General features: G+C 61.2%; 44 protein-coding genes and 1 pseudogene (2 of these 45 running past the window's edge). 12 read left to right on the top strand and 33 right to left on the bottom strand.

Going from position 1 to position 57,671, the window contains the following annotated elements:
- The 18 genes and pseudogenes from C4J94_RS01950 to hutC form a co-directional block, all read right to left on the bottom strand.
- On the bottom strand, positions 1-156 hold the 5' portion of the coding sequence (locus C4J94_RS01950; protein WP_124388908.1) for a transporter substrate-binding domain-containing protein. Its footprint begins 642 nt before the window's first position; only the first 156 of its 798 coding nucleotides appear in the window; its start codon is at positions 154-156; its stop codon lies off the left edge, out of view.
- 219 nt (positions 157-375) lie between these two features.
- The gene (locus C4J94_RS01945; RefSeq protein ID WP_124384742.1) at positions 376-1,176 is read right to left on the bottom strand and encodes a transporter substrate-binding domain-containing protein; all 801 of its coding nucleotides are present in this window, start codon (positions 1,174-1,176) and stop codon (positions 376-378) included.
- A gap of 183 nt (positions 1,177-1,359) precedes the next feature.
- Positions 1,360-3,932: pseudogene (gene mdoH, locus C4J94_RS01940) on the bottom strand (glucans biosynthesis glucosyltransferase MdoH); the annotation flags it as partial.
- Positions 3,925-5,676, bottom strand: a complete 1,752-nt coding sequence (locus C4J94_RS01935) for a glucan biosynthesis protein G (protein ID WP_124384740.1) — start codon at positions 5,674-5,676, stop codon at positions 3,925-3,927. The pseudogene mdoH and the gene C4J94_RS01935, both read right to left, overlap by 8 nt.
- Before the next feature lie 267 nt (positions 5,677-5,943).
- Positions 5,944-6,381 (bottom strand): D-aminoacyl-tRNA deacylase, encoded by a 438-nt coding sequence (dtd, locus tag C4J94_RS01930; protein WP_124384739.1) that lies wholly within the window; start codon positions 6,379-6,381, stop codon positions 5,944-5,946.
- Complete coding sequence (gene pip, locus C4J94_RS01925; protein ID WP_124384738.1) at positions 6,378-7,349, bottom strand: prolyl aminopeptidase; 972 nt, start codon at positions 7,347-7,349, stop codon at positions 6,378-6,380. The genes dtd and pip overlap by 4 nt, the downstream gene beginning before the upstream one ends.
- Before the next feature lie 121 nt (positions 7,350-7,470).
- The gene (gene hutG, locus C4J94_RS01920; RefSeq protein WP_124384737.1) at positions 7,471-8,271 is read right to left on the bottom strand and encodes an N-formylglutamate deformylase; all 801 of its coding nucleotides are present in this window, start codon (positions 8,269-8,271) and stop codon (positions 7,471-7,473) included.
- 11 nt (positions 8,272-8,282) lie between these two features.
- Positions 8,283-9,488, bottom strand: a complete 1,206-nt coding sequence (gene hutI, locus C4J94_RS01915) for an imidazolonepropionase (RefSeq protein ID WP_124384736.1) — start codon at positions 9,486-9,488, stop codon at positions 8,283-8,285.
- Between the two features lie 15 nt (positions 9,489-9,503).
- Positions 9,504-10,913 (bottom strand): amino acid permease, encoded by a 1,410-nt coding sequence (locus tag C4J94_RS01910; protein WP_124384735.1) that lies wholly within the window; start codon positions 10,911-10,913, stop codon positions 9,504-9,506.
- Between the two features lie 157 nt (positions 10,914-11,070).
- A complete protein-coding gene (gene hutH / locus C4J94_RS01905) occupies positions 11,071-12,603 on the bottom strand; it encodes a histidine ammonia-lyase (protein WP_124384734.1) in 1,533 nt (510 codons plus the stop codon).
- A 39-nt stretch (positions 12,604-12,642) separates the two neighbouring features.
- On the bottom strand, positions 12,643-14,151 hold the full coding sequence (gene hutH / locus C4J94_RS01900) for a histidine ammonia-lyase (protein WP_124384733.1): 1,509 nt from the start codon (positions 14,149-14,151) through the stop codon (positions 12,643-12,645).
- A 143-nt stretch (positions 14,152-14,294) separates the two neighbouring features.
- A complete protein-coding gene (locus tag C4J94_RS01895) occupies positions 14,295-15,119 on the bottom strand; it encodes a glycine betaine/L-proline ABC transporter ATP-binding protein (protein WP_124384732.1) in 825 nt (274 codons plus the stop codon).
- A complete protein-coding gene (locus C4J94_RS01890) occupies positions 15,116-15,967 on the bottom strand; it encodes a proline/glycine betaine ABC transporter permease (RefSeq protein WP_065885736.1) in 852 nt (283 codons plus the stop codon). The genes C4J94_RS01895 and C4J94_RS01890 overlap by 4 nt, the downstream gene beginning before the upstream one ends.
- 71 nt (positions 15,968-16,038) lie before the next feature.
- Complete coding sequence (locus tag C4J94_RS01885) at positions 16,039-17,004, bottom strand: ABC transporter substrate-binding protein (protein WP_124384731.1); 966 nt, start codon at positions 17,002-17,004, stop codon at positions 16,039-16,041.
- A 68-nt stretch (positions 17,005-17,072) separates the two neighbouring features.
- Positions 17,073-18,533, bottom strand: coding sequence for a cytosine permease (locus tag C4J94_RS01880; protein WP_124384730.1), 1,461 nt, complete (start codon positions 18,531-18,533; stop codon positions 17,073-17,075).
- Positions 18,534-18,673: 140 nt separating this feature from the next.
- On the bottom strand, positions 18,674-20,344 hold the full coding sequence (gene hutU, locus C4J94_RS01875) for a urocanate hydratase (RefSeq protein WP_124384729.1): 1,671 nt from the start codon (positions 20,342-20,344) through the stop codon (positions 18,674-18,676).
- Positions 20,345-20,747: 403 nt separating this feature from the next.
- Positions 20,748-21,308 carry a HutD family protein gene (locus tag C4J94_RS01870; protein ID WP_124384728.1) on the bottom strand — a complete coding sequence of 187 codons (561 nt, stop codon included), beginning with the start codon at positions 21,306-21,308 and terminating at the stop codon, positions 20,748-20,750.
- The gene (hutC, locus tag C4J94_RS01865) at positions 21,305-22,084 is read right to left on the bottom strand and encodes a histidine utilization repressor (protein ID WP_177413438.1); all 780 of its coding nucleotides are present in this window, start codon (positions 22,082-22,084) and stop codon (positions 21,305-21,307) included. The genes C4J94_RS01870 and hutC overlap by 4 nt, the downstream gene beginning before the upstream one ends.
- A gap of 78 nt (positions 22,085-22,162) precedes the next feature.
- Here hutC and C4J94_RS01860 point away from each other — a divergent pair, with 78 nt between their 5' ends.
- Entirely contained in the window at positions 22,163-23,527 is a 1,365-nt protein-coding gene (locus tag C4J94_RS01860) for a formimidoylglutamate deiminase (RefSeq protein ID WP_124384726.1), read from the top strand.
- Between the two features lie 52 nt (positions 23,528-23,579).
- Here C4J94_RS01860 and C4J94_RS01855 read toward each other — a convergent pair whose 3' ends face one another.
- The 5 genes from C4J94_RS01855 to C4J94_RS01835 form a co-directional block, all read right to left on the bottom strand.
- Positions 23,580-24,149, bottom strand: a complete 570-nt coding sequence (locus C4J94_RS01855) for a lipocalin family protein (protein WP_124360872.1) — start codon at positions 24,147-24,149, stop codon at positions 23,580-23,582.
- Between the two features lie 30 nt (positions 24,150-24,179).
- A complete protein-coding gene (locus tag C4J94_RS01850; RefSeq protein WP_033897714.1) occupies positions 24,180-24,434 on the bottom strand; it encodes a lipoprotein in 255 nt (84 codons plus the stop codon).
- A gap of 250 nt (positions 24,435-24,684) precedes the next feature.
- Positions 24,685-25,695, bottom strand: a complete 1,011-nt coding sequence (locus tag C4J94_RS01845; protein ID WP_003187818.1) for a class 1 fructose-bisphosphatase — start codon at positions 25,693-25,695, stop codon at positions 24,685-24,687.
- A gap of 96 nt (positions 25,696-25,791) precedes the next feature.
- Positions 25,792-27,144 (bottom strand): DUF3999 domain-containing protein, encoded by a 1,353-nt coding sequence (locus C4J94_RS01840; RefSeq protein WP_124388907.1) that lies wholly within the window; start codon positions 27,142-27,144, stop codon positions 25,792-25,794.
- Positions 27,144-30,650: a DUF2339 domain-containing protein gene (locus C4J94_RS01835; protein WP_124384725.1), complete on the bottom strand. Its 3,507-nt coding sequence runs from the start codon at positions 30,648-30,650 to the stop codon at positions 27,144-27,146. The genes C4J94_RS01840 and C4J94_RS01835 overlap by 1 nt, the downstream gene beginning before the upstream one ends.
- A 263-nt stretch (positions 30,651-30,913) precedes the next feature.
- Here C4J94_RS01835 and C4J94_RS01830 point away from each other — a divergent pair, with 263 nt between their 5' ends.
- Positions 30,914-35,770, top strand: coding sequence for a hypothetical protein (locus tag C4J94_RS01830; RefSeq protein WP_124384724.1), 4,857 nt, complete (start codon positions 30,914-30,916; stop codon positions 35,768-35,770).
- Between the two features lie 105 nt (positions 35,771-35,875).
- On the opposite strand, the gene C4J94_RS01825 is transcribed toward C4J94_RS01830, so the two are convergent.
- Positions 35,876-38,326: a glycogen/starch/alpha-glucan phosphorylase gene (locus tag C4J94_RS01825; protein ID WP_124384723.1), complete on the bottom strand. Its 2,451-nt coding sequence runs from the start codon at positions 38,324-38,326 to the stop codon at positions 35,876-35,878.
- A gap of 228 nt (positions 38,327-38,554) precedes the next feature.
- On the opposite strand from C4J94_RS01825, the gene C4J94_RS01820 reads away from it, so the two are divergent.
- Positions 38,555-38,989 (top strand): YkgJ family cysteine cluster protein, encoded by a 435-nt coding sequence (locus C4J94_RS01820; protein ID WP_017529542.1) that lies wholly within the window; start codon positions 38,555-38,557, stop codon positions 38,987-38,989.
- A gap of 193 nt (positions 38,990-39,182) precedes the next feature.
- On the opposite strand, the gene typA is transcribed toward C4J94_RS01820, so the two are convergent.
- Together typA and thiI are read right to left on the bottom strand one after the other, a co-directional pair.
- Positions 39,183-41,003 carry a translational GTPase TypA gene (gene typA, locus C4J94_RS01815; protein ID WP_003217997.1) on the bottom strand — a complete coding sequence of 607 codons (1,821 nt, stop codon included), beginning with the start codon at positions 41,001-41,003 and terminating at the stop codon, positions 39,183-39,185.
- Between the two features lie 139 nt (positions 41,004-41,142).
- The gene (gene thiI / locus C4J94_RS01810; protein WP_124384722.1) at positions 41,143-42,597 is read right to left on the bottom strand and encodes a tRNA uracil 4-sulfurtransferase ThiI; all 1,455 of its coding nucleotides are present in this window, start codon (positions 42,595-42,597) and stop codon (positions 41,143-41,145) included.
- A 334-nt stretch (positions 42,598-42,931) separates the two neighbouring features.
- Between thiI and glnA the strand changes: the two genes are divergently transcribed.
- From glnA to ntrC, 4 genes are all read left to right on the top strand, one after another.
- Positions 42,932-44,338 carry a glutamate--ammonia ligase gene (gene glnA / locus C4J94_RS01800; protein ID WP_024072899.1) on the top strand — a complete coding sequence of 469 codons (1,407 nt, stop codon included), beginning with the start codon at positions 42,932-42,934 and terminating at the stop codon, positions 44,336-44,338.
- Between the two features lie 156 nt (positions 44,339-44,494).
- Entirely contained in the window at positions 44,495-45,079 is a 585-nt protein-coding gene (locus C4J94_RS01795; protein ID WP_256657710.1) for a chorismate mutase, read from the top strand.
- 385 nt (positions 45,080-45,464) lie between these two features.
- The gene (gene glnL, locus C4J94_RS01790; RefSeq protein ID WP_005783937.1) at positions 45,465-46,550 is read left to right on the top strand and encodes a nitrogen regulation protein NR(II); all 1,086 of its coding nucleotides are present in this window, start codon (positions 45,465-45,467) and stop codon (positions 46,548-46,550) included.
- Positions 46,547-47,983 carry a nitrogen regulation protein NR(I) gene (gene ntrC / locus C4J94_RS01785; protein ID WP_124384720.1) on the top strand — a complete coding sequence of 479 codons (1,437 nt, stop codon included), beginning with the start codon at positions 46,547-46,549 and terminating at the stop codon, positions 47,981-47,983. Before glnL ends, ntrC begins: the two co-directional genes overlap by 4 nt.
- Before the next feature lie 369 nt (positions 47,984-48,352).
- On the opposite strand, the gene C4J94_RS01775 is transcribed toward ntrC, so the two are convergent.
- The gene (locus C4J94_RS01775; protein ID WP_124384719.1) at positions 48,353-48,790 is read right to left on the bottom strand and encodes a hypothetical protein; all 438 of its coding nucleotides are present in this window, start codon (positions 48,788-48,790) and stop codon (positions 48,353-48,355) included.
- Here C4J94_RS01775 and C4J94_RS01770 point away from each other — a divergent pair.
- Positions 48,789-49,244 (top strand): tRNA (cytidine(34)-2'-O)-methyltransferase, encoded by a 456-nt coding sequence (locus tag C4J94_RS01770; RefSeq protein WP_010563141.1) that lies wholly within the window; start codon positions 48,789-48,791, stop codon positions 49,242-49,244. The two genes, C4J94_RS01775 and C4J94_RS01770, sit on opposite strands and share 2 nt — an antisense overlap.
- 120 nt (positions 49,245-49,364) lie before the next feature.
- Here C4J94_RS01770 and secB read toward each other — a convergent pair whose 3' ends face one another.
- The 3 genes from secB to C4J94_RS01755 are packed head-to-tail and all read right to left on the bottom strand — an operon-like array spanning position 49,365 to position 50,548.
- The gene (secB, locus tag C4J94_RS01765) at positions 49,365-49,844 is read right to left on the bottom strand and encodes a protein-export chaperone SecB (protein WP_012721755.1); all 480 of its coding nucleotides are present in this window, start codon (positions 49,842-49,844) and stop codon (positions 49,365-49,367) included.
- 34 nt (positions 49,845-49,878) lie between these two features.
- A complete protein-coding gene (gene grxC / locus C4J94_RS01760) occupies positions 49,879-50,133 on the bottom strand; it encodes a glutaredoxin 3 (RefSeq protein WP_124384718.1) in 255 nt (84 codons plus the stop codon).
- A gap of 1 nt (position 50,134) precedes the next feature.
- On the bottom strand, positions 50,135-50,548 hold the full coding sequence (locus tag C4J94_RS01755; RefSeq protein ID WP_124384717.1) for a rhodanese-like domain-containing protein: 414 nt from the start codon (positions 50,546-50,548) through the stop codon (positions 50,135-50,137).
- Between the two features lie 151 nt (positions 50,549-50,699).
- On the opposite strand from C4J94_RS01755, the gene gpmI reads away from it, so the two are divergent.
- From gpmI to C4J94_RS01735, 4 genes are all read left to right on the top strand, one after another.
- Positions 50,700-52,226 carry a 2,3-bisphosphoglycerate-independent phosphoglycerate mutase gene (gene gpmI / locus C4J94_RS01750; RefSeq protein WP_124384716.1) on the top strand — a complete coding sequence of 509 codons (1,527 nt, stop codon included), beginning with the start codon at positions 50,700-50,702 and terminating at the stop codon, positions 52,224-52,226.
- Positions 52,227-52,485: 259 nt separating this feature from the next.
- A complete protein-coding gene (locus C4J94_RS01745) occupies positions 52,486-53,781 on the top strand; it encodes a murein hydrolase activator EnvC (protein WP_124384715.1) in 1,296 nt (431 codons plus the stop codon).
- A gap of 30 nt (positions 53,782-53,811) precedes the next feature.
- Complete coding sequence (locus tag C4J94_RS01740; RefSeq protein WP_124384714.1) at positions 53,812-55,128, top strand: S41 family peptidase; 1,317 nt, start codon at positions 53,812-53,814, stop codon at positions 55,126-55,128.
- Position 55,129: 1 nt separating this feature from the next.
- Positions 55,130-55,903, top strand: coding sequence for a divergent polysaccharide deacetylase family protein (locus tag C4J94_RS01735; protein WP_124384713.1), 774 nt, complete (start codon positions 55,130-55,132; stop codon positions 55,901-55,903).
- Positions 55,904-56,013: 110 nt separating this feature from the next.
- Here C4J94_RS01735 and C4J94_RS01730 read toward each other — a convergent pair whose 3' ends face one another.
- From C4J94_RS01730 to hisA, 3 genes are all read right to left on the bottom strand, one after another.
- Complete coding sequence (locus C4J94_RS01730) at positions 56,014-56,769, bottom strand: ABC transporter substrate-binding protein (RefSeq protein ID WP_124384712.1); 756 nt, start codon at positions 56,767-56,769, stop codon at positions 56,014-56,016.
- A 66-nt stretch (positions 56,770-56,835) separates the two neighbouring features.
- Positions 56,836-57,606, bottom strand: coding sequence for an imidazole glycerol phosphate synthase subunit HisF (gene hisF, locus C4J94_RS01725; RefSeq protein ID WP_003171107.1), 771 nt, complete (start codon positions 57,604-57,606; stop codon positions 56,836-56,838).
- A 9-nt stretch (positions 57,607-57,615) separates the two neighbouring features.
- Positions 57,616-57,671, bottom strand: partial view of a 1-(5-phosphoribosyl)-5-[(5-phosphoribosylamino)methylideneamino]imidazole-4-carboxamide isomerase gene (gene hisA, locus C4J94_RS01720; protein WP_029295899.1) — the 3' portion only. The gene runs 682 nt beyond the window's last position; only the last 56 of its 738 coding nucleotides appear in the window; its start codon lies beyond the right edge, outside the window — the gene reads right to left on this strand; it ends in the stop codon at positions 57,616-57,618.

The following is a 57,671-nucleotide window of genomic DNA, read 5'->3' as shown; positions in this document are numbered from 1 at the left end:
GCGCTTGTCGGTCATCTCGAACGGCATGTAGGTCGGGTCCATGCCGACTTTCAGCGTGCCGCGCTTGACCGCATCATCGATGGCGCCGGCCTGGGCCGCAGTGGCCGCCACCAGCGCGGTGACGCCGAGCATCAGCATCGACAGATACTTTTTCATCATCAAGTCCCCTGAACGGTTCTTATAAGGTTGGCGCACAAACGGGCTGCGCCATTTCGGGGTGCGATCCTAACCCACTCGATGCCCGTCACAAAGGTTTCACGGCTAAATGTTATCGGCGTATGTAAGAGAAGCCCTACGGCGCGGCGCCGGACCACAGGCCTAGACACCTCAGTGCACGGATGCGCTAATGGGTTGATGTGTAAGTAGTTATGACGATCAGTCAACCTCCGCGATCCAGGCCGTGTCCTTGAACCACTTGTCATGCAGCTGATCGTAGGTCCCGTCCTGGGCCACTTGATTAAGGAAATGATTGATCCAGTTGAGGCTGTCGTAATCGCCTTTTTTCAGGCCAAACGCCAGGGGCTCGAAGGTGAACGGTTGTTCCAATGTGAGCAATGCGCTGTTCTCGGGCCGAGCCATTGCCACCAGATTGTAGGGCGCATCATGGATGAAGGCGTCGGCCCTGCCCGCCACTACCTCGCGCACACCCTCCTCCGGCGTTGCGAAGCTCTGCAACCGGGCCGCTCCGAGAAAGCGCTGCGCCGCTGCCTCGCCGGTGGTGCCTTCAATAACGGCAATCCGATAGCCCGCCTCGTCCAGGTCTTCGATGCTGGATACCGTGCCGGCCAGGCGCGGGTGCAGCAGCACCGTCTGGCCCACCACGATGAAGGAATCACTGAAGTTGAGCTTCAGGTTGCGCTCCTGGGTAACCGTCATGCCGCTGCCAATCAGGTCGTACTTCTTGGCCATCAAGCCCGACAGCAAATCCGTGTAGGGCACCGCAACCAGTTCGAGTTCAACCCCCAGCGCACGACTCATGGCGTGGAGCAGGTCGATCTCGAAGCCGACGATGCGCCCCTGCTTGTTCGTCATTTCGAAAGGCACGTAAGTCGGCGTGGTGCCTACTTTCAACACGCCACGGCGCACAGCATCGTCAATCGCTCCGGCATTGAGCAGGCCTGCGTGAATCAATGCGGCAATACCCATCAGCAGTGCCGAACAATACCTTCTGAACATGTATGCCCCCATGGCGAGTCGAATTTGGGGGCGATGCTACCCCAGCTGCAGGCACGGCAATACGCCTCGGCACAAGGTCTTTTGTTTCGAAATAACAAGGACTTAGGAAAGAAATGAAAGGATGCGAAACGCTGTAGGACCAGCGCCTGGAACACCCCCGAGGTGAGCCCTCGGGGGCGTCTGAATCAGGCCGGTTGAGCCTGGGGCGACTGCGGTTGCAAAGGCAGCAACGGCGCGTGGGGATCGGCCTTGATCGAAGCACGCCAAGCGTCCAGCCACTCGGCGTGGCCTTCGCTCCACACTTGCTCATGCAAGCGCGCCAGGGCCACCGGGTCGCTGAGCAAGGCCAGGCGTTCGCTGTTGTTGAGGCCTGCCGGGCCGACTTTCAACGCGTGGCGAACTCGCTCCCCACGCAGGTACTCGATCGGCTCCGCCTCGCGGTGACGCGAAGTGGCCAGGGCGCAGGCCAGGGCGTTCTGCTGCGGGTCGACCACCGAACGCACGAAGCCGTCATTGAGCGCGTGCCAGCGGTTTTCGTGGGTGTACTTCTCGGTCGACAGCAACGCCTGCGGCGGATTGTATTCCTCGGGAATCAGGAACAGGCTCTCGTCACGGGACTTGAGGCCCAGCTTGACCCGGCTGGAAATGACCGACACCGGGATCGACAGCATCAGCGAACCGACGATCGGGATCAGCCACCACAGGAAGCTCGGGTTCAGCCACACCACCAGCAAGGCCCACAGGAAGCCCAGCACGGTCTGCGGGCCGTGGCGCTTGACCGCTTCGCTCCACGGGGTGGAGTCGTCGTCGCGCTGCGGCGAGTTCCAGGTCGCGGCCCAGCCGAGGAACGCGGCGAGTACGAAACGGGTGTGGAAGATCATGCGCACCGGCGCCAGCAGCATGGAGAACAGCATCTCCAGCAGCATCGACAGGGTCACCTTGAACTTGCCGCCGAACTCTTTCGCGCCCTTGGCCCAGATCAGGATGATGCTGAGCAGTTTAGGCAGGAACAGCAGCACGATAGTGGTGGAGAACAGCGCCACTGCCTTGTCCGGGTGCCATTGTGGCCACAGCGGGTACAACTGGCGCGGCGCCATGAAGTACTGCGGCTCCATCAGGGTGTTCACCGCCAGCAACGCGGTGGACAACACCAGGAAGAAGAACCACAACGGCGCCGACAGGTAGGACATCACGCCGGTCAGGAACACCGCACGGTGCACCGGGTGCATGCCCTTGACCAGGAACAGGCGGAAGTTCATCAGGTTACCGTGGCACCAGCGACGGTCACGCTTGAGCTCGTCGAGCAGGTTTGGCGGCAGTTCTTCGTAGCTGCCCGGCAGGTCGTAGGCAATCCACACGCCCCAGCCAGCACGGCGCATCAGCGCTGCTTCAACGAAGTCGTGGGAAAGGATCGCACCGGCAAACGCGCCTTTACCCGGCAGCGGCGCCAGGGCGCAGTGCTCGATAAACGGCTTCATGCGGATGATTGCGTTGTGGCCCCAATAGTGGGATTCACCCAGCTGCCAGAAGTGCAGACCGGCAGTGAACAGCGGGCCGTAGACGCGGGTGGCGAACTGCTGCATGCGCGCATACAGGGTGTCCATGCCCGACGCACGCGGCGCGGTCTGGATAATCCCGGCATCCGGCGTGGCTTCCATCAAGCGCACCAGGCTGGTCAGGCATTCGCCGCTCATCACGCTGTCAGCGTCGAGCACCACCATGTACTTGTAGTCACCCCCCCAGCGACGGCAGAAGTCGTCGAGGTTACCGCTCTTGCGTTTGACGCGACGGCGACGGCGGCGATAGAAAATCTTGCCGAAACCACCGGCTTCGCGGCATACGTCGAGCCAGGCCTGCTGTTCGGCGATGCAGATATCGGCTTCATTACTGTCGCTGAGCACGAAGAAGTCGAAGCGATCCAGGTCACCGGTGGCGGCCACCGATTCGAACGTGGCGCGCAAACCGGCAAATACCCGGGGCACGTCTTCGTTACAGATCGGCATCACCAGCGCGGTGCGTGCATCCTTCGGAATCGGCTCATTGCCGGCACTTTTGCCGGAGATACGGTATTTATCGTGGCCGGTCAGCAGTTCGAGAAAGCCCATCAGCGCGGTCCAGAAACCGGCCGACACCCAGCAGAACAGAATCCCGAACATGATCAGGATGCTGGTCTGCAGTGCGTAAGGCAGTACCTGGGTCGCCGTTTGCAGCAGGGTCTGGTTGCGGATCTCGTCGAAGTCGACCAGCGACCAGCCCTGATACGGCATGATGCCTTTCATGTACCAGCCAGCCACGATGGTCTGGCCCAGCATCAGCACCAGCAGAATATAGCGGCGGATCGAGCCCACAGTGCGCCAGCGCGCAGCCGGCAGTACCCGCTCGTCTTTTGGCGGCTTCGGCGGGTTGGTACGCCCGGTCATCCGGCGCCAGCCGCGTACCAGGATATTGGTACGCCACGGCTCGGGCACGACTTTGGTACGACGGATCGGCGGCGTGGCCTTGAGGCAAACCCGACCGCTGGCGTCGAGCGCCAGCATCTCGGCGTCCTGCAGTTCTTCGGCCGTGCTGAGCGTCAGCCTGCGGCCCACCGACGCTTGGGCAGCGTCGACAGGTGCATCGAAGGTGGCGGACGACAGGCGTTCGTGCAACTCGCTGAAGGAGCTGCAGCCCGCCAGCTCGGCGCGCTGCTCAGCCGTCATGGGGAGATGCGCCAGGTACTCGGAAAGAGTCTCTGGCTTGGCGTGTGAATTACTCATCGGCGGGCAACTGGTAGCTCCAGGTTTCGGTCAGGACTTGTTCGGTCTTGGCCGGCTCCGGCGTGGCAGGAACCGGTGCAGCTTCTGGCTGCTTGGCGTCCTTGTCCTTGGCCTCTTTGGCGTCTTTCCTGGCCTGTTTCTCGTGCTGCTTGGCCAAGACCTTGTCAGCCTTGAGCACATGGGTCGACACCTGCTCAGGCTCGGCCTGTGCAATCTCTTGCACCAGCGCGGCACGCATTTCAGTCGGCTTGCCCGCGTCCTTGATCTTCATGCGCAGGGTCAGGCGCCAGCCTTTGGTGTGCTCGTTGTAGCGCACGCTGTTCTCAACCAGCTCGGCGTTGTCGCCAACGCTCACCTGGCTGCGCACCGGGGCGTCCGGCAGCAGTTTCTTCAGGGACGGGCCCTCGAAGTCCACCAGGTAGGCCACAGTGCCGTCCGGCTGACGGATCAGGTTCGATTGCTTGACGTCACCGGTGGAACGCAGGGTCTGCTTGACCCAGGCGCTGTCCGGCGAATGAAAGGCAGCGTCGTCCAGCGTCCAGTGCAGGCGGTAGGACACGTCCAGCGGCTTGCCGACTTCCGGCAGTTCGGCCGGGCTCCAGAAAGCAACGATGTTGTCGTTGGTTTCGTCAGCGGTCGGAATCTCTACCAGGTCGACGCTGCCCTTGCCCCAGTCGCCTTCAGGTTCGATCCAGGCGCTCGGGCGCTTGTCGTAGTTGTCGTCCAGGTCTTCGTAGTGGCTGAAGTTGCGACCACGTTGCAGCAGGCCGAACCCACGCGGGTTTTCGACGCTGAAGTTGCTGACCGACAGGTGTTTAGGGTTGTTCAGCGGGCGCCAGATCCACTCGCCATTGCCGGCATGGATCGACAGGCCGCTGGAATCATGCAGCTCGCGACGGTAGTTGAGGACCTTGGACGGCTGGTTGGCGCCGAACAGGAACATCGAGGTCAACGGGGCCACGCCCAGCTTGCTGACCTTGTCGCGCAGGTACATCTGGGACTTGACGTCCACCACGGTGTCGGTGCCCGGACGCAGGATCAGGCGGTAGGCGCCCGTCGCACGCGGCGAATCCAGCAGGGCGAAGATCACCAGGTGCTTGTCGCCAGGCTTTGGACGCTCGATCCAGAACTCGGTGAAACGCGGGAATTCTTCGCCGGACGGCAACGCGGTGTCGATTGCCATGCCACGGGCGGACAGGCCATACACCTGATCCTTGCCGACGACGCGGAAATAGCTGGCGCCGAGCATGGTCATGATTTCGTCTTGCTTGTCGGCCTTGTTGATCGGGAACAACACACGAAAGCCGGCATAACCCAACTGTTCGGTGGCTTTCGGATCAAACTTCACGTCGCCGAAATCGAAACGATTGGGGTCGTACTTGATTTCCTGGACGCTGTCAGCGGTGACTTCATTGATTTTCACCGGTGTATCGAAGTGCATACCCTGGTGATAGAAGGACAGCTTGAACGGGGTGTTCTGATCGGCCCACTCGGCTTTTTCGTTGCGGAAACGAATCTTCTGGTAGTCAGCGAATTTCATTTCGCGGAATTCGTTCGGCAGATTGCTGCGCGGAGCTTCGTATTTCTGCCCAGCCAGCTCTTTTGCCTTGGCCGACACATCGTCCAGACTGAATGCCCACAGTTGACCCGCGCCGAACAGGCAAAACAGGGCAGAGCCCGTCACCAGTGCGTTTCGTAACCGTTTGGCAGACAATTTTGGTGCATTACAGGGACTAACAATCACGAGCAACCCTCGCCGAAAACAGATCAAAAAACCAACGGCCAGCTATCTATATGCCAGGTTGGCGAGCATTGTTCCGACTCCCCAGGGGCAAAATGATTCCCCACTGGTTTATCGGACAAGTCTCTACCTAAGTCAAAAATGGACCAAACAACGCTGATCCCCGTAGCGCGCGATTATCTAGTAGCCCGCGAGACAACGCATCAGGGACAACGAAGTATTTGTAGCGAAACCCTGCGTTTTTAGGCATTAAAGTCGTTTTTCATACATTCAGGTCTGTAAGAGGAACGTCACAGGGCCATCATTGACCAGATGCACCTGCATATCCGCGCCAAAACGCCCCGACGCCACCTTGCCATGCAATTGTTGCGCTTGTAACAACAAGTGATCAAATAGCGCCGCTCCCAGGGCCGGTGGGGCTGCTGTGGAGAAGCTTGGTCGCAGCCCGCTTTTGGTATCCGCCGCCAGGGTGAACTGCGACACCAGCAGCAAACCGCCGTCGATGTCTTTCAACGAGAGGTTCATCTTGCCCTCATCGTCGCTGAACACCCGATAGTTAAGCAGCTTATGCAGCAGTTTATCGGCGCTCTCGGGCGTATCTGAAGGTTCGACGGCCACCAGCACCAGCAAACCTTGTTCAATCGCCCCGACTATGTCACCGGCCACCTCGACCCGGGCGCCTCGCACCCGCTGCAACAGGCCCTTCATGCTTCTTCGGGCGGCAAATCAAGCAGGCGCCGTGCCATTTCGCCGGTTGCGCGTACCAACGCATCGGTAATACCAGGCTCGGACGCGGCATGCCCCGCTTCGCGGATCACCTGCAATTCGCTGTTCGGCCAGGCCTGATGCAGCTCCCAGGCGTTATCCAGCGTGCAAATCATATCGTAGCGGCCGTGGATGATGACGCCCGGCAGATGGGCGATCTTGTGCATGTCGCGTATCAGCTGGTTGGGCTCCAGGAACGAGTCATTGGTGAAGTAATGGCATTCGATACGGGCAATCGACAACGCCCGCTGCGGCTCGGAGAAGCGCTCGACGTGCTGGGGGTTCGGGCACAGGCCCAGCATGCGCCCTTCCCAGCCGGACCAGGCTTTGGCCGCGTGCATCTGGGCGATCTGGTCGTTGCCGGTCAGGCGCTTGTGATACGCCGCGATCATGTCGTGGCGCTCGTCTGCAGGGATTGGCGCCAAATAGTCCTGCCAATAATCCGGGAACAGGCGGCTCGCGCCCTCCTGGTAGAACCAATGAATGTCCTGCGGGCGGGCCAGGAAAATGCCACGCACAATCAACCCATGCACGCGCTCGGGGTGGGTTTGCGCGTAGGCCAGGGACAGCGTCGACCCCCAGGAGCCGCCGAATACCACCCATTTGTCGATGCCCAGATGCTCGCGGATGCGCTCAAGGTCGGCGACCAGGTCCCAGGTGGTGTTGTTTTCCAGACTGGCGCGGGGCGTGGAGCGCCCGCAACCGCGTTGGTCAAAGGTGACGATGCGGTACAGGTTCGGATCGAAGTAGCAACGGCTCTGCGCGTCGCAACCGGAGCCGGGGCCGCCATGGATGAACACCACAGGCAGCCCTTCGGGGGAGCCGCTTTCATCGACGTACAGGGTGTGAACATCATCGACTGCCAGATCGTGCCGGGCGTAGGGTTTGATCTGCGGGTACCAAGTCTGCATTGCGCGCTCCGTAGGGTGCCGGGTTCATCCCTGGGGGGACGTCTATTATTCTGCCGTCTGGCATCATAAACCCGAATTGTGCAATGAGCATGCCCTTGAGCGCGTAGACCGGGGTCAGCCTTTATCGATAATGCGTTTGCCCCCACGCCAGCAGAGCTTGCAGCAATTGTTTCAACACCCCCTGCGTCGGCTCCGCGAGGTCGGGGCGGTACCGGAACGGCTCGAACTCTTCCATATAAGCGCTCTGGCACAACTCCAACTGCACCGCATGAATATCCTGCGCCGGGTCACCGTAGTGCCGGGTGATATGGCCGCCCTTGAAGCGCCCGTTCAGCACATGGGTGTATTGCGGGTGTTGGGCGCAGATGGCTTCGAGCTGGCTGGCCAATGCTGGATCGCACGCGGCGCCGTTGAAGGTGCCGAGGTTGAAGTCCGGCAACTTGCCGTCAAACAGATGCGGGATTACCGAGCGGATCGAATGGGCGTCGAACAGCAACGCGTAGCCGAACTTGGCCTTGAGGCGGGCAAGCTCCTCCTGCAGTGTGCGGTGATACGGCCCCCAGATTTTCTGCAGATAGTTTGCGCGCTCGGCCTCGGACGGTGCCTGCCCTTCGCGGAACAACGGCACGCCGTCGAACAGTGTCTCGGGGTACAGGCCGGTGGTGGCACCCGCGTAGAGCGGTTTGTTGTCGGACGGCCGGTTCAGGTCGATGACAAACCGCGAATATTCCGCCGCCAGGGTGCTGGCACCCAGTTCTTCGGCAAAGTCGTACAGGGTGGGGATGTGCCAGTCGGTGTCCGGCAGGCTTTGCGCTTCGGGGATCAGCCCGGCCTCGACTGCGGGCGTGAGCCGCAGTCCGGCGTGGGGCATGCTGATCAGCAGCGGTGTGTTGCCTTGTTTGAATGTCAGAACCTTTTCCACAGCGCGACTCCTTATACAGTGACGTCCACGCCGTGGCGCACGACGCGTTTATCCAGCTCGCCGCCCAGCCAATAGGCCAGGTCGGCAGGGCGGTCGATCTGCCAGGCGACAAAATCCGCGACTTTGCCCACTTCCAGGGAGCCATGGGTATCGCCCATGCCCAGCGCAGTGGCCGCATGTTGCGTGGCGCCGGCCAGGGCTTCTTCCGGGGTCATGCGGAACAGGGTGCAGGCCATGTTCAGCATCAGTCGCACCGACAGTGCCGGCGAGGTGCCAGGGTTGAGGTCGCTGGCGATCGCTATCTTCACGCCGTGCTTGCGCAGGGCTTCCATCGGCGGCAGCTGGGTTTCGCGCAAAAAGTAGAAAGCGCCCGGCAGCAAGACGGCGACGGTGCCGGCAGCGGCCATGGCGATGGCGTCCTCTTCGGTCATGAATTCCAGATGGTCCGCCGACAACGCGTGGTAGCGCGCTGCCAGGCTGGAGCCATGCAGGGAAGACAATTGCTCGGCGTGCAGTTTCACCGGCAGGCCCAGTTGCTGGGCGACCTTGAACACCCGCTCCACCTGCTCGGTGGAAAACGCCAGGTATTCACAGAACGCGTCTACCGCGTCCACCAGCCCCTCTGCGGCCAGGGCCGGCAGCATTTCGTTGCAGATGTGGTCGATGTAGTCGTCGGCGCGATCCTGGTACTCCGGCGGTAACGCGTGGGCCGCCAGGCAGGTGGCGCGCACGCTCACCGGCAGCACTTGCCCAAGGCGCCGCGCCACGCGCAGCATCTTGCGTTCGTTGAACAGGTCCAGGCCGTAGCCGGACTTGATCTCCACCGTGGTCACGCCGTCGCGCAAAAGGCTGCGCAGGCGCTTTTCCGCGCTGAGGAACAATTCATCTTCGGTTGCCGCACGGGTAGCGCGCACGGTGCTGGCAATCCCGCCGCCCTTGGCCGCGATGTCCGCATAGCTGACGCCTTCCAGACGCTGCTCGAATTCGCCGCTGCGGTTACCGCCGAACACCGTGTGGGTGTGGCAGTCGATCAGCCCGGGGGTGACCCACGCGCCTTGCAGGTCATGCACATGAGCGTAGTCCGCCGTCGGCACTTGGCTGCGCGGGCCGATCCACTCGATGAGCGAACCGGCGGTGACCATGGCGGCGTCCTCGATGATCGAGTATTTGCCATGAGCCATGGTTGCGACGTGGCAGTGTTGCCAAAGGGTTTTCATCAACGCCTCCCTAAGTTATCGATGAGACAAAGCCGGTTCGTAATGGACCTTGGCCGCTTGCCCGGCAGCGGGCTTGACCCACAGCAGGTAGGCAACGATCAGCAGCACAATCCATACCGCACCGACCATCAAGGCCGCCTGGGTGTCTGGGAAGTAACCGAGTACGCCAAACACAAACAGCATGAACACGATGGCCGCAGCCGGCGCATAGGGCCAGAACGGCACCGGGAATTTCAGCTCGGCCACCTGCGCCTTGGTCATCGAGCGGCGCATGGCGACCTGGGTGAACAGGATCATCAGCCACACCCACACAGTGGCGAAGGTGGCGATCGAGGCGATCAGCAGGAACACGTTTTCCGGGATCAGGTAGTTGAGCACCACGCCGCCCAGCAACGCGGCGCCCATCACCAGCACGGTCATCCACGGCACGCCGTGCCTGGACAGCTGCGCGAAGCCCTTGGGCGCCTGCCCTTGCTGGGCCAGGCCGTACATCATGCGACCGGCGCCAAAGATGTCGCTGTTGATGGCCGAAACCGCCGCCGAGATCACCACGATATTGAGGAGGGTCGCCGCCGAGCCGATACCCAGGTTACTGAAGATCTGCACGAACGGGCTGCCCTGGCTGCCGATCTGCGGCCATGGGTAGATCGCCATCAGCACGAACAGGGTCAGCACGTAAAACAGCAGGATGCGCAGCGGCACGGCGTTGATCGCCTTGGGGATCACGCGCTGCGGGTCTTTGGCTTCGCCGGCGGTGATGCCGATGATTTCGATGCCACCGAAGGCAAACATCACCACGGCGAAGGATGCGATCAGGCCGCCGACGCCATTGGGCATGAAGCCGCCGTGCGCCCACAGATTGCTCAAGCCAGCGGCCTGGGTTTCACCGGCCGAATGAATACCGAACAGCATGATGCCGAAGCCGCCGAGGATCATCGCGACAATGGCGCCGACCTTGAGCAGCGACAGCCAGAACTCCATCTCGCCAAACACTTTGACGTTGCACAGGTTCAGGCCGCCGATCAAAAAGACAATGCCGAGCACCCAGACCCAACGTGCGACTTCGGGAAACCAGAAACCCATGTAAATGCCGAAGGCGGTGACGTCGGCGAGGCAGACGATGATCATTTCGAAGGCGTAGGTCCAGCCGAGGATAAACCCGGCCATGGGCCCCAGGTAGGTGCCGGCGTACTGGCCGAAAGAGCCGGACACGGGATTGTGCACGGCCATTTCACCGAGGGCGCGCATCACCATGAATACTGCGGCGCCGCCGATCAGGTAGGCCAGCAGCACGGCGGGGCCGGCCATCTGGATGGCTGAGGCAGAACCGTAGAACAGCCCGGTACCGATCGCGGAACCGAGGGCCATGAAGCGAATATGTCGGGCGTTGAGCCCGCGTTTCAAACCTGTTTCTTGCTGGTGCATTTCTCGTCCCTATTATTTTTATCCTGAGAAAAATTCAAAGCAGCGAACCACGGGCTCTGTGGCGAGCGAGCTTGCTCGCGCTGGGCTGCGCAGCGGCCCCGAGAAACTACGAGCGGGAGCAAGCTCCCTCGCCACAGGAATCCGTCCTTCGAATGAGTTACAGACTCGGCAACAGCTTGGCCGGCACCAGCTCATTCAGGCAGCGGCTGGCGAGCAGTTCGCTGGCGGCGTTGATGTCCGGGGCGAAGAAGCGGTCTTTCTCGTAGAACGCTACCTTGTCGCGCAGCAGGGCACGGGCTTTTTCCAGGGTTGGCGAGGTTTTCAGGCCGTCGCGCAGGTCCAGGCCCTGGCAGGCGGCGAGCCACTCCACCGCGAGTACACCCCGGGTATTCTCGGCCATTTCCCACAGGCGCTTGCCCGCAGCCGGGGCCATGGATACATGGTCTTCCTGGTTGGCCGACGTCGGCAGGCTGTCGACGCTATGGGGGTGGGCCAGCGCCTTGTTCTCGCTGGCGAGCGCCGCCGCCGTCACCTGCGCGATCATGAAACCGGAGTTGACCCCGCCATTGCCCACCAGGAACGGCGGCAATTGCGACATGTGCTTGTCCATCATCAACGAGATACGGCGCTCACTGAGCGAGCCGATTTCGGCGATGGCCAGGGCCATGTTGTCTGCAGCCATGGCCACAGGCTCAGCGTGAAAGTTACCGCCGGAAATCACATCGCCTTCAGCGGCAAACACCAGCGGGTTATCCGACACGGCGTTGGCTTCTACCACCAGCACTTCGGCAGCCTGGCGGAACTGGGTCAGGCAGGCGCCCATCACTTGTGGCTGACAGCGCAGGGAGTACGGGTCTTGCACCTTGTCGCAGTTCTGGTGCGACTGCGATACCTGGCTGCTTTCACCGAGCAGGTCACGATAGGCCGCCGCGGCATCGATCTGCCCACGCTGGCCGCGTGCGGCATGAATCCGCGCGTCGAACGGCGAGCGCGAGCCGAGCACCGCTTCCACGGTCAGGGCACCGCAGGCGAGGGCGCCGGCGAACAGGTCTTCGCCTTCGAACAGGCCGCGCAAGGCGTAGGCGGTGGACACCTGGGTGCCGTTGAGCAAGGCCAGGCCTTCCTTCGCGGCGAGGGTCAGCGGCGTGAGGCCGGCGACCTTCAGCGCTTCGGTTGCCGAAAGCCATTCGCCGTTGTGACGCGCCTTGCCTTCGCCCAGCAGCACCAGGGACATATGGGCCAGCGGCGCCAAGTCACCGGAGGCACCGACCGAGCCCTTGAGTGGAATATGCGGATACACCTCGGCGTTGATCAGGGCGATCAGCGCGTCGATCACTTGCCGACGGATCCCGGAGAACCCACGGCTCAGGCTGTTGACCTTGAGCACCATGACCAGCCGCACCAGCGCATCGCTGATCGGCTCACCTACACCGGCAGCGTGGGACAGCACCAGGGAACGCTGGAGGTTTTCCAGGTCAACGCTTGCGATGCGGGTCGAGGCCAGCAGGCCGAAACCGGTGTTGATGCCATACGCGGTGCGGTTCTCGGCGAGAATCTGCTCCACACAGGCCACACTGGCGTCGATCTGCGCCGTGGCGCTGTCATCCAGACTGAGGGTTACCGGCTGCTGGTAGATGGCCCGCAGTTGGGCGAGGCTCAGTTGGCCTGGAATCAGGTTTAGCGCAGTCACATTCGTTCTCCTTGTGAATTGTTCTTTTTGAATAAGTATTCAGTGCACGTTCGGTGTTGCGGTGTCCTTGAGTAACTGGGCGGCCGCCGCAATGTCCGGCGCCAGCCAGCGGTCCTGTTCATAGGCCGGTACTTTCTCGCGCAGCAAGCGCCAGGCGCGGTCGGTGCCGGCGCCGAAGCGCTGGTCCTTGAGGAACTCGAACGCCTGGGCTGCCAGCAAGTATTCGATGGCCAGGATCTGGGTAACGTTGGCCAATACCTGATGCAGCTTGAGCGCGGCGTTGGTGCCCATGCTCAAGTGGTCTTCCTGCAGGCCCGAGGTGACGAAATTGTCGAGCACCGCCGGTTGCGCCAACTGGCGGTTCTGCCCGCACAACGAAGCGGCGACGTACTGCACGATCATCATCCCGGAGTTGACCCCGGGGTTGCTCACCAGGAACGCCGGCAGGCCACTGACGTGCGGGTTGATCAGGCGGTCCAGGCGGCGTTCGGCCACCGAGCCGATTTCGGCCATGGCGATGGCGAGCAGGTCGGCGGCCAGCGCCACCGACTGCCCGTGGGGGTTGGCCTGGGACACCACGCGGTAATGCTCCGGCGTGCCGAGCACCAGCGGGTTGTCTGTGACGCTATTGAGTTCGGTCTCGATCTGACGGGTAGCGTGCTCCAGCTGGTCACGCGCCGCGCCGTGGATCTGCGGGATCGAGCGCAGGCTCAGGGCGTCCTGGGTGCGAATGCCGTGGCTGCTGGCGATCACTTCACTGCCGTCGAGCAAGGCGCGCAGATGCCGACCGACGTGCTGCATGCCGGCGTGCGGCTTGAGGGCGATGATTTCTTCGTCGAACGCATCGATCTGGCCGCGCTGGGCTTCGAAGCTCATGGCACCGATCACATCGGCCCATTCCAGCAAGTGATGCGCTTCGGCCAGGGCCAGGCAGCTCAGGCCGGTCATGCACGGCGTACCGTTGACCAGGCACAGGCCATCCTTGGCGCCGAGCACTACTGGCTGCAAACCTTCGGCGGCCAGCGCCGCTTGGGCCGGCACCACCTGGCCGCGATAGCTGACGTTGCCCACGCCAAGCAGCGCCACGCCGACATGGGCCATGTGGGTCAGGTAACCGACCGAACCCTGGGATGGTATTTGTGGCGTGATGCCGTGGTTGAGCAGCGCCAGCAGCGCCTGTACCACCTGCGGATGCAGGCCGGATTTGCCGTGGCTGTAGTTGACGATGGCGGCGCAGATGATCGCGCGGGTCTGCTCGTCGCTCAGCACCGGGCCGACACCACAGGCGTGGCTCAGCAAGGTGTTGCGCGACAACTGGCTCAGTTGTTCGCCCTGAAGCGAGACATTGCACAGCGCGCCCAGGCCGGTGTTCACGCCATAGGCGCGCTCGCCGCTGGCGACGATGCACTGCACGATGGCCTGGGCATTGTCGATGCGCGCCCAGGCGTGGCCCGAGAGTTCGAGCACTGCGCCGTGGCGAGCGACGGCGACCACGTCCTGCCAGCGCAGTGGCGTATCGGCGAGGGTGATTTTTGTTGCCTGGGACATGTTCATACCTTCTTCAATGCTTATGCAGCTTTGCCGGCCTCATCGGGGGCAAGCCCCCTCCCACATTTTGAACTGTGAACACCTTCAAAGGTGGGAGGGGGCTTGCCCCCGATAGGGCCAGCAGCCTCACCACAAAACCTGGATCAGACCACCGCCGCCCGCCGCTGAACGAACCGGTCCACGTACTCATCCGCCGGCGAATGCAGAATTTCGCGCGGCGTACCGACCTGAATCAGCCTGCCGTCCTTGAGGATCGCAATGCGGTTACCAATGCGCACCGCCTCGTCGAGGTCATGGGTAATGAACACGATGGTCTTGTGCAGGGTCTTTTGCAGCTCGAGCAACTGGTCCTGCATCTCGGCGCGAATCAGCGGGTCGAGGGCGCTGAACGCTTCGTCCATCAGGATGATGTCGGTGTCCGCCGCCAATGCACGGGCCAGGCCGACGCGTTGACGCATGCCGCCGGAGAGCTGGTGCGGGTATTTGTTTTCATAGCCCTTCAGGCCCACGGTTTCGATCCAATGCAGGGCACGCTCGGCGCAAACCTGCTTGGTTTCCCCGCGCACCTTCAGACCGTAGGCGACGTTGTCGAGCACGCTCTTGTGGGGCAGCAGGCCGAAGCTCTGGAACACCATGCTGATCTTGTGGCGACGGAATTGGCGCAGGGCTTCCATGTCCAGTTGCAGGATGTCTTCACCGTCAACCAGGATCGCCCCGCTGGTGGGGTCGATCAGGCGGTTGAAGTGACGCACCAAAGTGGATTTGCCGGAGCCCGACAGGCCCATGATTACGAAAATCTCACCGGTGCCGATGCTCAGCGACAAGTCGTTCACGCCCACCACACAACCGGTCTCGGCCAGCACCTGGTCCTTGGTCTTGCCCTGGCCAATCAGTGCCAGTGCTTCCTTCGAACGGTTGCCGAAGATCTTGAACACGTTTTTGACTTCGATTTTGCTGACGCTAGTCATTTGCTCGCCTCATGCCGTGGACGACCATAGGCCTGGGTAATGCGGTCGATGACCACAGCGAGAATCACGATCGCCAGCCCGGCTTCAAGGCCACGGCCGACGTTGAGGGTCTGAATGCCGACGAGCACGTCTTCACCCAAGCCACGGGCGCCGATCATCGAGGCGATCACCACCATCGACAACGCCATCATGGTGGTCTGGTTGATACCCGCCATGATGCTCGGCAGCGCCAACGGCAGTTGCACGCCGAACAGTTGCTGCCAGCGGTTGGCACCGAAGGCGTTGATGGCCTCCATGACTTCGCCGTCGACCTGGCGGATGCCCAGATCAGTCAGGCGAATCAGCGGCGGCGCGGCGTAAATCACCGTGGCGAAAATCGCCGGCACCTTGCCCAGGCCAAACAGCATCAGCACCGGGATCAGGTACACGAAGCTGGGCATGGTTTGCATGATGTCGAGCAACGGCATCAGTACCGAACGCAAGCGATTGCTGCGCGCGGAAAGGATGCCCAGCGGGATGCCGATCAGCACCGAAATCACCGTGGCGACCATCATCAGCGCCAGGGTCTGCATCAGTTTGTCCCACAGGCCAACCGCGCCGACGAGAAACAGCAAGCCGACGATCACTGCCGTGGTCACCACTTTGCGGGTGGCGTGCCAGGCAATGACGCCAACGATGGCCAGCATCAGCCACCAGGGAGCGGCGCGCAGCAGGCCTTCCAGGTTGACGATGGCCCATAGCAGGGTGTCGGAAATGTGCCGGAACACGTCGCCGTAGTTGGTGACCAGCGAGTCCACCCAACCGTTGACCCAGTCGGCGATGGAAAACGTAAAACTCTCAGGAAACATAGCGTGCTCTCGATCCAGTGGGTTGAGGCCAGGTGTCCGGCTGCCCCTCAGGGTAGCCGGACACGCTTGACCTACAAGGCCGCGTCGATTTTCTTGGCGGCGTCGTCGCTCACCCAGGCGTGCCAGACTTCAGGATGTTCCTTGAGGAAAATTTTCGCCAGTTTCGGCGACTCGATTCGCTCTTTGGCCATGCGGCCGAGGTTCTGATTCAGCAGGTCGATGGGCAGGTTGACCTTTTCCAGCACAGCCACCAGTTCCGGCGCTTGCTCGTGGAAGGCCTTGGACAGGCCGACCTTGATGCTCACGCTTTTATCCACGCCCGGCTTTTCTTCCAGCTTGACCAGGTCGACCTGGCCCATCAGCGGCGTCGGCGACCAGTAGTAGAACAGGATCGGCTCGCCGCGCTTGTAGCTCGACAGAACCGCCGCATCCAGCGCCGGGCCGGTGCCGGGGCGGAAGTTGGTGTAGGTGCTTTCCAGGCCGTAGCTTTTCAGCATTTCACTGTTGTCCAGCTCACAGGTCCAGCCGGCCGGGCAGTTGTAGAAGCGGCCCTTGGACGGTTCTTCCTGGTCCTTGAACACCGAGGCGTACTTGGCCAGGTCAGCGATATTCTTCAAATCCGCAGCCTTGGCTTCCAGCTTGCGCTTGGCATCGCCTTCAATCACATAGCGCGGCACGTACCAGCCTTCCACAGCGCCTACGACAGGGGCGCCGACGCCGACGACCTTGCCGGCCTTCTCGGCCTTGTTCCAGACTTCACTGCGGCCAACCCACTCTTCGGCAAACACCTGGATGTCGTTACTGCTCAGGGCGTTTTCCATGGTGATGGAGTTGCCCGGCAGGCTGTCGGTTTTGCAGTCGTAGCCTTTTTCCAGCACGGTTTGCAGGATGTCGGTGAGCAACATGCCGCTTTCCCAGTTCAGCCCGGCAAACTTCACCGGCTTACCCGATTCGCACCAGCCGGCCGCCTGGGCGCCGGCGCTTGCGAGCAAACCTGCGCAAAGTAATGGGGTCAGCAGGGTCTTATGCATTTTCATTGTGTGACGCTCCCAATCATGAAATGGATTACGGCAGTCAAAAGGCATCCTGCCTTGTCCACGTCCCGTCAGGCCTGCGCCGCAGCGCGACCGGTCCCGCTTGTTTGCACGGGTATAACGCTGTCCGGCTCGACCGGCAGGATCAGTTGATCAGGCATCGTGCCATGCCATTTTTTCGCGCACAGGTAGTACAGGCCGGCTGGCAGCACCAGGCCGATGATCCAGGAGATGTCCACGCCACCCAGGGTTTCCACCAGCGGGCCGGTATAGAACTTGGTGGAGATGAACGGCAGTTGCACCAGCACGCCGAATACATAGACGCTGATGCCCAGCGGGTTCCAGCGGCCATAGCGACCTTTGGGATCGGCCAGCGCCGGCACGTCATAGCGCTCGCGGGTAATGCAGTAGTAATCCACCAGGTTGATCGCGCTCCAAGGCGTGAAGAACGCCAGCAGGAACAGGATGAACGACTTGAACGCGCCCAGGAACGAGTGCTGACCGAGCAGTGCGATCAGGGTGGCCGTGCCGACAATCGCCAGTACGAACAGCAGACGCTGCAGGCGCGATATCCGCAGATGGCCCCGGAAGCCGCTGATGATGGTGGCAATGCACATGAAGCTGCCGTAGGAGTTCAGCGTAGAAATCGTCACCTTGCCGAACGCGATGCTGAAGTACAGCAACGCGGCCGCGGCACCGCTGCCACTCAGGCCCACGATATAGGCCACTTCGTGCCCGGCGAATTGCCCGTTGGCCATGGCGGCGGCAAACACGCCGAGAATCATCGCCACCTGCGCGCCGATCACCGAACCTGCGCCAGCCGCCAGAAAGGTTTTCACCGAGGAGGTGCTGCTCGGCAGGTAACGTGAGTAGTCCGCCACATAGGGGCCGAACGCGATCTGCCAGGAAGCCGCCAACGAGACCGCGAGCAAGAAACTGCTCCAACTGAAATGGCGGATCTGCAGCAGTGCGCCAATGTCAGCCTGGCCCATCAAGCGGCTGAACAGGTAGACGAAAGCGATCACGCCAATGACGCTGGCGACGCGACCGATGAAGTGGATCACCCGATAACCGAGCACCGTGACCAGCACGATGACACTGGCGAAAATCAGGATGCCGACGCTGTCGCTGACCCCAAACAACTGGCCCAGCGCCTGCCCGGACAATACCGTGCCGGTTGCGGTGAAACCCAGGTACATCAGGCACACCAGCACGATCGGGATGGCCGCGCCATACACGCCGAACTGCACCCGGCTGGAAATCATCTGCGGCAGGCCAAGCTTGGGGCCCTGCGCCGCGTGCAGCGCCATCACCCCGCCGCCTAGCAGTTGACCGATCAACAGACCGATCAACGACCAGAACACATCGCCGCCCAGCACCACGGCCAGGGCCCCGGTGACGATGGCAGTGATCTGCAGGTTGGCACCCAGCCACAGGGTGAACTGGCTCAATAGACGACCGTGTCTTTCCGCTTCCGGGATGTAGTCGATCGAACGCCTTTCGATCAACGGGGTGGTGTCGTTTGCAGCCATGTGTGTTCAACCTCTGATGGATTGTCTTGGGTTCGCCGCCGCTCCAATGTGGGAGGGGGCTTGCCCCCGATAGCGGCGGATCAGTCACTGATTTTTTGGCTGATACACCGCCATCGGGAGCAAGCCCCCTCCCACACTTATTACTTGATCATTGGCAGGTTGAGGCCCTGCTCCTTGGCGCAATCGATAGCGATCTGGTAACCGGCATCCGCATGGCGCATCACCCCGGTCGCCGGGTCGTTGTGCAGCACCCGCGCAATGCGCTCGGCTGCTTCGTCGGTGCCGTCACACACGATCACCATGCCCGAGTGCTGGGAGAAGCCCATGCCCACGCCGCCGCCGTGGTGCAGCGAGACCCAGGTCGCGCCGCTCGCGGTGTTGAGCAAGGCGTTGAGCAGCGGCCAGTCGGACACGGCGTCGGAGCCGTCCTGCATGGCTTCGGTTTCACGGTTCGGGCTGGCTACCGAGCCGGAATCGAGGTGATCGCGGCCAATAACCACCGGGGCGGACAGCTCGCCACTGCGCACCATTTCGTTGAACGCCAGGCCGAGCTTGGCGCGCTGGCCCAGGCCCACCCAGCAGATACGTGCCGGCAAGCCCTGGAAACTGATGCGCTCGCGCGCCATGTCCAGCCAGTTGTGCAGGTGGGCGTCGTCGGGGATCAGCTCTTTGACTTTGGCGTCGGTCTTGTAGATGTCTTGCGGGTCGCCCGACAGCGCAGCCCAGCGGAACGGGCCGATGCCACGGCAGAACAGCGGGCGGATGTAGGCCGGTACGAAGCCAGGGAAATCGAACGCGTTTTCCACGCCTTCTTCCTGGGCCATCTGGCGGATGTTGTTACCGTAGTCGAAGGTCGGGATGCCTTGCTTCTGGAATTCCAGCATGGCTTTGACGTGCACGGCCATCGACTGCTTGGCGGCCTTGATCACGGCGGCAGGTTCGGTCTTGGCGCGGGCGCGGTATTCGTCCCAGGTCCAGCCGGCCGGCAGGTAACCGTTGAGCGGGTCGTGGGCGCTGGTCTGGTCGGTGACCATGTCCGGGCGCACGCCACGCTTGATCAGCTCCGGCAGGATTTCGGCCGCGTTACCCAGCAGCGCGATGGAGATCGCCTTGCCTTCCTTGGTGTACTTGGCGATACGCGCCAGGGCGTCATCGAGGTCGGTGGCCTGTTCGTCGACATAGCGGCTGTTCAGGCGGAAGTCGATGCTGACCTGCTGGCATTCGATGTTCAGCGAGCAAGCACCCGCCAGGGTTGCGGCCAGCGGCTGCGCGCCACCCATGCCGCCCAGGCCTGCGGTGAGCACCCAGCGGCCAGTGAGGTCGCTGTTGTAATGCTGACGACCAGCTTCGACGAAGGTTTCGTAAGTACCCTGGACGATGCCTTGGCTGCCGATGTAGATCCAGCTCCCGGCGGTCATCTGGCCGTACATGGCCAGGCCCTTGGCATCCAGCTCGTTGAAGTGTTCCCAACTGGCCCAGTGCGGCACCAGGTTGGAGTTGGCGATCAGCACGCGCGGCGCGTTGCTGTGAGTCTTGAACACGCCCACCGGCTTGCCGGATTGCACCAGCAGGGTTTCATCGTCGTTCAGATGGGTGAGGCTCTCGACGATCTGGTCGTAGCACTCCCAGTTGCGCGCGGCACGGCCGATACCGCCGTACACCACCAGCTCTTTCGGGTTCTCGGCCACTTGCGGGTCGAGGTTGTTCATCAACATGCGCAGCGGTGCTTCAGTCAGCCAGCTTTTGGCGGTGAGCTTGTTACCGCGGGCGGCGCGGATTTCGACGTCACGGTATTTTGTAGGCTTGGTCACAGCTAGGACTCCTCGGCGATCGATGCGCGGACACTGATGGTGCAAAAAAAGGTCTTACGCACACATCTTTACTTGTATGTACAAGCATATGCAATCAAGCGGCCAACTTGCTAAGCGCGTGTTCGAATTTTTTTGGAAAGCACATACGAGCCTTGAAAATTAAGGCTTCGAAGGAGGATGAAATTTCTTACGGAGGAGTTTTACAGCGGGGGAGGTTTATCAAGACAACGTGGCTTTGCGCCGCACTGGGGCATTCGGTAACAATTTGGTGCGCGGGTTGGAAACAGTTTTTATGAGCAGCACATAACAAATGTGGGAGGGGGCTTGCCCCCGATTGCAGTGTGTCAGTCAATGGAATAATGACTGATCCACCGCTATCGGGAGCAAGCCCCCTCCCACATGTTTACCCGCGCTGGGTCAGTTCGATGACGCAGCAGCGGCCATTGACCGAGATGTCCAGCAAGCCGGTGTTACCGTCCACTTGCAGGCAGTCGTGATGGCCGAGTTTCTGGTCCAGCACCTTGACCTCATCGGCAACGCTGAACACCAACACCGTCTGCGCCGTGCTGAAAAACTGCTGCACGCCATCCACCCACTGCAGCCGCGCGTGATAACGCTGGGGCGAGTAGATCAGGTTGAAATCGCGGATCGGCCCGGTGATCAGGCGGCACGACACCTGGCTGTCACCCTTGAATGCGAAGGGTTGCAGCGGTAACAAACCCCGCTGTTCCTCACCATCCACGGTCAACACCATGCCCGCGCCCTTGATCACGGTGATCACGCGCTGGTAACCGGCGAAGGTGGAAAAACCACCTGACTCGGCGATATCGGCAATCGACAGACGCCAGCCGAAACCGTCCAAGCCGGTGCCCGCGTCACGGGTGATTTCTTCGGTACTGCCGCCGCCGTTCTTCCACGGCATGCGCACGTAGTCGGCGGCGCGCCAGACGTTGACTGAACTCATTTGCTGAAACGTCCTTCAAGGCTGTGCCGGGAACCGGGGTGAATCAGGCGCGCGGCTGTCACCGGCTGGCGACCAGACCAGGTGCGTCGGCGGATCAACAGGCAAGGCTCGCTCGGCTCGATCTGCAGCAGCTTGCACTCGCTGGCATCGGCGAGGATCGCTTCGACCACATGCTCGCCTTCAGTCAGCGGTGCGACCTGGTTGAGGTAGGCGTAGGGCGTTTGCTGGGTGAAGTCCTGCTGCAGGTATTGCGGCGCAACCAGGGCGTTGACGAAACGGTCTTCGATCTGCACCGGAATGTCGTTTTCGAAATGCACGATCAGCGAGTGAAACACCCGCCCGCCTTCGCGCATTTCCAGCGCGACGGCCCGTTCCGAGCCGGCCGCCTCTTCGCCCAGGGTAATGACCTGGCAGGTATGCCGATGGCCCCGGGAGGCGATCTCATCGGCAATGTTATGCACTTCAAACAGCGCCGACTGGCTCTTGGGCTCGGCGACGAACGTACCGACGCCTTGCATGCGCACCAGCAAGCCTTCGGCCGTGAGCTCGCGCAGTGCGCGGTTGATGGTCATGCGGCTGAAGCCCAGCTGGCTGACCAGTTCGCTCTCCGACGGCACACGATAGTGAGGCGGCCAGTTGCCGTTGAGGATCTGCTGGCTGATCATCTGTTTGACGCGGGCATACAAGGGCGCCGGACTTTCGTCCATGTGGGCAGCCAGCGGAGACTTGGCAGGCGGAGTCGGCACAGGGAATCCTTGCAGGGGGAAAAGATGCATAGATTGCCGGAGTTTACCGAGCAGGCAAACGTCTGTATATGTATATACAAATAAACACACGACCGAGGTGCCTTGATCATGTCCGCTTTCTTTGCCGAACGCGCACTGCTGCCTAATGGATGGGCCAATGATGTACGTCTTGAAGTCAGCGCCGATGGGGTGCTGACACAGGTTGAGGCCAATGCCAGCGCGGAGGGCGCCGAACGGCTGAGAGGTCCGGTACTGGCCGGCATGCCGAACCTGCATTCCCACGCATTTCAGCGCGCCATGGCGGGATTGGCGGAAGTGGCGGGTAATCCGAACGACAGCTTCTGGACCTGGCGTGACCTGATGTACCGCATGGTCGGCAAGATCAACCCCGAGCAGTTGCAGGTCATCGCCCGTCAGTTGTACATCGAGATGCTCAAGGCCGGCTACACCTCGGTGGCCGAGTTTCATTATGTGCACCACGACGTCAGCGGCCAGCCCTACGCCGACCGCACGGAGCTGTCGCAGCAGATCAGCCAGGCCGCCGCCAGTAGCGGGATCGGCCTGACACTGCTGCCGGTGCTTTATACGCATTCGGGGTTCGGTGGCCAGGCGCCCAACGACGGGCAGCGCCGGTTTATCAACAGCACCGAAAACTATCTGGACTTGCAGGCGCGCTTGCAGCCGATGCTCGCCGCGCAACCTGCGCAGCAACTGGGCCTGTGTTTCCACTCCCTGCGCGCGGTCACACCCGAGCAGATCAAGCACGTGCTGGCCGCCAGCGATAAGGCGTGTCCGGTGCACATCCACATCGCCGAACAGCAAAAAGAAGTCGACGACTGCCTGGCCTGGAGCGGCAAACGCCCGTTGCAGTGGCTGTATGACAACGTTGACGTCGATGAACGCTGGTGCCTGGTGCATGCCACCCATGCCGACTCCGCCGAGGTCACGCGCATGGCCAAAAGCCGCGCGATTGCCGGCTTGTGCCTGACCACCGAGGCCAACCTGGGTGACGGGATTTTTCCGGCGGTGGATTTTCTTGCCCAGGGTGGACGCATGGGCATCGGGTCCGACAGCCATGTGTCACTGAGCGTGGTGGAAGAATTGCGTTGGCTGGAATACGGGCAGCGTCTGCGGGACCAGCGGCGTAATCGCTTGTATCGCAGCGATCAGCCGATGGTCGGACGTACGCTGTTCGATGCCGCATTGGACGGCGGCGCCCAGGCATTGGGCCAGCCGATTGGCCGATTGGAAGTAGGCAAGCGTGCGGATTGGATCGTGCTGGACGGTAGCGATCCCTACCTGGCGACGGCCAGCGAGGACGGGATTCTCAACCGCTGGTTGTTTGCCGGCGGTGATCGACAGGTGCGGGATGTGCTGGTCAACGGCCAGTGGGTGGTGCGCGATGGACATCATGCTGGCGAGGAAGAAAGCGGCCGGGCATTCACTCAAGTCTTGAGAAGCTTACTCGGGTAAAAAATGTGGGAGGGGGCTTGCCCCTCCCACATTTGGATTTAGGGTGATCCCGTTACTGCGAAGTCTTCGCCATCTGCTTGTCCGACGTACGCCAGATCAGGCGAGTGGTGTCATAGCCCTGCTGTCGCGCCCGGCTCAACAGGTCTTCACGCGTATCGGCGCTTACCGTCGGCGTGCGCGACAGGATCCACATATAACGCCGGCTCGGGCTGCCCACGATGGCCGTCTTGTAGTCATCGCTGACATACAGCACCCAGTAATCGCCTTTGGCGACGCCCGGCAGTAACGACGTAAACCAGTTATCGAATTCGACCCAGAGCTTGTCGGTCTTGCCCGGCACTTGCGGCGTGGCCGTGCCTTTGGCTTCCTGCCATTTCCACTCAGGCGTCAGGCAGCGGTTGAACACCGACATGTCGCCATCGGGCAGCAGGGTGTAGCGCGCTTCGGATTGCGCACAATTGCGCTGGAAATACATCGGCAAGCGAGCCAACTCATACCAGGTGCCCTGGTAACGCTTGAGGTTGACGTTGCTCGCAGTCTTGGGTTGCAGATCATCGCCAGAATGGCTGGCGCAGCCCGCCAAAAACAGGCTGGCGCAAAGGAACACAACAAAACGCATCATTCTTCTTCTCCCGCAGGCTCGCGCCCCGGTTTACTTCAGGCCTTGCCCGGAAAACATCAGAACTTTGTCACCGGCGTACTGCACGCTGATAAAGCTGTTTTTATCGCCCCAGGTGCAGCTGGACATGCCCAGTGCGCCGGAACAATCGGTCGGCTTGCCCAGCAACGACTCTACCTCGGCCTTGGCCATGCCGGCCGACAGTTTCTGGTAGTTTTCTTGGTTGACCTTGCTGCAAGCGGCTAACAGCACGCAAAAAGCCAGCAGGGCGAGACGGCGTAAAGACATGGAATAGCTCCTGGAGAGACAAAGCAGCTGGGGTATCTGCCAGAAGCTTAGAAGGAAAAAGAGGTGTCTGGTTCCCGACGAGCGAAAACAAAAAAGCCCCGAAAACGCTGAAACGTTTCGGGGCTTCTTATCGCTCAAAACCAACTGCTTTGAACGTGGCGAGGGAGCTTGCTCCCGCTGGGCTGCGAAGCAGCCCTGAAAACCTTGCGGGCGCTACGCACCCGAGCGGGAGCAAGCTCCCTCGTCACAGTTACTTCTTGTGATACGCGGTCACACGCTCAACTTCTTCCTTCGAACCCAGGAACACCGCCACACGCTGGTGCAGGCCTTCGGGCTGAATATCGAGGATGCGCTGGTGGCCGTCAGTGGACGCACCGCCTGCCTGCTCGACCAGGAACGACATCGGGTTGGCTTCGTACATCAGGCGCAGCTTGCCCGGCTTTGAAGGCTCGCGGCTGTCACGTGGGTACATGAACAGGCCACCACGGGTCAGGATGCGGTGCACGTCGGCAACCATGGCAGCGACCCAGCGCATGTTGAAGTTTTTCTTCAATGGGCCTTCTTCGCCTTCCATCAATTCGTTGACGTAGCGCTTCACCGGTTCTTCCCAGTGACGCTGGTTGGACATGTTGATCGCGAATTCCTGAGTGGAGGCAGGAATGGAGATGTCTTCGTGGGTGAGTACGAAGCTGCCCATTTCGCGGTCCAGGGTGAAGCCTTTGACGCCATCGCCCAGGGTCAGCACCAGCATGGTCTGCGGGCCGTAGATGGCGTAACCGGCGGCGACCTGCTCGGTGCCAGGCTGCAGGAAGGCCTTTTCGTTCAGGGCTTCGTTCTGGCTCAGGTATTCGTTCGGGCAGCGCAGTACCGAGAAGATGGTGCCGACCGGCGCGTTGATGTCGATGTTGGACGAGCCGTCCAGTGGGTCGAATACCAGCAGGTACGCGCCTTTAGGGTATTTGCCCGGGATCTGGTAGGCATTGTCCATTTCTTCGGAAGCCATGCCGGCCAGGTGACCGCCCCATTCGTTGGCTTCGAGCAGGATTTCGTTGGACAGCACGTCCAGTTTCTTCTGCACTTCGCCCTGCACGTTTTCAGTGCCCATGCTGCCCAGGACACCGCCCAGTGCGCCTTTGGACACGGCGTGGCTGATCTCCTTGCAAGCACGCGCCACCACTTCGATAAGGAAGCGCAGATCGGCAGGCGTGTTGTTGCTGCGGGTCTGCTCGATCAAATAGCGACTCAAGGTAACGCGGGACATGGACGGCTCCGGAGAATGGGGGGCTTAAAAACCCGCGCAGTTTAGCGCGAGTCGGGGCTGATTTCCTCTAATCAGAGGATTTAACGCCAATAGAGTTCACGGCTGGCCCTGCGGTTTGCGCAACAGACTGTAGGCCATCGCCCCAAGCGCAGCCACGCCGAGCAGTAACACGGCCCATAGACCGAGCTTTTTCCAGTCGGCGCCCACCGGCGGCGATGCGGCAACGGCAGATGGCTTGAGCACCACCTCCCCCGCCAGCGTGGCCTGGCCGAGCGCGTTGAGACGCTCAGTGCTGTAATCGGGAATCAGGGTGGACAATGGCAGATTCGCCGCCTTGACCGAGCCATTCCCGAGCGCCAGCGTGAACGGTGGCTCGCCCCGCGCCAGGAACACAAGCTGCGTGGAGCGCACCGCGAAGCGCAACGCCGGGGCTTCGCTGCCCAAGCCACCGCCGCGCTCATCCACTTGCAGTTTCAGCTCAGCGACCGTCTGGCCCGGCAACTGCAATTGGTCCTGCATCACGTCCTTGCCGTTCTGGGTCAGGCGGTACAACAAGCCCTTGCTCAACGGCTGCCACGTTTGCCTGGCATCACTTCGCCCCAGCAGCGTCACAGGCGCCAAGGTGTTGGGCTGCTTGAGCTCGATGCGCAGGCGCTCGACATTCAGCCCCGTGGGCAACTGCCAGCTGTATTCACCCGCCGTGAGCCGTACGCCCGCCAATGGTTGCGACCACACCAGCGGCAACGGCAGGCTGCTGCGCGTCGCGCTCGCCAGCGTGGCAGACGTCAGCAGTGGCGCCGCCTGCCCCTGCCACACCAGGCGCAGGTAACGCGCTGATTGGCCCGGCAAGCTGACGTCATGCTGTTCGACCCGCTCATCGGCAAACGACAGGCGCGCCACTTGCCCGTCACCCCAGGCTTGCCAGTGCTGCAAGTCGTTGCTGGCTTCGATGCTGAAACGCTGGAAACCGTCCTGTTCACGGCTCCAGTCGAGGCTCAGTTGCTGCAACGGGGCCTTGATCGCGCTGGCATCGAGCACCCAGCCGCGCAATACCTGCTTGCCGGGTTTCGCAGCGCTGGCCGGTTTGATTTCAACCAGCGTGCCTTCGGCCGTGGTTTTCATCACCACACCGGGCAGGTTTTCCTGGGTGTCGGCGGCGTACAGTGGGAACCACTTCACCGGCGTCACATCGCGGCTTTCAGTGTGCGAGGGCGATTGACGCGACAGTGCATAAGCCTGCGCATCGCCTGCGGCGTTAAACACCCGCACATCGCTGAGGTCGGCCTGGCGCGCGCTCAGTTGCACGGCCAAGGGCAATTCGAGGCGATACCAAGGGCCTTCGCCGCTGACACTCAGCGCCACCTGAGTACTGAAGTCGGCGGGCGTTTCCCGCGCCCAGGCGGACAACGTCGCACACAGGCCCACTGCGACTACGCTCAACTTACCTATCAAGAGGCTGCTCCTTCAGTTTCCAGTACAGGCTCGGCGCGCTTGGGCGGCAGCGGCGCGAAGTAGCCCACCACCAGCAACAACGCGCCCACGCCGATGAACGACACGATCCGCGCCAGGCCGCCACGGTTGCTCAGTTCGACAAAAAACAGCTTGGCCACCACCACGGCAATCAATACCGCGCCGATCAGCCACACCTCGCGACGATGACGCAGGTGGCCGCCGATCATCAGGCCCAGCGCGATCAGGGTCCAGACAATCGACAGGCCGGCTTGCACCAGCATTGACTCGAGCAACGCATCCAGATGGAACGGCACGCCGCCCCAATGGTGAGCGGTGCGCATCACCAATGCGGTGAAGAACGCAAACAGTGAAAGCCCCGCGATGCCTTGGGCGAGCCGCTCGGCCTGCGGCCCGCGTTGCGGCGCCACGCTTCGCGACCACACATACACCCCCAGCAATGCGAACAGCAGGCCCAGGTCCAGCGGGTTCAGCAAGGGCACATAGGGCAGCGGGTTGGCCGTACCGTCGCTGAAGCTATTCGCCAGCCAGAACCAGCCGAGCATCAGCACAGCCAGGGGCAGTGCCGCGAATACGCGGTATTCCCTGGCATACGCCGACACCGGCCACGCAAACGTGCGCGGCGCGGCGGCCAGCACCAGGTAGAGGCTTGGCAGGATCGCCCAGCCCAGCCAGCGCCAGGCGTTGTATTCGGCCGTGAAGCGCAGCAACCCGTAGCGCAGCTCCAGCGCCAGCAGGCCAAGCAACATCCAGCAGCCCAACACATGGGCGATACCCAGCGCTCTGCGCGGAGCCACCGCCGCCAAGCGTCGCAGCGAAAGGAAATGCACCGCGAACAGCGCCGGCCAAGCCAGCCAGCCGTAATGCGCCGCCGGGTGATAATAGGTATGGGCGCTCAGCAGCAAAACCACACTCGCCGTCGGCATCAGCAAGGTGCACAACAGGCCCAATGACGACCACTTCAGCCGCCAGGCCAGCAGCGTCCAGATCGCCACGCTGATCGCCGCGCTGCCCAGCAGGAAAGCGCCGCGCAGCTCGACGGGAACAAACCTCAACACTTCGCCCGCCACCGCCAGCGTCCACCAGGCCGCGCCCCACACCAATAACAGGTCGGACAGGCGTTGCAGTTTCAGCCTCGAAAACAGCGGCGCATGGGGTTCACGCTGCAAACGCCACGCGCCCACCAAGGCCGCCAGACCCAGCACCATCGGCGTCCAGAAACCGCTGTGCGCCAAGGGGCTCAAACCCTCGCCAGTCAACGGCCCGACCCACTGCGGCACGGCGAGCAGGAACGACCCGCCGCCAACCAGTTGCAGCAGCAGACCAAACACAAAACTGACGCGCTGTTGCAGGTACAGGCTCAGCCAGATGATCAACAAACCACTGGCTGCCCATACGCCGCTGGCGCTTTCCCACGGCAGTACGAACAGCACCGCCAGGTTAATCAATACCAGTCCGGCCAGCATCACCACCGACAACCCGCGCAGCAGCCGCCCATCACTGCGCACCATGTCGTCACGCGCCGCCAGCAGCATGCCTGCGATCAAGGCCAAGCCGATCAACGAGGCGGTGATCAAACCGCCCCAGCCAGCACTGAACACCGCCGCGCCATCACCGCCCTGCAAGCGCAGCAGGAACAACGCACCGCCCAGCAACTGCACGGCGAAGGCCACGAAGAGGAAAGTGCGCGAGCCGATGCGCAGGCCGACGAACAACGTCACCAGGCCAGCGATTGCCCAACTGATGGCCGTGCCTTGGGTCAGTAACAGCAGCGGCGCCAGCAGGTATAGAAAGCCCAGGCCCAGGCTCGCCAATACCGGCAAACCGTTGCGCTCCCGCTCCCTCGCCTGTTCGGTCGGCGCCTTGCGCAAATGATGGAAGCTCAATAGCAGCGCGGCGCCGAGCAGCAGCGCGCCCAACGGAGCGCCGTCGAGCAACGTCAGCTCGCCGGGGTGCAGTTCGCTGAGAAACGCCAGCGCCGAACCCAACTGCAGCAGCAAGCCGAACACCCGCGCCAACGGCCGCTGTTGACGCAAGCCCAGCCAGAAGATCCCCGCCCCTTCCACCGCCCAGGCCGCAGCGGTCCAGCGCGCATCCAGCCCCAGGGGAATGGCCAGGCTGGCAAAGATCACGCCCAGCGCCAGGCAGGTTTGCGCCAGCAGCAAGGCGCGCCCGCCGCTCAATAACCGCGCCAGCCCCATATAGATAATGCCCAGGCCCAACGCACTGAAGGCGGCGGCAAATTCCAGGTGCTGGACCAGCGCGAACTGCAAGCCGAACCCCACCAGCGGCGGGCCGAACAGCAGGCTACCGTCGACATAATCGCCCTTGGCCGCCGACCAGCGTAGCAAGCCATCACGGTCCTCGGGCGCATTCCCCGCCTCCAGCAACTTGCGCCGGGCAAACAGCAGGCCGATCGCCAGGTACATCAGGAAAAACACAATCAGGAACGGCTCGGTGCTCCACAGCAGTTCCGGCGTGTAGGAGCGCATACCCCAGGCAAAGCCGATGCCGAAGGTGCCGACAAAACCGATCAGGTTGAGCAGACGCCAGGCCTTGAACCAGGCGATGGCGAGGATGCCGGCATTGAGCAAGGCGAAATAACTGAACAACGCGACATGGTTGCCGGCGCCCGTGGAGGTGAGGATCGGTGCCGCAAAGCCACCGAGCGCCGCAGCACAGGCCAGCCCCAACGCATCCTGAGTAATCGCCAGGATCGCCGAGAACACCGTGACCGCCACCAGCAGGCCCAGCGCCGCGCCCGGGTCGATCAGCGGGTGCAGGCGCATCGCCGCAAACACCGTCAGGTACAACACCGCGATGCCGGTGCCTTGCAGCATCAGCCCGTACTGGCGGTTGCGCAGCCGCAGCCACCAGCCCAGGCCCAGCAGGCCAACGGCAGCGGCGGCAACCCCGGCGTAGCGCAGCTCGACCGGCACCACCATGCCTTCGGTGGCGTAGCGCAGCAGGAACGCCAGGCCGAGAAACAACAGCACCACGCCGACGCGCAGCACAGTGTTGCCGCCAAACAACCAATTGCGCGCAGCGCTGATGCCGCGTTCGATCAGGTTGGGCCCACGGGGAATGGCAGGCGCTTGAAGGCGCTGCGCAGAAACCCAGACGTCGTCCGGCAGCGGCTGGCTCGGCTCGGCAACCACGGCGACGGGCGTCAATTCAGCCGGCAGCTCCCAGACAAGCTCGGGGGCCTTGGCGACAGGAGTAGGCTCAGGCGTAGGCGTTTCAACCACGGAGTGATAGGTCGGCTCCGGCACTTCCACTCGCCGCAATCGCTCACCCAGCGCTATCAGCGCCTTCTGCGTGGCTTCCAGCTGTTGCGCCTGCTGGTCCGCCTGGGTCGCCAGTTTCGACAGGCGAATCGCCTGGCCGATGCCCAGCCCCAATAACGCACCGATGCCCGCATCGCTGAACGACTCATCGAGCGTCCAGCCAAGCACCAGGCCAATCAGCATGAAAATCCATTGCATGGTCGATATCCCTAAGCAAGCCGAGGCCCAGTATATCGATGCAAGACCACTCTGTACGGGCTTCGACAAATAACCTCAAGGCCGGCGGCCCTCCCGGCTATCGCCCACAAAAAAGTCACAAGGACACGCGCCATGTATTGGTTATCTATTCCTGCCTCGCTCTTGAAGATCGTTAATTTAGGCCGGGTCGCTCGAACCGCGTGTACAGCCCCAGCCTCTCGCCCAAGCCTGCACGGAGCCTCCCGAAATCGATAGGAACCCCAATGACGTCTTCCCCTCCCACCACCGAAGAACAGCTACGCCAGTTGTCAGCTTGCGCCACCAGCAGTGAGCATCTGCTCGATGCCCAGCCGCGCCTTGCCACACTGATGGCAAGCCACTTGCGCCATGCGTTGGCAACTCTCATGCCCACCAGCCCGCCCAATCCCAATGAAGTGTTTCTCAACGAGTACGTTTACGACACACCATCGACGGATACACCGGGCACAAGAGTGCCAGTGCCCCGGGTAACCCGTTCTAACAGCCTGACACAGGTGCTCCACGAGGCTATCGCCACCCAAAGAGTGCCCACCCAACTCGCCAAAGAGCAGCAGGGCTGCACCGTCAGCCAGGCGGTGGGCTTCTACAGACATTTCAATGGCGCTGGTCGTGACGGCGAAATAACCTCTCTTGAGGTCGCCGCCTTCAATAAGCTGATCAGCGATATGCAACAGGACAGCCTGGGCTTGTATTTAAGCGAGCTTGAGGCGTTCTGGACCTCACCCCATGTCGGCACCTGCGCCCTCAGCGTCCACGATGCGATCAGTCAAAAACAACGCCAAATGTTTGTCATTGAGGCAGATCTGAAACTGCATGATGCCCGGCAACAGCGCACACCGGCACGGCTGAAGATCGTGACCGAGGGCAGACAGTTGATCGAAAACCTGATAACCCACGAGAACTCGGGCAACGCTACGCCAGCACAAAAGCACGATATTAGCCTTTACTCAACGCAACAACCTGAGTGGTGCACAGCCCTTAACGGCTGTTTCGTACTCACCGAGCGAATACACGCAGCCCTGCCAACGGTCCTGTATACGCCCCAGTTTGGAGTTGAGATCTTCGAGCAGTTCTCCGTCATGGAAAACGCCCTGCGCCAACGCCTCCTGAATGGTACCGAAAAAACCCAACTGCTCGCCAACGTTGCGGCCAGCGAAAGAACACGTGCCAACGAGGTACTAACCCGTGAGCGGAACTTACGTTATGCACCCATCACCGGGCAGGTATTCAGCCAGTGCCTGCAAGCCCACCGTAACCAGCAAGCGGCCGACATAAATCACCTATTCAGCACCTCCCACACCACGTTTGAAGCATTGGCGACAAAGCTGCTCACCCCGCTGGCGCTGCCGCTCAAGGGTAATCCAGCCCTGCTGGCCCGCATGCCTGAAGCGACACCGGTGGCCCCCCTCAGCGCCCATACCCCGCCGGATATCGAACAGCAAACCAGCCTGATACGGCTCTGGAATTCGCTCAATGAGCAGATCGGCGATGTACTGGACAAGCACAAACATCCCTCGCTCGAAAGCGCTCTGAAGTCTTTGCTCAAGGAAACCTTCGCGCAATTAGCCCCTGAAACCAAGCCGAGCAGCTTGTATGTCAACCGCTACCGTATCGACAGCCTCGGCCAGCGTCACTTTGAAGCCTCTCAAACATTGTCGCAGAGGCTGTGTGCCTTGCTTCGCTGGGAAAACATTGCATTGAATACCGAGGAGCCAGAAGATCAGGCGGCGCAACAAGCCCAGGACGTAACCGACGGCACCGTCACTGAAGGCGTCTTCAGCACGGCTACCGCCTTCAGTGCAACCGACCAGATTGCGCAGAACGGCACCCTGCTGGAACTGGCCGAAACGATGCAGGCTCGACTGGCCGAGCAGGTCAGCACCTATTGGCGTACGCCCATAGCGCCTGAACTGGCCTGCCCCCAGGCCAGGCTAATAGACGTTTACCGCCAAGTCCTCGATGTCCAGGCGCGGTTGGGCAAGGTCGACAATACCCTGAGCCCACGGGGTAAACAGCTGATTGACCAAGTGCTGCTCTATCCGACCCAGGCTCGGCGTGAAGCCGCCTTTACCCATGGCTGCCGCCCCGGGGTCTATCAATTGACAGTCAGCACCGGTACCGCAGACGGCGCACGCCTGGCGGGCAGTTTCGTGCTGGCCTCCACTGACGGGGCCAGCCCGGTGCAACCCCACTGGCCATTCGGGCACAAATGGCTCAGCACCCAAGGAGTTGGCGGGACCGTTCCTTCGGGGGTGGTGCTGCTCTACACCCCAGACCAGGGTTTTGAAGAGTTTGCGACACTTCAAAGCCTGCATGACACGCTTAAAACCCGCATCGATGTTGGTGAGGACGCCGGCAAGGCGTTGGCCAGCGGCCTGCCACTGTCGGTGCAACAGACAAAAGCCGGGCTATGGGGAGGCGACCTGCGCAACATCTTTGCGCCGATTGAGTCCGACTTTGTAGCCGACACCATACAAACGTTGCTGGACAAACAGCAGGCCGATATCCAGGCCCTGCTGGGCTTGGCCGAGGGCGAGACGGATCTCGAATACAATGGCCGCGCGCAGATGATCGACTCGTTGGATATGGCCGCGCCGTTTCTTGCACGCGACCAACGATTCCTGGAGCACTGGCAACCTGATTGGGAAAAGCGCCTGAGCCCGACGGAGCGGCAGACACTGCAAGACCTGGCCACGACGGCACAAGCGAAGCAGGACGAGCTGAGCGAGCAGTGGCAAGCCCTTATTCCGACATTGGCTGAATATGCCAAGGAACAGGTACTGCTCAAGATACGCGCGTTCCTGGCAGAAAAGGGCCCGAGCGGCCACGTCAGGGCAGGCTATCCCGCAGAGGGCATCGACCCGGACAAAATCATCGTCATTCGTACCACGAAGACCCGCATCAAGGCCGAGGGTGGTTTTGGGACTTTAAATGAAAGCGTAACCTCCCAGCAAATAAGCCTGACCAACCTGCTGTTAAAAAACAACAAGCCGTGGGAAAGGAGCCTCCACTGGACTGAGGACGACCTGTTGGAAGCCACACTCGTGAACGCCCAGGGTCGAACGATGAGGGATGCCCAAGGCCGCTCCATCACCCTGGGCAAGGAACGCCTTGAGCAATGGGTCACGGAGTTGAATATCAGCCATGAGTACATCGAAAACGTGCTCAAGAAACACCTCGCCCCGGATACCACAAACGCGGCTGGCCAAGCCCTGCAAAAAGCCTGGATAGAGAGCCAGGCGTCCGCCCTGAATTACGCGGCCCTGGTGGCACGGTTGAGCCCGGATGCCTACAGCACGACATTGGTCAGCAATAACCTAGAGAAGAAAGGCGCCGCCTGGGTAGCCGCGGTACTGACCGATCCAGACCCCAAGACCCGCCAAAAGGTAGACGGACAGGCGGTGGTCGCCAATGCGCTGATGTTTAATCCGATTATGGATAGCCGCGAAGCCCGCGGCGGGCAGACGGTGAACGGGGTTCTGATTCTTTCCACCGACACCGACACGATGACAGTGCTGTTTACCCCAAATGCCCCAGACCTTCTGGAGCTCCGGGAAATAGCCAGTGAAACCGACCTGGTCAGGCTGATGCGCAGTCCGGCATGGCAGGATTATCTTAAGGCACGACTGCCGGACAACACGCGTTTGCGGACTTATCGCCTGGCGGCACACGCGGGCGATTTACTGCCCGGGCTGTACCGACAGAACTACCTGCACCTGCTGGACAAAACAGACACCGAAAGCGTGACTAACGAGGAGCTGAACGACCAGTCCGTCGCCAACAAGGTCTTATTCGGCGTTGAGGTCGTCACGACCGCACTGAGTGGGTTTCCGTGGGCGGGAAGGCTGACCTCTTCGGCCTTTCAGTGGTTGGGCAGAATAGGCCGCACCACGGTCCAGACCTTGCGCAACCTGGGGCACAGCGCTGCGGGGTTGATTATGCGTCGCAGGATCGCCGGGCGGGTGCTGTTCGAGGTCGCAAGCGCAACCACGATGGTCACCGGTGTTGCACGGTCCTCGGGGCTCGGCGTCAAACCGTTACAAATGCTACTCAAACCTGCGAAGCGAACACCCTTGTCGGGCCTGACGGCACACCAGCGTGCGTTCCAGCAGGAAAGCGCCAACCTGGCGGTCCCGGGCGGAATACCTGCTGATACATCCTTGGCCGAAGGTACGGGCATCTATCGAACTGCCGGGTCGCCCACCACGTTGCTGGTACGCAGCACCAGTGAAACGGGCAGACAGCAGGTGTTTCGCATTCAGAACTCGTTCAACCTCCACGATCCAAATGGGCTGGTCGCACCGCTGCTCAAGCCATCGGGAGGCTGGACCCCGTTCAGATTGCGGCGCTTGCCCAACAAGAACTGGGTACTCGACACCTTTGAACGTGCGCCCGGCGGGACCCCGCCAGCCCATTCCAACACGACGGAGGCGCTCAGGGAATGGCAGGCACAAGTCAACGCCCACGCCCAGTCAACTGCCCCGCAAGCAGCTCTGGACCCCGCCGCTTTTTTTCGGAGCCGCGGTATCCCGGTCGGCACGTGGAACAAATTTGTCAGGCAAAGCGGCAGTATCAATGCGAGAGGGCTCCACAGGATCAACCCTAACCAGGGGCATGCTCCCCTCACCGATGAACTATTCATGAAATGGGTGGAGCTCGGTCAAGAAACCCGCGAAGCAGCCACTCATTTTGTCCTCGCTCACAACATTCATCCCGCCGTGTGGGCACAGTACGTTACGAAGTGGGGGTCATTGACCTCAAGCGGCGCGATCCGAACATTACGACTAAGTAGGCTCGCACCAGGAATACGAAGCACTATTACCGACCAACACCTTCTGGACTGGGACAAGTTGTACCTTCGACCACCGGTCCCAAGAACGACGCCCATCACAAGAAATGACGTCGTGGCCTATGCCATTGAGAAAAACATCCGCATTGATACCTGGATGCGTTACGTATCGTCGATCAACGGCGAATTTCGGTTGAGTGTTCCCAAACTACCCGCACGCCTGCAACGACTGGGAATAACAAGTACGCCACCACCAGCAGCGCCTCCGCCAGGTACGACCTCACCGACGTGAACACACGCAGAAGCTCCTAAAGGACCACCCGGCTCGCGACTGCATCAGTTGCATAATCGTGAGCCGGGCCGCAAGACGCCCTCAGCGGCGTTAGACCTACAGTGCTTAATCCAACGCTTTCCAGATCTCGGTGGCGTACTCGCGGATCGTCCTGTCCGAGGAGAACCAGCCCATCCGCGCCGTATTCAACACCGCCGAACGCCACCACGCCTTGGAATCATGCCATTGCGCCTCGACCCGCGCCTGGGCGTCCCAGTAAGAGTCAAAGTCGGCACAGACCAGGAAGCGGTCGTAGTCGATCAGCCCGTCGATCAAGCCCACATAACGGCCCGGATCATCCGGCGAGAACACCCCGCCACGGATCGCCTGCAACACATCGTTCAAGCGATGAGACGCGGCAATGTCCGGCCCGGCATTGAACTCGCCGGCATGCTTGCGGGCTTCTACCTGCTGGGCACTGAGGCCGAAGATGAACATGTGCTCGGCGCCTACGCGCTCGTGCATCTCCACGTTGGCGCCGTCCATGGTACCGATGGTCAGCGCGCCGTTGAGGCCGAACTTCATGTTACTGGTGCCCGACGCCTCGAACCCGGCGGTAGAGATCTGCTCCGACAAGTCCGCCGCCGGAATGATGCTTTCCGCCAGGCTGACGTTGTAGTTGGGCAGGAACACCACCTTGAGCAAGCCGCGCACGGTCGGGTCGTTGTTGACGGTGCGGGCGATGTCGTTGGTCAGCTTGATGATCAGCTTGGCCTGGTGATAACTCGCCGCTGCCTTGCCGGCGAAAATCTTCACCCGCGGCACCCAATCGACCTCCGGCTCGGCCCGGATCGCCTGATACAGCGCCACGGTGTGCAGCAGGTTGAGCAACTGGCGCTTGTACTCGTGGATACGCTTGACCTGCACGTCGAACATCGCCGCCGGGTTCACCGAAATGCCCAGGCGCTCATGGATGATCTCGGCCAGCGCACGCTTGCTGTGCAGGCGTTGGTCGGCGAAGGCTTTGCGGAAGGTCTGTTTCTCGGCGAAGGTTTCCAGCTCGCCCAGGCGGGTTTCCATGGTGTCGAGAATGTCCGGCCCCAGCGCTTGCACCAGCATATCGGTGAGCTTGGGGTTGGCCTGGTACAGCCAGCGGCGGAAGGTGATGCCGTTGGTTTTGTTGTTGATGCGCTCCGGGTAGAGCTTGTGCAGCTCGGAAAACACCGTGCTGCGCATCAGCTGCGTGTGCAGGCCGGACACGCCGTTGACGCTGTGGGAGCCGAGGAACGCCAGGTTGCCCATGCGTACACGCCGGCCGTTGTCTTCTTCGATCAATGACACGGCGCGCAGCACGTCGAAGTCATGGATGCCTTTGGCGCGCAGCGAGTCGATGTGCTGGGCGTTGATCAGGTAGATGATCTGCATGTGCCGCGGCAGCATGCGTTCCATCAGGCCCACAGGCCAGGTTTCCAACGCCTCGGGCAGCAGGGTGTGGTTGGTGTAGGAAAGGGTTTCGACGGTGACGTCCCACGCGGCTTCCCACGGGATATCGTGCAGGTCGACCAACTGGCGCATCAACTCGGCCACGGCGATGGACGGGTGGGTATCGTTGAGCTGGATGGCGGCGTGTTCGCCCAGGCTCAGCACCGAGCCGTGCATGTTCTTGTGGCGGCGCAGCAAGTCTTGCAACGAGGCCGAAACGAAGAAGTATTCCTGGCGCAGGCGCAGTTCCTGCCCGGCTTCGGTGCTGTCGGCCGGGTAAAGCACGCGGGAAATGCTTTCGGCGCGCGCCACCTCGGCTACCGCGCCCAGGTGGTCACCAGCGTTGAAGCGCTCCAGGTGCAGGTCTTCCACCGCACGAGCACGCCACAGGCGCAGGGTGTTGACGCTGGCACCACGCCAGCCAACCACCGGAGTGTCGTAGGCCACCGCACGTACGGTTTCGCTGGGCGACCACACTTGAATCATCTTGCCGGACGCGTCCGCCAGGGTTTCCACGCTGCCGCCAAAGCCGATCGGGTAGATCACCTCGGCGCGCTCGAACTCCCACGGGTTGCCGAAATCCAGCCAGCGTTCGGTTTGCTCCTGCTGCCAGCCGTCGACAATTGCCTGGCGGAACAAGCCGTGCTCGTAACGAATGCCATAACCGTGACCGGCAATGCCCAGGGTCGACATGCTTTCCATGAAGCACGCCGCCAGGCGGCCCAGGCCACCGTTGCCGAGCGCCGCGTCGGGCTCGAGCAGGCGGATGCGCTCAAGGTCGACACCCAGCTCAGACAAGGCATCGCGAGCGATCTCCAGCACGCCGAGGTTACTCAGGCTGTCGTAGAGCAGGCGGCCGATAAGAAATTCCAGCGAGAGGTAATAGACCCGTTTCTGGCCTTTGCGGTAGATGCGCCGCGTATGGTCCATCCAGTGGTCGACCATCTGGTCGCGGGCGGCCAGGGCAATGGCTTCGAACCAGTCATGGTCGAAGGCGTGATCCGGGTCCTTGCCCACCGCGTAGGTGAGTTTGGTCAAGACGGCATCGCGAAATGCGGCTACCTCTGCTTCTCGTGCAAGTGGTTCCTGAGACATCAAATGCGACCTCGGGCGAGATAGAAGGAGTTGCTAGAGCCTAGACGGTCTGACAGACGGTAGACGCTCTGGTTCGTCAGTTTTTTAACTCATTGATCATTGCGTGAATTTAATGCAGAGGTCGTGCCTGATTGCCGTTCGCGCAGAAACCCTGAAAATATTGTTCAAAAAACCACCAATCCCGGTATGATCGCGCGCCCGGATACAGCCCCACCTTTTGGAACCCCGATGAAGCCTCAACTGATCGCCGCCGCGGAACTCGACCGTCTCGAGACCTGGCAGAAATACTCTGCCCATATGTGTGGTGGCTGCGTGTCCAGCTGCTGCACGCTGCCGGTCGAAGTGAAGATCAAGGACCTGATCCGCATCGGCATCGTCGATGAGTTCGAGCGCGGCGACCCGCCGAAGAACATCGCCAAGCGGTTGCAGAAGGAAGGCATCGTCGAGCGCTTCAATTCCAAATCCGAGATTTTTACCCTGCAGCGCATGAGCAACAACGACTGCCTGTACCTGGATCGTAAGACGCGCTTCTGCACTATTTATGACAAGCGTCCGGATACCTGCCGCAACCACCCGAAAATCGGGCCGCGGCCGGGGTATTGTGCGTACAAGCCCAAGGAAGTGGTGCGCGAGACCAAGTTCAAGACCCTCGACAAGTTCTGATCCGGATTTTGTGGGGCTCTCTCGGGCCTCATCGGGGGCAAGCCCCCTCCCACATTTTGATCTGTGAACACATTCAAGTGTGGGAGGGGGCTTGCCCCCGATAGGGCCAGTACAGACACCGCACAAACAGCAGGCATAAAAAAACGCCCCCGGCCTTTCGACCGGGGGCGTTTTTCATTCAGCCTGAGTTAACTCAGTTCTTGGCTTTCTTGGCAGCGCGGGTACGCTCGCCTTCGTCAAGAATCTTTTTACGCAGGCGGATCGACTTAGGCGTCACTTCGCACAATTCATCGTCCTGGATGAATTCCAGGGCCTGTTCCAGGGTGAAGCGAACAGGTGGGACCAGAGCGATGGTTTCGTCTTTGCCCGAAGCACGCATGTTGTCGAGCTTCTTGCCTTTGGTTGGGTTGACGCCCATGTCGTTGTCACGGCTGTTCAGGCCAACGATCTGACCGTTGTAGATCTCTTGACCGTGTTCAACGAACAGCTTGCCACGCGCCTGGAGGGTTTCCAGGGAGTAGGTCAGCGCCTTGCCGGTTTCTACCGATACCAGAACACCGTTCTGACGGCCGGACATGTCGCCGGACTTCATGGTGTCGTAGCGATCGAAGATCGAGGTCAGGATGCCAGCACCGTTGGTCAGGGTCAGGAACTGGTTACGGAAACCGATCAAACCACGAGCAGGGATGTTGTATTCCAGACGTACACGGCCTTTGCCATCCGGCACCATGTTGGTCAGGTCGCCCTTACGCAGGCCCATCTCTTCCATGACCTTGCCCTGGGATTCTTCAGGGGTGTCGATGGTGACGTTTTCGAACGGTTCCTGCTTCACGCCGTCAACCTGACGGATGATCACTTCCGGACGACCAACACCCATTTCGAAGCCTTCGCGACGCATGGTTTCGATCAGTACCGAGAGGTGCAGCTCACCACGGCCGGAAACCTTGAACTTGTCAGCCGAGTCGCCTTCTTCAACGCGCAGAGCAACGTTGTACAGCAGCTCTTTGTCCAGACGTTCCTTGATGTTACGGGAAGTCACGAACTTGCCTTCTTTACCGCAGAAAGGCGAGTCGTTTACCTGGAAGGTCATGGAAACGGTTGGCTCGTCAACGGTCAGAGGCTTCATCGCCTCGACGTTGTCCGGCTGGCACAGGGTGTCGGAGATGAACAGCGAGTCCATGCCGCTGACGCACACGATGTCGCCGGCGAAAGCTTCTTCGACGTCGATACGGTGCAGGCCGTGGTGGCCCATCAGCTTCAGGATACGACCGTTACGCTTCTTGCCGTCGGCGCCGATAGCGACAACCGGGGTGTTCGGCTTGACGCTACCACGAGCGATACGGCCAACACCGATAACACCCAGGAAGCTGTTGTAGTCCAGTGCCGAGATTTGCATCTGGAACGGGCCTTCACGGTCAACTTTTGGCGCCGGTACGTTGTCGACGATCGACTGGTACAGCGGGGTCATGTCTTCAGCCATGTCGGTGTGTTCCAGACCGGCAATGCCGTTCAGGGCCGAGGCGTAGACGACTTTGAAGTCCAGCTGTTCTTCGGTGGCACCCAGGTTGTCGAACAGGTCGAAGATCTGGTCCAGAACCCAGTCCGGACGCGCGCCTGGACGGTCAACCTTGTTGATGCACACGATCGGACGCAGGCCGGCTTCGAAAGCCTTCTTGGTCACGAAACGGGTTTGCGGCATAGGGCCGTCTTGAGCGTCAACCAGCAGCAGAACGGAGTCAACCATCGACATTACGCGTTCTACTTCGCCGCCGAAGTCGGCGTGGCCCGGGGTGTCCACGATGTTGATGTGGTAGCCGTTCCAGTTGATAGCGGTGTTTTTTGCCAGGATGGTAATACCGCGCTCTTTTTCCTGGTCGTTGGAGTCCATCACGCGCTCGTCGTTGAGCTCGTTGCGCTCCAGGGTGCCGGATTGACGCAGGAGTTTGTCTACCAGGGTGGTTTTACCATGGTCAACGTGAGCAATGATGGCGATGTTACGTAGATTTTCGATCACTTGTGTATCTCGATCAGAGGATTCGGTGTGCTGACAGGTCGTGGCAGCGATTTACAGTAGAGTCAGGCCTTGCCGTTACAGCTTGACGGCAGAGTCGGGGGGCCGGTGACGCAGGCCACAGGCAAACAGCCCCGGGCTCTTAGCTCGGTCGATAAACGCGCACATTGGCATGCCCCTCACTGAGCAAATGGTGGGCATGCAGGCGACTCATCACGCCTTTGTCGCAATACAGCAGGTACTGACGGCTGTCATCCAGTTCCTTGAAACGCGCGTTCAATGCGTAGAACGGCAGCGTTTGTACGTCGATGCCAGGAATTTCCAGCGGCTCATCCTCGGCGGCATCCGGGTGACGGATGTCGACGATGATCTGGCCGGCGAGGGCTTCGCTGACTTCTTCGATTTGCACATCCTGGCCCAATTCGTCGATTACTCGATCAATTGGCACCAGTTTGGCGTTCTCGAGCGCTCGCTCCAGAATCGCCATGTCGAACTGTTGTTCTTCATACTCCACGCGGTTGCGCTTGGCGTGGGTCTTGGGGTTCACCGAGATGACCCCGCAATACTCAGGCATGTGCTTGGCGAAATCCGCCGTGCCGATTTCTTCGGCCAAGTCGATGATGTCCTGCTTGTGACTGGCGATCAGCGGGCGCAACACCAGCTTTTCGGTCACGCAATCGATCAGCGACAGGTTCGGCAGCGTCTGGCTGGATACCTGGGAGATCGCTTCACCGGTCACCAGCGCGTCGATCTGCAACTGATCGGCGATACGGGACGCAGCGCGCAACATCATACGCTTCAAAACCACGCCCATATGACTGTTATCGACTTTGCCGAGAATTTCGCCCAGCACTTCTTCGAACGGTACGCTCACAAATAGCACGCGTTGGGAGCTGCCGTACTTCTTCCAGATAAAGTGCGCGACTTCCATCACGCCCAATTCGTGTGCACGCCCACCCAGATTAAAGAAGCAGAAGTGGCTCATCAGGCCGCGGCGCATGATCTGGTAGGCCGCCACGGTCGAATCGAAACCGCCGGACATCAACACCAGGGTCTGTTCCAGGGCGCCCAACGGGTAGCCGCCGATGCTGTTGTGCTGGCTGTGGATCACGAACAACCGTTGGTCGCGAATTTCCATGCGCACTTCAATTTCGGGTGCTTTCAGGGAAATTCCGGCGGCGCCGCACTCGCGACGCAGCTTGCTGCCGACGTATTTTTCCACATCCATGGAGCTGAACGGGTGCTTGCCGGCACGCTTGCAGCGCACCGAAAAAATCTTGCCGGCCAACGCGTCACCGAAGTGCTGCTTGCACTTGTCGGTGATGTCGTCGAAGTCGCCCAGCGGGTACTCATCCACCTGCAGGAAATGCGCGATGCCCGGCATGCAACTCAGGCGCTCGGTCATGTCCTTCAAGGCTTTGGCGTCGGTCAGGCGGGTTTCCAGCTCGAGGTTGTCCCACACGCCATTCACCACCACGGCCGGGTCCAGGTCACGGAGCACGGCACGGATGTTCTTGGCCAACTGACGGATGAAACGCGTCCGTACCGGTCGGCTTTTGATGGTGATCTCGGGGAAGACTTTAACGATTAATTTCATGGAAACAGCGCGCGCCGGGCCTGCTGAAAAAGGGGGGCGCGGATTATAGCGGAAATCGCTCAAGGTTTAACCAGTTAATATGCACCACATGTTAAGCGCACCAAAACGGGTCATTTTCACCGAATGACGCTACATTGCAGTGCGCTATTTATCGCGCTTTGGCCGCTTGCACCGTTATAGGGGCCATTTTGAGGCAAAAAGGCCATGTTGGCGCACTGGCATGCAATTTGCTCTCTTGTGAGGCAGGTTGCCTTGGCGGAGTATCCGCGCCGGCATCACCCAAATTCTAAGGGCTAACTCCACTACCCAAGCCCGAAGCCACCCGGAGGACACCATGTCGAAGTCGGTTCAACTCATCAAAGATCATGACGTTAAATGGATTGATCTGCGCTTCACGGACACCAAAGGTACTCAGCACCACGTGACCATGCCGGCTCGCGACGCGCTGGATGATGCTTTCTTCGAAGAAGGCAAGATGTTCGACGGTTCCTCCATCGCTGGCTGGAAAGGCATCGAAGCCTCCGACATGATCCTGATGCCGGACGACAGCACTGCCGTCCTCGACCCGTTCACCGAAGACCCAACCCTGATCATCGTCTGCGACGTGATCGAGCCTTCGACCATGCAAGGCTACGACCGCGACCCACGTGCGATCGCCAAGCGTGCCGAGGAATACCTGAAGTCGACCGGTATCGGCGACACCGTATTCGTGGGCCCAGAGCCAGAATTCTTCATCTTTGATTCGGTCAAGTTCAAGTCCGACATCTCCGGCTCCATGTTCAAGATCTTCTCCGAACAGGGTTCGTGGATGTCCGACCAGGACGTGGAAGGCGGCAACAAGGGCCACCGTCCAGGTATCAAAGGTGGCTACTTCCCAGTTCCGCCGTTCGACCACGACCACGAAATCCGTACCTCCATGTGCAACGCCATGGAAGAAATGGGCCTGGTCATCGAAGTTCACCACCACGAAGTGGCCACTGCCGGCCAGAACGAAATCGGTGTGAAGTTCAACACCCTGGTGGCCAAGGCTGACGAAGTCCAGACCCTGAAGTACTGCGTACACAACGTGGCTGATGCCTACGGCCGTACCGCGACCTTCATGCCTAAGCCACTGTACGGCGATAACGGTTCGGGTATGCACGTTCACCTGTCCATCGCCAAAGAAGGCAAGAACACCTTCGCTGGCGAAGGTTATGCCGGCCTGTCCGACACCGCCCTGTACTTCATCGGCGGTATCATCAAGCACGGTAAGGCCCTGAACGGCTTCACCAACCCGTCGACCAACTCCTACAAGCGTCTGGTCCCAGGTTTCGAAGCGCCGGTGATGCTGGCCTACTCGGCCCGTAACCGTTCCGCATCGATCCGTATTCCATACGTGTCCAGCCCACGCGCCCGTCGTATCGAAGCGCGCTTCCCGGACCCGGCAGCCAACCCATACCTGGCTTTCGCAGCCCTGGTCATGGCTGGCCTGGACGGCATCCAGAACAAGATCCACCCTGGCGACGCCGCCGACAAAAACTTGTACGACCTGCCGCCTGAAGAGGCCAAGGAGATCCCACAAGTGTGCGGCAGCCTGAAAGAAGCCCTGGAAGAGCTGGACAAGGGCCGTGCGTTCCTGACCAAAGGCGGCGTATTCAGCGACGACTTCATCGATGCCTACATCGAGCTCAAAAGCGAAGAAGAAATCAAGGTCCGCACTTTCGTACACCCACTGGAATACGAGCTGTACTACAGCTGCTGATCCGGTAGCGCTGCTTGACGTAGCGTGACGAAAAAGGCCTCCTTCGGGAGGCCTTTTTTTTTGTAGGATTACTCCGCTTTAGCGCCTGCAAACCCGATAAAAAATGTGGGAGGGGGCTTGCTCCCGATGGCAGAGTGTCAGGCAGTATAGGTATGACTGACTCACCGCCATCGGGAGCAAGCCCCCTCCCACAGGAGATCTGCGTTGAAACATAGACTCGTGTTCGCTCTGCTGTTTGTCAGTGCCAGCGTATCCGCCGCACCACCCACCCTCGAGCCGCTGCTCCACAGCATCGCCGAACGCCTGGAGATCGCCGACCAGGTGGCCTTGAGCAAATGGGACAGCCACAAGCCCGTGGAAGACAAGAAGCGCGAGCAAGAGGTGATCGCCAGTGTCGTCGCCCAGGCGCCGGGCTATAAGCTAGACCCCGCCGCCGCCGAGCAGTTTTTCTCGGCGCAGATCGAAGCCAACAAACTGGTGCAGTACACCCATCTGTCCGACTGGCAATTCCAGGGCAAGGCGCCCGACGAGCCGCGCCCGGACCTGATCAAGCAGATCCGCCCGCAGCTGGACGAGTTGCAAAAACGCCTGCTGCAGCAGTTGGCCGACTTCACCCCGCAGCGCACCGACCCCAAGTGTCCCCAATGGCTCGCCGAAGCCGTGCATGAGCCATTGAATGATCCGCTGCGCCAACTGGCGATGATCCGCGCTACGGCCGAGCTGTGCGTCTACAAAGGCTAACGCCTGCAAACCCAATCAAAACTGTGGGAGGGGGCTTACCCCCGATAGCGGTGGATCAGGCATGTAAATGCCGGCTGACACTCCGTCATCGGGGGCAAGCCCCCTCCCACATTTGATTGCATGTATTCAGGACTGTCTCTGGCAGCTTCCTGAACAACCTTTACAAAACCGCACTATGTTGGTGCGATAGGTTGCACCCGCCCCAGCGATCCAGCCCATTTTGGTTCGATTCTTCCCGAGCGGGCTGGCAGAACGCCACAGTTTCGCGCCTAAACCGCCTATTTCAGGGCTTTAACGCTTCTTTTCGGAGCCTTGGTTTGTTTTTTGCATTTTCCTTGTATCAGCGCGTGCCTCAAGCCTGCGCCTTGCTTCAAAAGAGGTCCTGATGACCATCAGTGATGCACTGCACCGTTTGTTACTCGACAACCTGACCACCGCGACCATCCTGCTCAATGCCGACCTGCGCCTTGAGTACATGAACCCGGCGGCGGAGATGCTCCTGGCCATCAGCGGCCAGCGCAGCCATGGGCAGTTCATCAGCGAATTGTTCACCGAGTCGGCCGAAGCCTTGAGTTCGTTGCGCCAGGCCGTGGAGCAGGCACACCCGTTCACCAAGCGCGAGGCGATGCTCACCGCCCTGACCGGCCAGACCTTGACCGTCGACTACGCGGTGACGCCGATCCTGAGCAATGGCGCGACCCTGCTGCTGCTCGAAGTGCACCCCCGCGACCGCCTGCTGCGCATCACCAAGGAAGAGGCGCAGCTGTCCAAGCAGGAAACCAGCAAGATGCTGGTGCGCGGCCTGGCCCACGAGATCAAGAACCCGCTGGGCGGTATTCGCGGCGCGGCACAGTTGCTGGCCCGCGAGCTGCCGGAGGAGCATCTGAAGGACTACACCAACGTCATCATCGAAGAAGCCGACCGCCTGCGTAACCTGGTGGACCGCATGCTCGGCTCCAACAAGCTGCCGTCCCTGGCCATGACCAATGTGCACGAAGTGCTGGAGCGCGTCTGCCAGTTGGTCGAAGCCGAAAGCCAGGGTTGCATCACCCTGGTGCGCGACTACGACCCGAGCATTCCCGACGTATTGATCGACCGCGAGCAGATGATCCAGGCGGTGCTCAATATCGTGCGCAACGCCATGCAGGCCATCAGCAGCCAGAACGAGCTGCGCCTGGGCCGCATCAGCCTGCGCACCCGCGCCCTGCGCCAGTTCACCATCGGCCATGTGCGCCATCGCCTGGTGACCAAGGTCGAAATCATCGACAACGGCCCGGGCATTCCTGCGGAGCTGCAGGAAACCATCTTCTTCCCCATGGTCAGCGGCCGCCCGGACGGTACCGGGCTGGGCCTGGCCATTACCCAGAACATCATCAGCCAGCATCAGGGCCTGATCGAATGTGAGAGCCACCCCGGCCACACCACGTTCTCGATCTTCCTGCCATTGGAACAAGGAGCCCCCACGACATGAGCCGTAGTGAAACTGTCTGGATCGTCGACGACGACCGTTCTATCCGCTGGGTCCTGGAGAAAGCCTTGCAACAGGAAGGCATGACCACCCAGAGCTTCGACAGCGCCGACGGCGTTATGAGCCGCCTGGCTCGCCAGCAGCCGGATGTGATCATCTCCGATATCCGTATGCCCGGCGCCAGCGGCCTGGACTTGCTGGCGCGCATTCGCGAACAGCACCCGCGCCTGCCGGTGATTATCATGACGGCGCACTCGGACCTGGACAGCGCTGTCGCGTCGTACCAAGGCGGCGCCTTTGAGTACCTGCCCAAGCCGTTCGATGTGGATGAGGCGGTGGCGCTGGTCAAGCGCGCCAACCAGCACGCCCAGGAACAGCAGAACCAGGAAGCCCCGCCGACCCTGACTCGCACCCCGGAAATCATCGGTGAAGCGCCGGCGATGCAGGAAGTGTTTCGCGCCATCGGGCGCTTGAGCCACTCCAACATCACCGTGCTGATCAACGGCGAGTCGGGCACCGGTAAAGAGCTTGTGGCTCATGCCCTGCACCGTCACAGCCCTCGTGCGGCCTCGCCGTTTATCGCGCTGAACATGGCGGCCATTCCCAAGGATTTGATGGAGTCCGAGCTGTTCGGCCATGAAAAAGGCGCCTTCACCGGCGCGGCCAACCTGCGTCGCGGGCGCTTTGAGCAGGCCGACGGCGGCACCTTGTTCCTGGATGAAATCGGCGACATGCCGGCCGACACCCAGACCCGCCTGCTGCGGGTGCTGGCCGATGGCGAGTTCTATCGCGTCGGCGGGCATACGCCGGTCAAGGTCGATGTGCGCATCATTGCCGCGACCCACCAGAACCTGGAAACCCTGGTGCACGCCGGCAAGTTCCGTGAAGACTTGTTCCACCGCCTCAACGTGATCCGCATCCACATCCCACGTATGTCGGATCGCCGGGAAGATATTCCCACCCTCGCCCGCCACTTCCTCAGCCGCGCCGCCCTGGAGCTGGCTGTGGAGCCGAAGCTGCTGAAAAGCGAGACCGAGGAATACCTGAAGAACCTGCCATGGCCCGGCAACGTACGCCAGCTGGAGAACACCTGCCGCTGGATCACCGTGATGGCGTCCGGGCGCGAAGTGCACATCAGCGATCTGCCGCCGGAGCTGCTGAGCCTGCCTCAGGATTCGGCCCCGGTCACCAACTGGGAACAGGCACTGCGCCAATGGGCCGACCAGGCCCTGGCACGCGGCCAGTCGAACCTGCTGGACAGCGCCGTGCCGGCGTTCGAGCGGATCATGATCGAGACCGCGCTCAAGCACACCGCTGGGCGCCGTCGCGATGCCGCCGTGCTGCTGGGTTGGGGACGCAATACCCTGACGCGCAAGATCAAGGAGCTGGGGATGAAGGTCGACGGCGGGGATGACGACGACGGCGACGAGGGCTGATCTAATTCAATGTGGGAGGGGGCTTGCCCCCCACATTTGGATCTTCACCAGGTTCACAGTTATGCACCGATTCAATGCAGCATGAACCGGCATTGGGCATTGAACCGGCCCGCAAAAAATCGCCAGGGTTAAAGAATGCTTCAACGCTGAAACCAGAAAAGCCCCGTATTCCGGGGCTTTTCGCTTTCTTGCAGTTTTTTATAGAGCAGATTGCAAACTCTGGCACGCCCCCTGCAATAACCCCAGTACTACCCAGTTTCGGGGACCTTGGTACAGGCAGGCCGAGAATCCCCTCTTTAACACCGAAGCCTTTGGCTTCACCCCGTTTTGGGAGCCCTGGTACAGGCAGGCCGGGAACTCCCTCTTTTATTACTCGTGGAGATGGATCTCCAGCCGCCAGCGGTCATCGACCTCTTCGCCCTTCCACTCCCCACGCAATGGCCGAGCCGCCACCAGGTTCAGCAGCAAGCCGCCGTCGGTTTTGCGGATGCGCCAGTTCACGTCCTTGTCGTTGACCTTGAGTTGCCCACCGGCGGCCTTGCCCTGTGCGTCGAACAGCAGCGCCACGGTGCCGTCGATATGCTCGCCGTGCAGCTTGGGCTCGCTGTTGAACCACACCACCAAACCGTCCACAGCAGGTTCCACCTGTTGCAGCTCGACCGGGTCCGGGGTGGTCAAGCGACCGATCATCAAGCCCACCATCAGCCCGACAATCGCCAATGAGCCGAGCACCCGCGGCAATAGCTTCGGCCTTGGGTCGTCTTCAGGGGTAGAATGCAGCGCATCTTTACCTTCGGAGCCGTGCATGTTTCACGTCATCCTTTTTCAACCAGAAATCCCGCCGAATACCGGCAACGTTATCAGGCTGTGCGCCAACAGTGGCTGCCACCTGCATTTGATCGAGCCGCTGGGCTTCGACATGGACGACAAACGCCTGCGCCGTGCAGGGCTGGACTATCACGAGTACGCCACCCTGCAGCGCCATGCCGACCTGGCCAGCTGCCTGGAAAGCCTGGGCCACCCACGCTTGTTCGCGTTCACCACCAAGGGCTCGCGGCCGTTTCATGATGCCAGCTTTGCCGAGGGCGACGCGTTTCTGTTCGGCCCGGAGAGCCGGGGCCTGCCGGCCGAAGTGCTCGACGCCCTGCCCGACGGCCACCGCCTGCGCTTGCCGATGCGCGAAGGCTGCCGCAGCCTGAACCTGTCGAACACCGTCGCCGTGGCGGTCTATGAAGGCTGGCGCCAACTCGGTTTCAAGTAATACACAGAACAAATGTGGGAGGGGGCTTGCCCCCGATAGCGGTGTATCAGCCAGCATATCTGTAGCTGACCCACCGCTATCGGGGGGCAAGCCCCCTCCCACATTTTTTACCGCATCGACTTATTGAACCGTCGACGAACCTTCCTGTTGCATGCGCTGCAGCTCTTGCGCGTACAGGGCATCGAAGTTCACCGGTGCCAGCATCAGCGCCGGGAACGAGCCACGGGTGACCAGGCTGTCCAGGGTCTCACGCGCATACGGGAACAGGATGTTCGGGCAGAACGCGCCCAGGGTGTGGCTCATGGACGCTTCGTCCAGGCCCTGGATCAGGAAAATGCCGGCCTGTTGCACTTCAGCGATGAAGGCCACTTCTTCGCCGTTCTTGACGGTCACCGACAGGGTCAGCACAACTTCGTGGAAGTCACCTTCCAGGGCTTTCTGACGGGTGTTCAAGTCCAGCGCGACGCTTGGGGTCCACTCCTGACGGAAGATGGCCGGGCTTTTCGGCGCTTCGAACGACAGGTCACGCACGTAGATGCGCTGCAGCGAAAACTGTGGGCCTTGAGCTTCTGCTGCTTCGGTGTTCTGTTGATCAGTCATCGCAGATCCTTCTCTATCTTGGGGCTTTTAGGGGTTAGGCGGACAGCAGCGCATCAAGTTTACCGGCGCGCTCAAGGGCAAACAGGTCATCGCAACCACCGATGTGCCGGGCGCCGATCCAGATCTGCGGGACCGACGTGCGCCCTGCCTTCTGGGCCATTTCGGCACGCACCTGGGGTTTGCCATCGACCTTGATCTCTTCGTAGGCAACCCCCTTCTTATCCAGCAAAGCCTTGGCTCGCATGCAATAAGGGCAGTAATCGCTGGAATACACGACAACCTGGCTCATATCACTTCACCAGCGGCAGGTTATCGGCCTTCCAGCTGCCGATACCGCCGGACAGTTTGGCGGCGGTGAAGCCGGACTTGAGCATTTCGCGAGCGTGCGTACCGGAATGCTGGCCTTGGGCGTCGACCAGGATGATGGTCTTGGCCTTGTGTTTTTCCAATTCGCCCAGGCGCGCCATCAGCTTGTCCTGGGGAATGTTCAGGGCGCCGACGATGTGGCCTGCGGCGAAATCCTTGGCCGGGCGGATATCCACGACAACAGCCTCGTCCTTGTTGACCAGCGCGGTCAGCTCCGCGGTGCTCAGGCTGCGGCCACCACGGCTCAATTCGTGAGCGATCAGCAGCGCCAGCAGGATGACGAAGGCACCCACGAGCAGATAGTGGGCAGTGGCAAATGCAATCAGGTGATCAACCATCAAGGAGGTTCCAGGGCGTTAAAATGGCGGTAAGTATACACAGCCGCCGGGGGCGGCCAACCCCCGTAAAGCGGTGACGCGGTTGGAACTTCGCTTTAAACTGCCACTCCCTTTTCCATTGTCTTCCTTTATTACCGCCGCGAGAGGATCTATGACTACCACGCCTAAACCTTTGGTCCTGATAATTCTCGATGGCTTCGGACACAGTGAAAGCCACCACGACAACGCCGTGTACGCAGCGAACAAGCCCGTGCTGGACCGCCTCACCGCCACCGTGCCCAACGGCCTGATCTCCGGTTCCGGCATGGACGTGGGCCTGCCGGACGGCCAGATGGGCAACTCCGAGGTCGGCCACATGAACCTCGGCGCCGGACGAGTGGTATATCAAGACTTCACCCGCGTGACCAAAGCGATCCGCGATGGCGAGTTCTTCGAGAACCCGACCATTTGCGCGGCGGTGGATAAAGCAGTCGCCGCCGGCAAGGCCGTGCACTTCATGGGCCTGCTGTCGGACGGTGGCGTGCACAGCCACCAGGACCATCTGATCGCCATGGCCGAACTGGCCTTCAAGCGCGGCGCCGACAAGATCTACCTGCACGCCTTCCTCGATGGCCGCGATACCCCGCCCAAAAGCGCGCAGTCGTCCATCGAACTGCTCGACGCCACCTTCGCCGCCCTGGGTAAGGGCCGTATCGCCAGCATCGTCGGCCGCTACTTCGCCATGGACCGCGACAACCGCTGGGACCGCGTGGCCCAAGCCTACAACCTGATCGTCGACGGCCAGGCCGAATTCAACGCCGCCACCGCCCAGCAAGGCCTGGAAGCCGCCTATGCCCGTGGCGAGAGCGATGAGTTCGTCAAGGCCACCACCATCGGCGAGCCGGTGAGGGTCGAAGACGGCGACGCCGTGGTGTTCATGAACTTCCGCGCCGACCGCGCTCGCGAGCTGAGCCATGTGTTTGTCGACGACGGCTTCAAGGACTTCGAACGCGCGCGCCAGCCGAAAGTCGAGTTCGTCATGCTGACCCAATACGCCGCCAATATCCCGGCCCCGTCGGCTTTCGCCCCGGGCAGCCTGGAAAACGTACTGGGCGATTACCTGGCAAAAAACGGCAAGACTCAACTGCGCATTGCCGAAACTGAAAAATATGCCCACGTGACCTTCTTCTTCTCCGGCGGGCGTGAAGAACCGTTCCCCGGCGAAGAGCGCATCCTGATCCCATCGCCCAAGGTCGCTACCTATGACCTGCAGCCGGAAATGAGCGCTCCGCAAGTCACCGACAAGATCGTCGATGCCATCGAGCACCAGCGCTATGACGTGATCGTGGTCAACTACGCCAACGGCGACATGGTCGGTCACAGCGGTAACCTGGAAGCGGCGGTCAAGGCCGTTGAATGCCTGGACCTGTGCGTCGGCCGTATCGTCGATGCGCTGGACAAAGTCGGTGGCGAAGCGCTGATCACGGCCGACCATGGCAACTGCGAGCAGATGTCCGATGAATCCACCGGCCAGGCGCATACCGCCCACACCACCGAGCCGGTGCCGTTCATTTACGTCGGCAAGCGTGATTTCAAGGTGCGCAACGGTGGTGTACTGGCAGATGTGGCGCCGACCATGCTGATGTTGATGGGGCTGGAAAAGCCGAAGGAAATGACTGGCACTTCAATCCTGGTCTGATCTAAACAACACTGTAGATCCAATGTGGGAGGGGGCTTGCCCCCGATGACGGAGTGTCAGTCAACACTTATGTGACTGGTCCACCGCTATCGGGGGCAAGCCCCCTCCCACATTAGCCTTGCGCTGTTTGGTAGATGTCTTTTTGCCATACCACCGCCACTCGGCACCTATCTTGCCCGCCAGCCCCAATTGGGCGTTTTTTTTGCAGCGCTTGGCGGGCATACTAGGCCGTCCCTTTCCCCTGGTGTCGCCCGCCTCTATGCTTCGCGCCTTGATTACCCTCGCTCTTGTCTGCCTGCTCCAACCGGCGTTTGCCGATGAGCGCGCACAAACCCAACAGCAGCTGGACGCTACGCGTCAGGACATTACCGAGCTGAAGAAACTGCTCGGCAAGCTCCAGGAAGAAAAATCCGGCGTGCAGAAAGACCTGCGCGGCACGGAAACCGAAATGGGCAAGCTGGAGAAGCAGGTCCAGGAGCTGCAAAAAGAACTAAAGAAGAGCGAGTCGGAACTGGAGCGACTCGACGCTGAGAAAAAAAAACTCCAGAGCGCACGCGTTGAACAGCAACGCCTGATCGCGATCCAGGCCCGCGCCGCCTACCAGAGCGGCCGCCAGGAATACCTCAAGCTGCTGCTCAACCAGCAGAACCCGGAAAAATTTGCCCGCACCCTCACCTATTACGATTACCTGAGCCAGGCGCGCCTGGCGCAATTGAAGGGTTTCAACGAAACCCTGCGCCAGTTGGCCAATGTCGAGCAGGAGATCAATGATCAGCAGGCACAGCTGCTCGACCAGAAAACCGCACTCGACACCCAGCGCAACGAACTCGATAAAGTCCGCAAGGAGCGCCAGCAGGCCCTGGCCAAGCTCAACGACGACGTGAAAGCCCGCGACGCCAAGCTGCAAGCCCGCGAGCAGGACCAGGCCGACCTGGCCAAAGTGCTCAAGACGATCGAAGAAACCCTGGCGCGCCAGGCACGCGAGGCCGAAGAAGCGCGGCAAAAAGCGCTGATCGCCCAGCAGGAAGCGGAAAAAAAGCGCCAGCGTGACGCCGAACTGGCTGCCACCAGCGATGCGCCTGCGCCCCGCAAACCGGCGCATGCAGCGCCAGGCCCGCTGGTTTCCAGCAGCGGCGAGTCGTTCGGCGGGCCTTTTGCTTCGGCCCGGGGAAAACTTCCATGGCCGGTTGATGGTCGACTGCTGGCACGCTTTGGGGAAACCCGTGGCGATGACACCCGCGCCAAGTGGGACGGAGTGATGATCAGCGCCTCTGCCGGCAGCCAGGTCCACGCCGTCCATGGCGGGCGCGTGGTGTTTGCCGATTGGCTGCGCGGCGCCGGTTTGCTGGTAATTCTTGACCACGGTAATGGCTATTTGAGCCTTTATGGCCACAATCAAACGTTACTCAAGTCGGCAGGTGATGTGGTAAAAGCCGGTGAATCCATTTCCACTGTCGGTAACAGTGGTGGCCAGGACACGCCGGCGCTGTACTTCGCTATTCGTCAGCAGGGTCGCCCGAGCGATCCCGCACAATGGTGCCGATCCCAAGGATAGGGTCGCATCTACATTAGGAGTTCGTTCGACATGCTGCATTTGTCCCGCCTCACTTCGCTGGCCCTGACGATCGCCCTGGTGATCGGCGCGCCTCTGGCTTTTGCCGACCAGGCCGCTGCGGCTGCACCCGCCGCCTCTGCCGCGACCACCAAGGCACCGTTGCCGCTGGACGAGCTGCGCACCTTTGCCGAGGTCATGGACCGGATCAAGGCAGCCTATGTCGAACCCGTGGACGACAAGACCCTGCTGGAAAATGCCATCAAGGGCATGCTCAGCAACCTCGACCCGCATTCGGCGTACCTGGGCCCGGAAGACTTTGCCGAACTGCAGGAAAGCACCAGCGGTGAGTTCGGTGGCCTGGGCATCGAAGTGGGCTCCGAAGACGGCCAGATCAAAGTGGTCTCGCCTATCGACGACACCCCCGCATCCAAGGCCGGCATCCAGGCCGGAGACCTGATCGTCAAGATCAATGGCCAGCCGACCCGCGGCCAGTCCATGACCGAAGCCGTCGACAAGATGCGCGGCAAGCTCGGCCAGAAAATCACCCTGACCCTTGTACGCGACGGCGGCAACCCGTTCGACGTGACCCTGGCCCGCGCGACTATCACGGTCAAGAGCGTGAAGAGCCAGTTGCTGGAGTCGGGCTACGGCTACATCCGCATCACCCAGTTCCAGGTCAAGACCGGCGACGAAGTGGCCAAGGCCCTGGCCAAGCTGCGCAAAGACAACGGCAAGAAGCTCAACGGCATCGTGCTCGACCTGCGTAACAACCCAGGCGGCGTGTTGCAGTCGGCGGTGGAAGTGGTCGACCACTTCATCACCAAGGGCCTGATCGTTTACACCAAGGGCCGTATTGCCAATTCCGAGCTGCGCTTCTCGGCCACCGGCAACGACCTCAGCGAAAACGTACCGCTGGCCGTGCTGATCAACGGCGGCAGCGCCTCGGCGTCGGAGATCGTCGCTGGCGCCCTGCAGGATCAGAAACGCGGCGTGCTGATGGGCACCACCAGCTTCGGCAAGGGTTCGGTGCAAACCGTGCTACCGCTCAATAACGAGCGCGCGCTGAAGATCACCACCGCGCTGTATTACACGCCCAATGGTCGCTCGATCCAGGCCCAGGGCATCGTGCCGGACATCGAAGTGCGCAAGGCCAAGATCACCAACGAGATCGACAGCGAGTACTACAAGGAAGCCGATCTGCAAGGCCACCTGGGCAATGGTAACGGCGGTGCCGACCAGCCGACCGGCAGCGGCGCCAAAGCCAAACCGATGCCGCAGGACGACGACTATCAGCTGGCCCAGGCACTCAGCCTGCTCAAGGGCCTGAGCATCACGCGCAGCCGTTGATATGCGTGTTGCACTGATTATCGCGGTGCTGTGCAGCCTGGCCGGATTCGCGCAAGCGACCCCGGCCGGCGCGCCGCACAAAGCCTACCTGACGCTGATCATCGACGACCTGGGGCAAAACCTGCCCCGGGACCGTCGCGTACTGGCCCTGCCCGGGCCGGTCACCACCGCGATCATGCCCGACACCCCCCACGCCGCCGAATTTGCCCGTGAAGCCCACAAGGCCGGCAAGATCGTCATCCTGCACATGCCTATGGACCCGGCCACCGGTCCGTTTGCCTGGCACCCCGAGCTTTCCATCGAAGAGCTGGGCAAGCGCCTGGATGCTGCGTTCGAGGCCGTGCCCTACACGGCTGGCATCAACAACCACATGGGCAGCCGCATGACTGCACAGCCGGCAGCGATGGCGTGGTTGATGGGCGAACTGCAGCGGCGCCACAAGTTCTTTGTGGACAGCCGTACCAGCGCGCAAACGGTCGCTGCAGCCGAGGCGCAGAAAATTGGCCTGGCCCATGTCTCGCGAGATGTATTCCTCGATGACGAACGCACCGAGGCGGCGATTACTACCCAACTGCAAACCGCGATCAAGCTGGCGCACACGCAGGGGTCAGCGGTGATGATCGGGCATCCTTATCCACAGACCCTGGCAGTGCTCGAGCGCGAGCTGCCCAAGCTAAAGGCGCAGGGCGTCGACTGGATTGATATCAAATTAATGATCAGTGTGCGCAGCAACCGGGCCATGAGTGCCCACGGCAAAAACGGCATCTATCGCTGACGGCCCCTCCTACCCTGTAGGAGCGAGCTTGCTCGCGAAAAACCCGAGACCGCCGCGTACACCCAGGAGGCTCGCGTCATCGGTGACGTCTTTCGCGAGCAAGCTCGCTCCTACAGGTATTGCGCCATGATCTCGTCTACGCGGCCGTCCCTGCGCAACTCATCCAGCGCCGCCTGAAGCCTGGCGACCACTTCATCCGGCACATCCTTGTTCAACGCCAGGTAAAGCTGCGCACTGTTGAAGCGCAGTACGGTCTTGAGCCCGTTCACCCCCACCTGCCGCGCCAGGTATCGCCCAGCGGGGTCACCGGTGGCCCACAGGTCGATCTGGCCGTCCATGAGCTTGCTCGCGTTGTCCTGGTCGCGCAGGGCAACCACCGGGTTGAGCCCCTGCTTCTCCAGCGTCTGGGCAATCGCATCGCCCTTGTAGGCGCCGATCTTGTAGCGCCGGGCGCGTTCAAGGCTGTCGAGCTGGATCTTGCTGTCGGCCTTGGCCAGCAGCACCCAGTCGTCCGGGCCGATCGGGCCTACCCATTTGAACAGCGCTTCACGGTCCGGCAAGCGCGCCATGACGAATACGCCATAGCCCGGCTTTTCCAGGGCGAGTTTGTAGATTCGCTCCCAGGGAAAACGCAACGTGAGGTTGTAGGAAATGCCGGCGCGCTTGAAGGTTTCACGCACGATGTCCACGGCGATGCCTTCGATGTTCTCGTCCTTGGCGAAGTTCTTGCCGTTTTTCGCCATGTTGTAGGGCGGGAAGTTTTCCGTCAGCAACACCAGGGCGGTGTCAGACGGTTCTTCAGCGTGTGCCGTAGCCACCATGAGCATGGAGGAACTGGCGAGGGCGAGCAGCAGGTGTTTGAACATGAAGGCTACCGGAATCCATGGCAAGCGCAGAGAGTGCCGCGAGCCTGCCATGGTGTCCAGCAACGTTTAGCGAACGACGATACCGCGCGCGGCCATGTAGGCTTTGGCCTCGGGGACGGTGTATTCGCCGAAGTGGAAAATACTCGCCGCCAGCACAGCGCTGGCATGGCCTTCGATGACGCCATCGGCCAAGTGCTGCAGGTTGCCGACACCGCCGGAGGCGATCACCGGGATGCCCAGCGCGTCGCTGATGGCCCGCGTCACGCCCAGGTCGAAACCATTTTTCATGCCGTCCTGGTCCATGCTGGTCAGCAGGATTTCACCGGCGCCCAGGCCTTCCATCTTCATCGCCCACTCCACCGCATCCAGGCCGGTGGGCTTGCGCCCGCCGTGGGTGAAGATCTCCCAGCGCGGAGTCTCGCCAGGGCCGGAGACTTTCTTGGCGTCGATGGCGACGACGATGCATTGCGAGCCGAAGTGCTGCGCGGCCTCGCCGACGAATTCCGGGTTGAACACCGCGGCGGTGTTGATCGAGACCTTGTCCGCGCCAGCATTGAGCAGATTGCGGATGTCTTGCACGGTGCGCACGCCGCCGCCCACGGTCAGCGGAATGAATACCTGGCTGGCCATGCGCTCCACGGTGTGCAGTGTGGTGTCGCGACCGTCGACGCTGGCGGTGATGTCGAGAAAGGTAATCTCATCGGCACCCTGCTCATCGTAGCGACGGGCGATTTCCACCGGGTCGCCGGCGTCACGGATGTTCTCGAACTTGACGCCCTTGACCACTCGACCGTTGTCGACGTCCAGGCAAGGGATGATGCGTTTGGCCAGCGCCATGGTCAGTCCTCAGCCGTTGTAGGCATCGCAGTAAGCCTGGGCTTCGGCGACGTCCAGGGTACCTT

This window comes from Pseudomonas sp. R5-89-07 (assembly GCF_003851685.1).
GTDB lineage: Bacteria > Pseudomonadota > Gammaproteobacteria > Pseudomonadales > Pseudomonadaceae > Aquipseudomonas.
Note: the sequence above shows the minus strand (reverse complement) of the source record. Positions and strands in the feature narration are given on the sequence as shown.

Bases quoted from the DNA above. Each gene is read 5' to 3' on its own strand.
- C4J94_RS01945 (WP_124384742.1), bottom strand. From the start codon at position 1,176: ATGTTCAGAAGGTATTGTTCGGCACTGCTGATGGGTATTGCCGCATTG.
- dtd (WP_124384739.1), bottom strand. From the start codon at position 6,381: ATGAAGGGCCTGTTGCAGCGGGTGCGAGGCGCCCGGGTCGAGGTGGCC.
- pip (WP_124384738.1), bottom strand. From the start codon at position 7,349: ATGCAGACTTGGTACCCGCAGATCAAACCCTACGCCCGGCACGATCTG.
- hutI (WP_124384736.1), bottom strand. From the start codon at position 9,488: ATGAAAACCCTTTGGCAACACTGCCACGTCGCAACCATGGCTCATGGC.
- C4J94_RS01910 (WP_124384735.1), bottom strand. From the start codon at position 10,913: ATGCACCAGCAAGAAACAGGTTTGAAACGCGGGCTCAACGCCCGACAT.
- hutH (WP_124384733.1), bottom strand. From the start codon at position 14,151: ATGTCCCAGGCAACAAAAATCACCCTCGCCGATACGCCACTGCGCTGG.
- C4J94_RS01895 (WP_124384732.1), bottom strand. From the start codon at position 15,119: ATGACTAGCGTCAGCAAAATCGAAGTCAAAAACGTGTTCAAGATCTTC.
- C4J94_RS01890 (WP_065885736.1), bottom strand. From the start codon at position 15,967: ATGTTTCCTGAGAGTTTTACGTTTTCCATCGCCGACTGGGTCAACGGT.
- C4J94_RS01885 (WP_124384731.1), bottom strand. From the start codon at position 17,004: ATGAAAATGCATAAGACCCTGCTGACCCCATTACTTTGCGCAGGTTTG.
- C4J94_RS01880 (WP_124384730.1), bottom strand. From the start codon at position 18,533: ATGGCTGCAAACGACACCACCCCGTTGATCGAAAGGCGTTCGATCGAC.
- C4J94_RS01870 (WP_124384728.1), bottom strand. From the start codon at position 21,308: ATGAGTTCAGTCAACGTCTGGCGCGCCGCCGACTACGTGCGCATGCCG.
- hutC (WP_177413438.1), bottom strand. From the start codon at position 22,084: ATGCATCTTTTCCCCCTGCAAGGATTCCCTGTGCCGACTCCGCCTGCC.
- C4J94_RS01860 (WP_124384726.1), top strand. From the start codon at position 22,163: ATGTCCGCTTTCTTTGCCGAACGCGCACTGCTGCCTAATGGATGGGCC.
- C4J94_RS01855 (WP_124360872.1), bottom strand. From the start codon at position 24,149: ATGATGCGTTTTGTTGTGTTCCTTTGCGCCAGCCTGTTTTTGGCGGGC.
- C4J94_RS01850 (WP_033897714.1), bottom strand. From the start codon at position 24,434: ATGTCTTTACGCCGTCTCGCCCTGCTGGCTTTTTGCGTGCTGTTAGCC.
- C4J94_RS01845 (WP_003187818.1), bottom strand. From the start codon at position 25,695: ATGTCCCGCGTTACCTTGAGTCGCTATTTGATCGAGCAGACCCGCAGC.
- C4J94_RS01835 (WP_124384725.1), bottom strand. From the start codon at position 30,650: ATGCAATGGATTTTCATGCTGATTGGCCTGGTGCTTGGCTGGACGCTC.
- C4J94_RS01830 (WP_124384724.1), top strand. From the start codon at position 30,914: ATGACGTCTTCCCCTCCCACCACCGAAGAACAGCTACGCCAGTTGTCA.
- C4J94_RS01825 (WP_124384723.1), bottom strand. From the start codon at position 38,326: ATGTCTCAGGAACCACTTGCACGAGAAGCAGAGGTAGCCGCATTTCGC.
- C4J94_RS01820 (WP_017529542.1), top strand. From the start codon at position 38,555: ATGAAGCCTCAACTGATCGCCGCCGCGGAACTCGACCGTCTCGAGACC.
- thiI (WP_124384722.1), bottom strand. From the start codon at position 42,597: ATGAAATTAATCGTTAAAGTCTTCCCCGAGATCACCATCAAAAGCCGA.
- glnA (WP_024072899.1), top strand. From the start codon at position 42,932: ATGTCGAAGTCGGTTCAACTCATCAAAGATCATGACGTTAAATGGATT.
- glnL (WP_005783937.1), top strand. From the start codon at position 45,465: ATGACCATCAGTGATGCACTGCACCGTTTGTTACTCGACAACCTGACC.
- ntrC (WP_124384720.1), top strand. From the start codon at position 46,547: ATGAGCCGTAGTGAAACTGTCTGGATCGTCGACGACGACCGTTCTATC.
- C4J94_RS01770 (WP_010563141.1), top strand. From the start codon at position 48,789: ATGTTTCACGTCATCCTTTTTCAACCAGAAATCCCGCCGAATACCGGC.
- C4J94_RS01775 (WP_124384719.1), bottom strand. From the start codon at position 48,790: ATGCACGGCTCCGAAGGTAAAGATGCGCTGCATTCTACCCCTGAAGAC.
- secB (WP_012721755.1), bottom strand. From the start codon at position 49,844: ATGACTGATCAACAGAACACCGAAGCAGCAGAAGCTCAAGGCCCACAG.
- grxC (WP_124384718.1), bottom strand. From the start codon at position 50,133: ATGAGCCAGGTTGTCGTGTATTCCAGCGATTACTGCCCTTATTGCATG.
- C4J94_RS01755 (WP_124384717.1), bottom strand. From the start codon at position 50,548: ATGGTTGATCACCTGATTGCATTTGCCACTGCCCACTATCTGCTCGTG.
- gpmI (WP_124384716.1), top strand. From the start codon at position 50,700: ATGACTACCACGCCTAAACCTTTGGTCCTGATAATTCTCGATGGCTTC.
- C4J94_RS01745 (WP_124384715.1), top strand. From the start codon at position 52,486: ATGCTTCGCGCCTTGATTACCCTCGCTCTTGTCTGCCTGCTCCAACCG.
- C4J94_RS01740 (WP_124384714.1), top strand. From the start codon at position 53,812: ATGCTGCATTTGTCCCGCCTCACTTCGCTGGCCCTGACGATCGCCCTG.
- C4J94_RS01735 (WP_124384713.1), top strand. From the start codon at position 55,130: ATGCGTGTTGCACTGATTATCGCGGTGCTGTGCAGCCTGGCCGGATTC.
- C4J94_RS01730 (WP_124384712.1), bottom strand. From the start codon at position 56,769: ATGTTCAAACACCTGCTGCTCGCCCTCGCCAGTTCCTCCATGCTCATG.
- hisF (WP_003171107.1), bottom strand. From the start codon at position 57,606: ATGGCGCTGGCCAAACGCATCATCCCTTGCCTGGACGTCGACAACGGT.